The organism is Streptomyces sp. NPDC038213 (genome assembly GCF_055600495.1).
In genome coordinates, this window is sequence record NZ_JBVJYM010000018.1 from 1 (window position 1) to 55,066 (window position 55,066).

Sequence of the window (55,066 nt, forward strand, 5' to 3'; positions counted from 1 at the left end):
ACGAGGGGTCCTGCGCCTGGAGCATGGTCCCCATCGCCCCGTCGGCCACCACCACACGCGAGGCCAGCGCCTCGCGCAGGGCATCGGCCCGGGTCTGGGTGTCTGCGGGCGGGTTCGGCAACGAGGCCATGGAGTACTCCCTGGGATGCGACGGCTGTCGGCTTTGCGCCACTGTGTCGAGGCGCACGTCGTCAGGGTAACCGTGCAGGTGCCGGGCGGGGGAAGGCGTCCCACGCACCGGACGGCCACCTTGGCAACTCGGGATCCGGTGCCGGTCCGGGGGTGGCTGGATCGACGCCGTCTTGACAGACTTTGCCGGACCGCACATGAGGTCGGCATGGACCGATAGTGTTCGTCATTGTCGAACCACGTCCGGTACGCCGTCACCAGAGCAGGCGGCGCCGGCAAGCACAGGAGGCTGCGCGATGGCACGGAACATCCAGTCGCTCGAAAGGGCTGCTGCGATGCTGCGTCTGCTCGCCGGGGGTGAGCGCCGGCTGGGCCTGTCCGACATCGCCTCCTCGCTGGGCCTGGCCAAGGGCACGGCCCACGGGATCCTCCGCACCCTCCAGGCGGAGGGCTTCGTGGAGCAGGACGCGGCCTCGGGCCGCTACCAGCTGGGCGCCGAGCTGCTGCGGCTGGGCAACAGCTACCTGGACGTGCACGAGCTGCGGGCCCGCGCCCTGGTGTGGACGGACGACCTGGCCCGGGCCAGCGGCGAGAGCGTGTACGTGGGGGTCCTGCACCAGCAGGGCGTGCTGATCATGCACCACGTGTTCCGGCCGGACGACAGCCGGCAGGTGCTGGAGGTGGGGGCCATGCAGCCGCTGCACTCCACGGCGCTGGGCAAGGTGCTGTCCGCCTTCGACCCGGTGGCGCACAGCGAGGCGGTGGAGGCGGAGCGCAAGGCCTTCACCCCGGCCACGGTGACGGACCTGGCCGGTTTCGAGGGGGTCCTCGACCTGACCCGGGCCCGCGGCTGGGCCGCGGACGTGGAGGAGACCTGGGAGGGGCTGGCCTCGGTGGCCGCCCCGATCCACGACCGGCGGCGGATGCCGGTGGGCGCGGTCGCGGTGGCGGGCGCGGTGGAGCGGGTGTGCGGGCCGGCCGGGGAGGTGCGCCCGGAGCTGGTGGCGTCCGTGCGGGACTGTGCGCGGGCGGTGTCCCGGGACCTGGGGGCGGGCCGCTTCTGAGGGCTCGTACGGGCCCTGGTGCGGGGGTGTGGCGTCGCGGACGTCACACCCCTTTTTTCGCGCCCTGCGGGGGGCGCGACGAGGGTCCCGGCGGGCCCGCGTGGCGTGATCCTGTCCGTCTTCCGTCCGGTTTGCACCCTATTACCCAGTGGTAACGATCCGACATTCGGCCCCTTCGAACTCTTGACGCCGTCTTCACCCGGGCGGAAAACTGCCGTTCATCGGTCGGCATTGTCGAACACCTACCGGCAATACGCGTTAGGGTGTGGCAGAGCCAAGGGCCGATATCGCACTCACCGAGTGCGCGGACCGCCGGACGGGACCCGGCCGTCCGCTCACCCCCTGGACGTAGGACAAAGGAGTCGCGGGTGTCCACCTCCGACATCTTCATCGGCGAGACCATCGGTACCGCCCTGCTCACCCTGCTCGGCGGAGGCGTCTGCGCGGCGCTGACCCTCAAGAGCTCCAAGGCCCGCGGCGCGGGCTGGCTCGCCATCACCTTCGGGTGGGGCTTCGCCGTGCTGATCGCCGCGTACGTGTCCGCCCCGCTCTCCGGGGCCCACCTGAACCCGGCCGTCACCGTCGGCATCGCGGTCAAGGACGGCGACTGGGGGAACACCGGGGTCTACTTCGCCGGCCAGCTCCTCGGCGCCATGATCGGCGCCGTCCTGATGTGGATCACGTACTACGGGCAGTTCCGGGCGCACCTGACGGACCCGGAGCTGAAGCCCGACCTCACGCAGCCCGCGGGCCCGGTGCTCGGGATCTTCTCCACGGGCCCCGAGATCCGCAACACGGTGCAGAACCTGGCCACCGAGATCATCGGCACCGCGGTGCTCGTGCTCGCGATCCTCACCCAGGGCCTCCAGGACGGCGGCAAGGGCCTGGGCGTCATCGGCGTCCTGATCACCTCCTTCGTGGTCGTCGGCATCGGCCTCTCGCTGGGCGGCCCGACCGGCTACGCGATCAACCCGGTCCGCGACCTCGGTCCGCGCATCGTCCACGCCCTGCTGCCCCTGCCGAACAAGGGCGGCTCCGACTGGGGCTACTCCTGGATCCCGGTGGTGGGCCCGCTCGCGGGTGCCCTGCTCGCCGGCGGTCTGTACAACCTCGCGTTCGCCTGATTCAGATTCGCTGACTGACTCTCCAGACTCGCACCTACCGACTTGCCAGGAGCAGACTCCATGACCACCAGCACCGGGCCCTTCATCGCCGCGATCGACCAGGGCACCACCTCCTCGCGCTGCATCGTCTTCGACCGCGACGGCCGCATCGTCTCCGTGGACCAGAAGGAGCACGAGCAGATCTTCCCGAAGCCGGGCTGGGTCGAGCACGACGCGACCGAGATCTGGGCGAACGTCCAGGAGGTCGTCGCCGGGGCCATCGCGAAGGCCGAGATCACCGCCGCCGACGTCAAGGCGGTCGGCATCACCAACCAGCGCGAGACCACGGTCCTGTGGGACAAGAACACCGGCGAGCCGGTGCACAACGCGCTCGTGTGGCAGGACACCCGTACCGACGGGCTGTGCAAGGAGCTCGGCCGCAACGTCGGCCAGGACCGCTTCCGCCGCGAGACCGGCCTGCCGCTGGCGAGCTACTTCTCCGGCCCGAAGGTCCGCTGGCTGCTCGACAACGTCGAGGGCCTGCGCGAGCGCGCCGAGGCCGGGGACATCCTCTTCGGCACCATGGACACCTGGGTCATCTGGAACCTCACCGGTGGTGTCAACGGCGGCCGCCACGTCACCGACGTCACCAACGCCTCCCGCACCATGCTCATGAACCTCCACGAGCTGGCCTGGGACGAGCGCATCCTGCAGTCGATGGAGATCCCGGCGGCGGTGCTGCCCGAGATCCGCTCCTCCGCCGAGGTCTACGGCGCGGTCGCGGACGGGGTCCTCGCGGGCGTCCCGGTCGCCTCGGCGCTGGGCGACCAGCAGGCCGCCCTGTTCGGCCAGACCTGTTTCGCCGAGGGCGAGGCCAAGTCCACGTACGGCACCGGCACGTTCATGCTGATGAACACCGGCGACAAGATCATCAACTCGTACAGCGGCCTGCTCACTACGGTCGGCTACCAGATCGGCGACGCCAAGCCGGTCTACGCCCTCGAGGGCTCGATCGCCGTCACCGGCTCGCTCGTCCAGTGGATGCGCGACCAGATGGGCCTGATCAAGTCCGCGGCCGAGATCGAGACCCTGGCCTCCTCGGTCGAGGACAACGGCGGCGCGTACTTCGTCCCCGCCTTCTCCGGCCTGTTCGCCCCGTACTGGCGCTCCGACGCCCGCGGTGTGATCGCCGGCCTCACCCGCTACGTCACCAAGGCGCACATCGCCCGTGCCGTGCTGGAGGCCACCGCCTGGCAGACCCGCGAGATCACCGACGCCATGACCAAGGACTCCGGCGTCGAACTGGCGGCCCTCAAGGTCGACGGTGGTATGACCTCCAACAACCTGCTGATGCAGACCCTCTCGGACTTCCTGGACGCCCCCGTGGTGCGCCCGATGGTCGCCGAGACCACCTGCCTCGGCGCCGCCTACGCCGCCGGCCTGGCCGTCGGCTTCTGGCCCGACACGGACGCGCTGCGCGCGAACTGGCGCCGGGCCGCCGAGTGGACCCCGCGGATGCCCGCCGACCAGCGGGACCGCGAGTACAAGAACTGGCTCAAGGCCGTCGAGCGGACCATGGGCTGGATCGACGACGAGGACGTCAGCTGACCCCGGCCGGCTGATGCACACGTCGATCACTGACAGCTGACGAGGAGCTAACAATGAGCAGCCTGCAGAGCGTGCCCGCCCTGGGCACGCACCCGACCGCCGGTTCCACGGCGAGCCGCGCCGAGACCAGGGAGCAGCTGGCGAAGGCCACCTACGACCTGCTGGTGATCGGCGGCGGAATCCTGGGCACCTCGGTGGCCTGGCACGCCGCGCAGTCGGGCCTGCGGGTCGCCATGGTGGACGCCGGCGACTTCGCCGGCGCCACCTCCTCGGCCTCCTCCAAGCTGGTCCACGGCGGTCTGCGCTACCTGCAGACCGGCGCGGTCAAGCTGGTCGCCGAGAACCACCACGAGCGGCGGGTGCTGGCCAAGGACGTGGCCCCGCACCTGGTCAACCCGCTCACGTTCTACCTGCCGGTCTACAAGGGCGGTCCGGTGGGTGCGGCCAAGCTGGGCGCGGGCGTCTTCGCCTACTCCGCCCTCTCGGCCTTCGGCGACGGCATGGGCAAGGTCATATCCCCGGCCCGTGCCGCCGCCGACAACCCCGGTCTGAAGACGGACGACCTGAAGGCCGTCGCGGTCTACTACGACCACCAGATGAACGACTCCCGCGTGGCCGTCATGACGGTCCGCGCGGCCGTCGAGGCGGGCGCCGTGGTCCTCAACCACGCCGAGGTGACGGGCCTGCGCACCACGCAGGGCCGGGTCTCGGGCGCCGAGCTGCGCGACCGCCTGGACGGCAGCGAGTTCGGGGTCAGCGCGCGGGTCGTGCTCAACGCCACCGGCCCGTGGGTGGACCACCTGCGGCGCATGGAGGACAAGCACGTGGCCCCGTCGATCCGGCTCTCCAAGGGCGCGCACATCGTGATGAAGCGCAAGTCCCCCTGGAAGGCCGCCATGGCCACCCCGATCGACAAGTACCGCATCACCTTCGCGCTGCCGTGGGAGGACCAGCTGCTGCTGGGCACCACGGACACGCAGTACGAGGGCGACCCGGCGGACGTGCGGGCCACCGAGGCCGACATCCAGCAGATCCTGGACGAGGCGGCGTTCTCCATCAAGGACACCGACCTGGACCGCTCCCTGATGACGTACGCCTTCGCGGGCCTGCGGGTGCTGCCCGGCGGCCCCGGGGACGTGGCCAAGGCCAAGCGCGAGACGGTCGTCACCGAGGGCCGCGGCGGGATGCTGTCGGTCGCGGGCGGCAAGTGGACGACCTACCGGCACATCGGCCGGGTCGTCATGGACAAGCTGGCCAAGCTGCCCGGCAGCCCGCTCACCGAGGACATGGAGCCGGTCAAGTCCCTGGTCCGCCGGGTGCCTCTGCCCGGTGTCGCCAACCCGAACGCCGTGGCGCACCGCCTGCTGGTGGACCGCGAGCCCGGTACGCGCATGGACCCGCTGACCGCCCGGCACCTGGCGACCCACTACGGTTCGCTGGCCTTCGACATCGCGCGGCTCGTCAACGAGGACCCGGCGCTGGGCGAGCGCATCCACGAGGACGGCCCGGAGATCTGGGCGCAGGTCGCCTACGCCCGCGACCACGAGTGGGCGCAGACCGCGGACGACGTGCTGCGCCGCCGTACGACGGTGACGATCCGCGGCCTGGACACGGACGCGGTCCGGTCGCGCGTCGAGGAGATGCTGGGCCGCAAGGCCTGAGAAGTGCCCGTCGCGGGTACGGCTTCCACCACGGGGCCGTGCAGGCGGTGAAGGGGCGGTCCCGTGCGGGGCCGCCCCTTCGCGCTGCGCGTAGAGGGCATTTTCCGCACGCTGTGGCGGTGGTGGATCCAAGCCGTAGGCTGGCCCCGGTAAAGGCAAGGGAACTTCGGAAGGAGACCTGGGTGATCGAGCTTGAGGGCGTGCCCGAGCTGATCGACCCGGTCATGGTGGCCGCGTTCGAGGGCTGGAACGACGCGGGTGACGCGGCCTCCGGCGCGGTCGCGCACCTGGACCGGGAGTGGAAGGGCGAGGTCTTCGCGGCTCTGGACGCCGAGGACTACTACGACTTCCAGGTCAACCGCCCCACGGTGTGGCTGGACGGCGGCGTGCGGAAGATCACCTGGCCCACCACGCGGCTGTCCGTGGTCCGCATCGGCGGTGCCAAGCCGCGCGACCTCGTGCTGGTCCGCGGGATCGAACCGTCCATGCGGTGGCGGTCGTTCTGCAACGAGATCCTCGGGTTCGCGCACGAGCTCGGGGTGGAGATGGTCGTCATCCTGGGAGCGCTCCTCGGCGACACCCCGCACACGCGGCCGGTGCCGGTCAGCGGGGTGACCTCGGACCCGGACCTGGCCCGGACCCTGGACCTGGAGGAGACCCGGTACGAGGGGCCCACGGGGATCGTGGGCATCCTCCAGGAGGCCTGCACGCACGCCGGGGTGCCGGCCGTGTCCCTGTGGGCGGCGGTGCCGCACTACGTGTCACAGCCGCCGAACCCGAAGGCGACCCTGGCGCTGCTGAACCGCCTGGAGGACCTGATCGACCTGCGGATCCCGCTGGGCGAGCTCCCGGAGGACGCGCGCGCCTGGCAGCTGGGCGTGGACCAACTGGCCGCCGAGGACAGCGAGGTGGCGGAGTACGTCCAGACGCTGGAGGAGGCCCGGGACACCGCGGACCTGCCGGAGGCCTCGGGCGAGGCCATCGCGAGGGAGTTCGAGCGGTACCTGCGGCGCCGGGACGGCGGTCCGGGGCTGGCCACGGACGGCGGGGACGGCACGTACCTGCGCGACACCTCGGGCGGGCGGCCGCGGCCGCCGCGGCTGGGCCGGCCGGGCGGCAGCGCCCCGGAGGGCCAGGAGCCGCCGGGCGGCGGCGAGGAGCGCGGCGGCGGCAGCGCCGCCGGCGAGGAGGAGGGCCCCGAGGGCTGAGCGGGGCCGCGCGCCCCTGCGGCGCGGTACGCGGAAGGGGCCGGCACCGGGTGCCGGCCCCTTCGCGCTGCCCGGACGCGGTCGGTCCGCGTCCGGGCGGGGACTGCTACAGGGCGACGCCGAGGAGGGCGTCGACGGTACGGGAGACCAGTCCGGGCGCGGACTCGTCCGTACCGCCCCCGGACTCCTGGAGCGCGGCCCAGCGGTCGACCGCGGCCAGGGCGGCGGGCGCGTCGAGGTCGTCGGCGAGGGCGGCGCGCACCTCCTCGACGAGGGCGTCCGCGGAGGGCCCGTCGGGCCGGGAGACGGCCGCGCGCCAGTGGGCGAGCCGCCGGACGGCGGTCTCCAGGACCTCGTCGGTCCACTCCCAGTCGGCCCGGTAGTGGTGGGACAGCAGGGCGAGGCGGATGGCGGCGGGGTCGGTCCCGGCGCGGCGCAGGGCGGAGACGAAGACCAGGTTGCCCTTGGACTTCGACATCTTCTCGCCGTGCAGGGCGACCATGCCGGCGTGGACGTACGCCTTGGCCATGGGGAACTCGCCGGTCAGCACCTGGGCGTGGGAGGCGCCCATCTCGTGGTGCGGGAAGGCCAGGTCGGATCCGCCCCCCTGGATGTCGAAGCCCATGCCCAGGTGGTCCAGGGCGATGGCCACGCACTCGATGTGCCAGCCGGGGCGGCCGCGGCCCAGGGAGCCCCCGTCCCAGCTGGGCTCGCCCTCGCGGGCGGCCATCCACAGCATCGGGTCGAGGGGGTTCTTCTTGCCGGGGCGGTCCGGGTCGCCGCCGCGCTCGGCGGACAGCAGGCGCATCGCCTCGGCGTCCAGGCCGGAGACCTTGCCGAAGTTCGGGTCGGATCCGATGGAGAAGTAGACGTCGCCTTCGAGCTCGTAGGCGGCGCCCGCGTCGCGGAGCCTCTCGACGAGCGGCACGATGCCGGGTATGGCCTCGACGGCGCCGATGTAGTGCTGCGGGGGGAGCATCCGCAGGGCGGTCATGTCCTCGCGGAACAGGGCGGTCTCGCGCTCGGCGAGCTCGGTCCAGTCGTGTCCGTCGCGCAGGGCCCGCTCCAGCAGCGGGTCGTCGACGTCGGTCACGTTCTGGACGTAGTGAACCTGACGCTTGGTGTCGAGCCACACGCGTTGCACGAGGTCGAACGCGTTGTAGGTCGCCGCGTGACCGATGTGGGTCGCGTCGTACGGGGTGATCCCGCAGACGTAGAGGCGGGCGACGGGACCCGGGGCGAGGGTGATCGTCCCCCGGGTCGCGGTGTCGTGGATCCGGAGGTCGCGGCCCTTGCCGGGCAGGGCGGGAACCTCAGAAGCGGGCCAGGCATGCATGTCATGAGCCTAACCGGACGGATGTTCCGGAATCGAACCGGACCGGCACTGATGACCGGAACTGCTCTCTTGCGGTCGTCCTGCGGGTGTGCAGGGGGCCCGGGCGGGGCCCCGGTGCACGTCAGACGGGGGGCCAGGGGATCGCGGGCCACTGTCCGGAGGGCTGCGGATGGCGGCCCGTGCGCAGCAGCTGAGCCACCCGGTCGCGTACGGCGGCCAGCTCGGCCGGGGTGATCAGTTCGGCCAGGCGGGTGGCGAGGGGGGTGCCTTCGGCCAGGGCGGCGGCGAGGGCGGTCAGGGTGGCGGCGGCCTCGGCGGTGAGGGGTTCGCCGGCCCAGCCCCACAGGAGGGTGCGCAGCTTGTCGTCGGTGTGGAAGGTGACCCCGTGGTCGATGCCGTAGAGGCGGCCGCCGGGAGCAGTGAGGAGGTGGCCGCCCTTGCGGTCGCCGTTGTTGATCACGGCGTCGAGGACGGCGAGGCGGCGCAGCCGGGGGTCGTCGGCGTGGACGAGGAGGGCGGTGCGGCCCTCGCCGACCTCGGCGAAGCCGATCGCGCGCCAGCCCTCCCCGGCCTCCTCGCCGTCGACGAGGGCGAGGAGCCCGGCGGCGGGGCCGGGCAGCACGGTGGCGGGGCCGGGCAGCACGGTGGCGGGGCCGGGCAGCACGGTGGCGGGGCCGGCTTCCGGCTCGGCCGCGGGCTCTGCTGCGGGCTCGATCCACTGCTGGACCATGCCCTCGCCGTACGGGCCCTCGCGGAGCACGGTGGGCGGGATGAGGTCCCAGCCGCCGGCGCGGGAGAGCTCGTACGCGGCGACCTCGCGGCGGGCGAGGTTGCCGTCGGGGAAGTCCCACAGCGGGCGCTCCCCCGCGACGGGCTTGTAGACGCAGTCGGTGCTGCGGCCGTCGAGCTCGGCGGTGCAGAAGAGCACGGCGTTCGAGGCCTCGCGGATCCGGCCGCGGACGGTCAGCCCGCCGCGGCGCAGCAGCTCCTCGATCTCCTGGATCTCGGCAGCACCCGCGGCACCCACGGCACCCGCCGCCCCGGCGACTGCTCCGGCGGCGGCTCCCGTCCCTGATTCAGCGTCCACGGTCATGCTCCGCGGCGGTAGCCGTTCTGGCGGGGGCACACGTGCCCCTCGGGGTCCAGCGGGAGGCTGCACAGGGGGCAGGGCGGCCGGCCCGCGTTGACCACGTCGAGGGCGCGCTTGGCGAAGGCGCGGGCCTGGGAGCCCGTGAGGCGGACCCGGAGCATCGGCGGGCCGTTCTCCTCGTCCTGGAGCAGCCGCTCCTCGGCCTCGGCGAGGTCCTCCTCGGACTCGGCGTCCAGCTCGACCAGGGCCTGCGCCTCGACGATCATGCGCTGCTGCTCGCCGTCCCAGGCCAGGGCCATCGTGCCCACCCGGAACTCCTCGTCCACGGGGACGTCGAGGGGGGCGGTGTCCGCGGCCTCGGGGGTGGCGAAGGCCGGTACGGGGGCGTTGCCCCCGGTGCGCCTGACCACCTCGTCGAGCAGTTCGTCCATCCGCTCGGCGAGCGCGGCCACCTGGGTCTTCTCCAGCGAGACGCTGGTGACGCGGGTGCCCGAGGAGGCCTGGAGGAAGAACGTCCGGCGCCCGGGCAGGCCGACCGTACCGGCTACGAAGCGGTCCGGCGGGTCGTAGAGGAACACCTGACGGGACACGTCCAGTCTCCAGGGTGGTTTCGGCTGCGGGCGGGCGGGTCGGGGGAAGTACGGCGCGGCTCCGGCTGCGGGGCGGGCCGGTGTCGGGCGCCTCCAACCCTACTGCGCCGTTGGATCACCCGGCGCCCGCAGCGCCCCCTACGACCGCGTTGCCGCCATTGTCCGGGGCGGTGCCGGCCGGGGCTCCGCCGCGGGGTGCCAGGGAGGCGAGGTCGCCGGTGTCCCCGAGGCGCAACAGGAAGGGCCTCAGGCGGGTGTAGCGCACGGCGGTGACCGAGCAGGGTTCGACGGACACGCGCTGGAAGAGGTCCAGGTGCATGCCGAGGGCGTCGGCGACGAGGGACTTGATGATGTCGCCGTGGGAGCACATCACGTAGACCGCGTCGGGGCCGTGCTCCTCCTCGATGCGGGCGTTCCAGTCCCGGACGGCCTCCACCGCGCGCTGCTGCATGGCGCGCAGGGACTCGCCGCCGGGGAAGGCGGCCGCCGAGGGGTGTTGCTGGACCACCTCCATGAGGGGCTCCCCGGCCAGTTCGGAGAGCTTGCGGCCGGACCAGTCCCCGTAGTGGCACTCGCCGATCCGCTCGTCGGTGTGCAGGGGCAGCTCCGGGCGGGCGGCCAGGAGCGGGGCGAGGGTCTGCGCGCAGCGCTCCAGCGGGCTGGAGACGGCGGCGGCCAGCGGCAGCCCGGCGAGCCGCCCGGGCAGGGCCGCGGCCTGCGCCGCGCCGTGGTCGTCGAGGGAGACGCCGGGGGTCCATCCGGCGAGCAGCCCTGCGGTGTTGGCGGTGGACCGCCCGTGCCGTACGAGGATCAGCGTGGCCATGGGGACCAGCGTAGGCGGTGGCGCGCGGATGCGGCGGGGCTGTGGACGGAGGACAATGCGCGGCGTGATTGTGGACTGCGCGATGTACCGCAACGGCGCCCGGGTTCCGGGGCCCGCGGACTTCTCGGACGCCCTGGCACAGGCCCGGGCCGAGGGGGACGCGTTCCTGTGGATCGGCATGCACGAGCCGACGGAGAAGGAGTTCGAGCTCGTCAGCAGCGAGTTCGGGCTGCACCCGCTGGCCGTGGAGGACGCGCTGGCCGCGCACCAGCGGCCCAAACTGGAGGTGTACGACGACTCGTTGTTCGTGGTCCTCAAGCCGGTGGTCTACGACGAGTCCACGGACACGGTGGCGGCCGGGGAGCTGATGGTCTTCGTCGGCGACGCCTTCGTGGTGACCGTGCGGCACGGGGACGGGGCCCCGCTGGGGGCGGTCCGGCGGCGGCTGGAGCAGGACCCCTCCGCGCAGGGGGTGCTGCGGCAGGGCCCGACGGCGGTGCTGTACGCGGTGAGCGACGCGGTGGTGGACCAGTACATCGTCGTGGCGGGCGAACTGCAGTCGGACCTGGAGGAGCTGGAGGCCGAGGTGTTCGCCCCGGGCTCCCCCGGTTCGCCGGGTGCGCGGAACACGGCCGCGCGGATCTACGGGTTCAAGCGGCAGGTGCTGGAGTTCCGGCGGGCGAGCAATCCGCTGGTGCTGCCGATGGCCCGGCTGGCGGGGGCGGGCGTGCCCTTCGTCCACGACGGTGCGCGCCCCTTCTTCCGGGACGTGGCCGACCACCTGGCGAAGGCCAACGAGTACGTGGAGGGGCTGGACCGGCTGCTGTCGGACGCCCTGTCCGCGCACCTGGCGCAGACGGGCGTGCGGCAGAACGACGACATGCGCAAGATCTCGGCGTTCGCGGCCATGGCGGCGGTGCCGACGATGGTCGCCGGGGTCTACGGCATGAACTTCGAGGACATGCCGGAGCTGCGGCAGTGGTGGGGCTACCCGGCGGCGCTGCTGGTGATGGCCGGCGCGGTGCTGGGCCTGTACCGGATGTTCCGGCGGCGCGGCTGGCTCTGAGGGCCGGGGACGGCCGTGCAGCGGTACGGGAGCCGCGGCGGTACGGGCTCCCGTAGGCCCGCCCGCACCGCTGCGGCCCCCGCCGCCCGGCGGTCAGGCGAACCCGGGTGCCGCCGCGACCGGCCCGCCGAGCGCATTGCGCCGCTCCGGCATGGTCAGGCCGACCGCCTTGTGCCAGCCGGCGAACCGCTCGTACGCGTAGGCGCCGCGGATGCCCGCGCGCAGGGTCGCGGCCTTCGCCGCGGGCCACTTGAGGATCCGCCCCATGTGCTCCATGACGGCGAGGCTGACGTCCCGGTAGACGGCGATCTCCGTCAGGGCGCTCTCGCGCAGCACCCGCTGGATGGTCCGGCCGTGGCCCTGGCGGGCGAGGCGCAGCAGCTCCTCGTGGCAGTACGCGAGGTGGTTGTCCTCGTCGTGGCTGATCATGCGGATGGCCCTGCCGAGCTCGGGGTCGTCGCCGAAGTGCTTGACGAGCATGACCATCTGGTCGGCGGCCCGCTGCTCGGTGACGCGGCTGTGCGCGAGGTAGACGACGATGTCCTCCTCGGTGAGCGGCTGCTCCCCGCGCAGTCTGGCGTGGGCGAGGCCGATGCCGCTGCCCTCCAGCAGCATCGTGTAGTCGGTCTCGGGCGGCACCGGTACGGGAGTCAGCCCGCGTTTCTTCAGCAGCGCCTGGAAGATCCGGCCGTGCTTGTCCTCGTCGGCCCCGTGCCGGGTGATCTTCGGGGCCATGTCCGCCATGGCCGGCGGCACGAGGGCCGCGATCCGGGCGTTCTCCCAGCCTCCCTGGGACTCGCCGCTCGCGGCGATGGAGCAGAAGAGCCGGAAGGAGTCGTCGTCCTCGACGATCTCCTGGAACAGGCTTCGGGCCGAGAGCATCAATGCCACCTCCTACGGTCCCCCTCAGTCCCCCTCAGTCGAGTGAAGGTCCGATCGGGGAGGCGGGCAAACGGTGCCCGGCGGCGCTGCGCCGAACGAAGGACGTTTCGAACAGCGCCCGGGCCGCACGCCGGTGCCCCGCGGCGCGTAACCCCGCGGGGCCGGGAGGCGTTGTTGGCTGTGACGGCCGTGGCGGGGAAGACCCCCGAGCCCCCACCACGGCCGCGGACCCGCAGCGGACCCCCGTGCAGTGCACGGGGGTCCGCTCATGCCAGGCCGGCCGCCTCCAGGGCCTCCACGCCGGCCCGCAGGGCCGCCAGCCGCTCTTCGAGGGTGAACCCGGCCGGGGCGAGCGTCAGAGTGGTGACCCCGGCCTCCGCGTAGGCCTTCATCCCGTCGGCGATCCGCTCCACCGGGCCGAGCAGGGTGGTGGAGTCGATCAGCTGGTGCGGGACCGCCGCGGCCGCGCCCGCCTTGTCCCCGGACAGGTACTTGTCCTGGATCTCGGCGGCCTCCTTCTCGTACCCCATGCGCTGGGCGAGCTGGTTGTAGAAGTTCTGCTTGCGGCTGCCCATGCCGCCCACGTAGAGCGCGGTGTACGGGCGGAAGGTGTCCGCGAGCGCGGCCACGTCGTCGCCGAGGGCGAGGGGGACGGTGGGGCAGACGTCGAAGCCCTCCATCGTCTTCCCGGCCTTCTCGCGGCCCGCACGGATGTGCCGCAGGGCGGTCTCCTCCAGGTGTGCGGCGGCCGGGAAGATCAACAGGGCGCCGTCGGCGATCTCGCCGGTCTGCTCCAGGTTCTTCGGCCCGATCGCGGCGATGTAGAGCGGGATGTACGGGCGCTCGGGGTGGACGGTCAGCTTGATCGGCTTGCCCGGGCCGCCGGGGAGCGGCAGCGTCCAGTGCTCGCCCTCGTACGAGAGCCGCTCGCGGCTCATGGCCTTGCGGACGATCTCCACGTACTCGCGGGTGCGGGCGAGGGGCTTGTCGAACTTGACCCCGTACCAGCCCTCGGAGACCTGCGGGCCCGAGACCCCGAGGCCGAGGCGGAAGCGGCCGCCGGACAGGGAGTCGAGGGTGGCCGCGGTCATCGCCGTCATGGCCGGCTGGCGGGCCGGGATCTGCATGATGGCCGAGCCGATGTCGATCCGCTCGGTCTGCGCGGCGACCCAGGACAGCACGGTCGGGGCGTCGGAGCCGTAGGCCTCGGCGGCCCAGCAGACCTCGTAGCCGATCCGGTCGGCCTCCCGGGCGACGGCCAGGTTGTCCGCGTCCATGCCCGCGCCCCAGTAGCCGAGATTGATGCCGAGCCGCATAGGTCGCTCCCCTTGACGGTTTACCGATCAGTAACACAGGACTGCGGGGACTCTAGCGCGCCCCGGCCCGCTCCGGCAGGGCCCCAGTAGTCTCAGCGGTCATGGAGCAGAGGCATCTCGGCCGCACGGGCCTGCGCGTGTCCCGGATCGGACTCGGCACCCTCACCTGGGGCCAGAGCCCGGGGGGTACGGGCGCCGGCGAGGCCGCCGAGCAGCTGAAGGCCTTCTGGGAGGCCGGCGGGACCCTCGTCGACACCGCGGACGTGTACGCGGGCGGGGAGGCGGAGTACCTGCTCGGGCAGCTGCTGGACGGGCTGGTGCCGCGGCGCGACCTGGTGATCTCGACCAAGGCGGGCGGCGTGCGCGACGCGGAGCGGCGCTGCGACGCCTCGCGCGGGCACCTGCTGGCCGCGCTGGACGACTCCCTGGCCCGGCTCGGCACCGACCACGTGGACCTGTGGCAGGTGCACGCCTTCGATCCGCACACCCCGCTGGAGGAGACGCTCCAGGCCCTGGACCTCGCGGTGAGCAGCGGCCGGGCCCGGTACGCGGGGGTGGCCGGGTTCAGCGGCTGGCAGCTGGCGAAGGCGGCGACCTGGCAGCTCGCCGCAGCCGGGGTGCGGACCCGGCTGGCCGGTACGCAGATGGAGTACTCGCTGCTCCAGCGGGGCGTGGAGCGGGAGGTACTGCCGGCCGCGCGGGACCTCGGGGTGGGGCTGCTGCCCTCCTCGCCGCTGGGCCGGGGGGTGCTGACGGGCAAGTACCGCGAGGGGGTGCCGGCCGGGTCGCGGGGGGATTCGGAGGTGCTGGCCGGGTTCGTGGCCCCGTACCTCGACGAGCCGGCGGGCCGGATCGTCGAGGCCGTGGTGACGGCCGCGCAAGGGCTCGCCGTCACCCCGCTCCAGGTGGCCCTGGCGTGGGTGCGGGACCGGCCGGGGGTGGCCGCGCCGGTCGTCGGCGCGCGGACCGCGGCCCAGCTCGCCGAGGTGCTGTCAGTGGAGGCCCTTAGTCTTCCCGAGGAGATCTGCCGGGCGCTGGACGATGTGTCGGCACCGGTGCACCGCTACCCGGACCAGGACTGGAGCACGTTGTGAGCACGGAACACGCCGACCGCGGCGAGGGCGTCGAGGACGCCGGTCGGGACACGGCGGCGTCCGGGGCCGCACCGACGGCCCCGGAGACCGTCGCGCAGGACCCGGATACCGCTGCGGAGTCCGGCACGGACGCGGGTACGGGAGCGGACTCGGGTACGGACGCGGACACGGACTCAGCCGCGGACGTCGGTACGGACGCGGCTACGGACGCGGGCGCCGGTACGGACGCGGACGGCGGTACGGAGCAGGTGACGGACCCGGGTGCCGAGACGGATGCGGCTGCCGTCGGGGCGCCGGACGCGGGCCTTGCGGAGGGCTCCGGCGGGGAGTCCGCCGAGGCGGTCCCGGAGGAGGGCTCGGAGGGCGGCTCGGAGGCGCCCTCCGGGGCGGAGGACGGGACCGGTGCGGCGACTGCGGCTGCGGCTGCGGGCGACGGAGCCGCGCCCGTGCGGAGCGAAGCCGAGGCCGAGCTGGCCGCGCAGAAGGTGGAGCGGGAGCGGATCGCCCGGCGCAAGGCCGAGCGCGAGGCCCCGATCGACGCGGGCGCGAAGCTGAGCGGTAAGGCCGCCGATCTGCTGGCCGCCGTACGGGCCGTGGAGAGCGGGCGCACGCCCGAGCCGTCCACCCCGGCCCGCCGCCCCGGCGGTTCCGGCGCCGGACCGTCCGGTCCCGCTTCCGGCTCCGGTCCCGCTTCCGGCTCCGGTCCCGCTTCCGGGTCCGGGTCCGGGTCTACGAGTTTCGACGGGCGGCAGGAACCGGCCCCGCGGCGGCCCGCGTCCGCGGTGCCCGCCCCGGCGCGCCCGGCCGTCTCGCTGCCCCACGCTCCCGCGCAGGCCTCGCCCGAGCTGGTCGCGGCCCTGCGGGCCGTACTGGCCGCGGGCGGGGCGCCGGAGGCGCTGGCCGGTGCGGCCGCCGCCCGGCTGGGCGAGGGCGCGGCCGAGGAGCTGCGCCGGGACCCGTGGCGGCTGCTCGAGGTGCCCGGGGTGCGCCCGGCGCAGGCCGACGGGTTCGCGCGCGCCCTGCTGGGCCCGGAGTGCGGCCCCGGCGACGAGCGCCGCGGCACGGCGCTGGTGGGCTGGCTGCTGGCGCAGGCCGCCCTCAAGGGCCACACCGCGCTGGAGGCGCCCGTGCTGACGGCCGCGCTCGCCCCCTACGGCGTGCCGGACGCGGACGCGGCGCTGGAGGCGGCGGTCGCGGCGGGGACGGCGCTGGTCTTCCAGGAGCCGCTGGACGGCCCGCCCACGGCGGCGGGCTCCCCGGCCGACGGCAGCGGGGACGGTGAGGACGAGGCGGACGGCGCCCGGGGGCCGGTGCGGATCCTGATCGGGCTGGAGGACCACGCCCTGGCGGAGGAGAGCCTCGCGGACGGCCTGGCCCGGCTGCTGAGCACCTTCGGCAAGGAGGGCGCGGGCGCCGACGACTCCGGTGCGGACTGGGAGGAGGCCGCCGCGGCGGCCCCCGGCCCGTCCGCCGCCGCGCTGATCCGCACCGCGGCGGGGCACGGCCTGGTCGCGCACACCGGCGGCGAGGCCGCCCGCGCCGAACCCCTCGCGCTGGTCGCGGCGGCGCACGCGCGGGGGCTGCGCTCCTTCGTGGCGGCGCACGCCCCCGACGGCCGGGACCGGGCCGCGGCCCTCGTGCCGGCCGGTTCGGCGGTGACCGTGGCCGGGCTCCTCTCCGGGGCGGAGGGCCCCGGCCGGGACGCCGAGGGGGCCTTCGCGCTGGACCTGCTGGTGGTGCTGGACGCCCCGCAGCTCGACGTGGAGAGCGCCGCGGCGCTGGTGGAATCGGTGCCCGACGGGGCCCGGCTGGTGCTCAGCGGCGATCCCGGCGTGCTCGGATCGGCCGGTCCGGGCCGGGTGTTCGCCGATGTGCTGGCCTCCCGCGCCTGCCCGCAGCTCGCCTCGCGCACCCCGGACCCGGGCCCGCTGGGCGAGCTGGTCTCGGGGATCGGGATCGGGGAGCTGGAGCGGGTCGAGGCGCCCGGCAAGGAGGTCGTGATCGTCCCGGTCCGCGAGCCCGCCGAGGCCGTGCACCGGACGGTGCAGCTGGTCGCCGACTCGGTGCCGCGGGCCTTCGGGATCGAGCCCCGGCACACCCAGGTGCTCACCCCGGGGCACGGCGGCCCGGCCGGAACCCGCGCGCTGAACTCCGCCCTCAAGGAGCGGCTCAACCCCGGCCCCGGCCGGTTCGGCGGCTTCGATCCCGGGGACCGGATCGTGTACGTGCCCTCCCCCGGCCGGGCGCTGCCGGGCCTGGTGGTGTCCGCCGACGCGGCGGGGCTGCACCTGGACTGCGCGGGCGAGCGGGTCGTCGTGCCCAAGGAGCGCGTGGAGTCGGCCGTGCGGCACGGCTGGGCCGTGACGGCCCACCAGGCCGTGGGCGGGCGCTGGCCCGCCGTGGTGGCCGTACTGCCCGGGGACGCGGCGGACGCGCTGTCGCGGGACTGGGTGTACACGGCCTTCGGGCGCGCCGAGCGGCACCTGTCGGTGGTGCACGGCGTCGACCAGGCGCTGCCGCGGGCGGTGGCGGAGGTTGCGGCCCGGCCCCGGACCACGCGGCTCGCGGCCCTGCTGCGCGCGCTGGCGGCCGAAGCGGAGCCCCAGTCCCCGTGAGCTCCGCCGGACCCGCGGCGGGGCCGGGAAGAACGGCCTGAACGCACCGGTGCCCGGCGCCCCCCTGGAGGGGCGACCGGGCACCGGTGTGCTGCGGCTCGGAAGCGGATGCGGTGGTTCAGCAGTGGGGGCAGGGGTCGGCGGCGGCCGCCGCCGCGGGGGTCAGGGGCGCCGGAAGTGCCGTCCCGGGCCCGCGCCCTGCTCCTCCTCGAAGTCCGCCTCCCCCTCCTCGTCGAAGGCGGAGCTGAAGTCGAAGCGGTGCAGCACGTGCTCCGGGCCGGTGTGGTCGAAGGGGGTGCTGAGCCACTCCCCGGGCTCGGGGACCTCCTCCCCGACCGCGATCCAGAGGGTGGAATCGCCCTCCTCCAGCCCGAAGTCCTTGTGCCGGGAGGCGATTTCGTCGGGTTCGTACTCTCCGAAGAGCACGCCGAGCGCCCCCGCGGTCCCGGCCGCGTCCTCGGGGTCGAGATCGCGGTCCGCGGCGGAGACCCGCTCGGCCTGGGCGATCAGGCGCTGCGGTTCCTCCACCACGTAGTCGCGCCGGATCAGCACGCTGAAGATGCTGGGTTCGGCGGGGCCGGCGTAGGGCAGGGAGTCCTCGGTGGCGGGAATCTCGAAGGGCGTGACCTCGTCGTAGCGGTCGTAGAGGAGTTCGTCGTACTCCTCGGCTGCCGCGGCCAGTTGGTTGAAGGCGGCGTACACGGCCGGATCGTCGTCTCCGGTCCGGCGCTCGACCGCCGCCAGGTGACGGTCGAGCGCGGTCTTGACCGCCTCGGCGGCGGCGCGTACCTCGGCAACGGTGGGCTGAGCGGCATCAGACATAGTGCAGACGCTATCCGTACCGGGTCGGTGCGCGCACAATAGATGCGATGCCGGAATACGAATTCGTCGACGTGTACGTCCCCCGCGGGGTCAGCCGCAAGGAGGCCACCCGCCTGCTCACCGACCATGCCGAGTACGGACATTGGGAGCTGGACCGGCTGTCACTGTTCAAGGACGGCAGCCGGAGGGTCCGCCTCCGCCGCAAGATCATCCGCCAGATCAGGGCCACCTGGTGAGGAGCCGGGTCCCGCGCGGGCCGCGCGGGACCCGGACCGCTCAGGCGGCGGCGCGGAAGCGCCGGTAGAGCACGGCCCCGGCCAGCAGCATGCCGCCGCCCATCGGCAGGACCACGCCGAGGGCGCCGTCGGCGCCGGTGCGCGCGAGGGAACCGCCGGCTCCGTTGGCGCGGACGTCCCCGCCGGAGCTCCCGGACGATCCCGAGGTGCCGGACGTCCCGGACGTCCCCGAACCGTCGTCACCCCCCGGCCCACCCGGCTTGCCCGGCTGCCCCGGGGTGCCGGGCTTCCCCGGGGTGCCGGGCTTCCCCGGGGTGCCGGGCTCCCCGGGCTTCCCGGGCTCTCCGGGCTTACCCGGTTCACCGGGCTTCCCAGGTTCACCGGGCTTGCCCGGCTTGCCCGGCTTGCCGGGTTCACCGGGCTTCCCCGGCTTGCCGTGCCCGCCGTTGGCGCACTCGTTGCCGAGGGCCGGGTTCAGCAGGCCGATGACCGAGACGGTGTTCCCGCAGGCGTTGACCGGTACGTGCACCGGCGCCTGGACGGTGTTGCCGGAGCCGACGCCCGGCGAGTTCTTCGTGCCCCCCTCTGCCTGTGCGCCGCCGCGGCCGTACCCCCGGCCGGCGTTCGCGCACTCGTTCCCGGCGGCCGGGTTCAGCAGGCCGACGACCGAGACGGTGTTCCCGCAGGCGTTGACCGGTACGTGCACCGGCGCCTGGACGGTGTTGCCGGAGAGCACTCCCGGCGAATCCGACGCACCTCCCGCCGCCCCGGCGTCGGCCTGCGCGTATCCCCCTCCGAGAGCGAGGACACCCCCTGCGGCCGCCACGGTGATCAGCGTCTTCCTGGTGACCTGTCGCATGTGCTCGTAAACCCCCTGGTGCATTGCTTCGTGCGTACACCGGCGCACGGGCTCCCCCGCTCGTACGCCGAAGAGCCCCGGATCCCCGGAGCGCGCGGGCTGCGCGCTCCGGGACCGGGGACTCAAGCCCTCGTGAGGGCGAGGTTCGGCGTCAGCGTCAGTCGTTGACGCAGGTGTTGCCGAAGGCCGGGTTCAGCAGACCGATCACGTTGATCGTGTTGCCGCACACGTTCACGGGAACGTGGACCGGGACCTGGACGACGTTGCCGGACAGCACGCCGGGGGAGCCGACAGCGGCACCCTGCGCGGCGGAGTCGGCGACGGCCAGCCCCGCGCCCGCGAGAACCAGGCCACCGGTGGCAGCCGCGACAGCGGCAACCTTCTTGATCATCATTCCTCCTAGTAGGCAATGCGGTCCCAGCCGCGGACCGCAACACCTGTAACGAGGAGGTGCCACCGGGGCTACGAGCGTATGAGCGCATTCACTCTTCTCAGTGGCGTCCGCACACCCAGGCGAATGGCAGGCGGTGTCCCCGGAGGGCCTTCAGCAGTTGTCGATGAACTTGTCCAGAACGCGCACGCCGAACTTGAGCCCGTCCACCGGCACCCGCTCGTCGACCCCGTGGAACATGCCCGCGAAGTCGAGCTCCGGCGGCAGCTGGAGCGGAGCGAAGCCGAAGCAGCGGATCCCGAGGTCGTCGAAGGACTTGGCGTCCGTACCGCCCGAGAGCATGTACGGGACCGCGCGCGCGATCGGGTCCTCGGCCTTGAGCGCCGTCTGCATCGCGTCGACCAGCCGGCCGTCGAAGTCCGTCTCCAGCGCCTTGTCCGCGTGCACGTCCTCGCGCTTCACGCGGGGGCCGAGCAGCCGGTCGAGGTCGGCCAGGAACTCCTGCTCGTAGCCGGGCAGGAAGCGGCCGTCCACGTGCGCGGTGGCCTGGCCGGGGATCACGTTGACCTTGTAGCCGGCGCCGAGCATGGTCGGGGCGGCCGAGTTGCGCAGGGTGGCGCCGACCATCTTGGCGATGCCGCCGAGCTTGGCCAGGGTGGCGTCCATGTCCTCGGGGTCCAGCTCGGTGCCCAGGGCGTCCGAGAGCTCGTCCAGGAAGGAGCGGACGGTCTTGGTGACCCGCACCGGCCAGGTGTGGCGGCCGAGGCGGCCCACGGCCTCGCAGAGCTCCGTGATGGCGTTGTCGTTGTTGGTCATCGAGCCGTGGCCCGCGGTGCCCTCGACGGTCAGGCGCATCCAGTGCATGCCCTTCTGGGCGGTCTCCACCAGGTAGAGGCGGAGGTTCTCGTTCACCGTGAAGGAGAAGCCGCCGACCTCGCCGATGGCCTCCGTGACCCCGTCGAACAGCCCGCGGTGCTTGTCGACCAGGTGGCGGGCCCCGTAGAGGCCGCCCGCCTCCTCGTCGGCCAGGAAGGCCAGGACGATGTCGCGCGGGGGCTTGCGGCCGGTGCGCAGCCGGTCGCGGACCACCGCGAGGGTCATCGCGTCCATGTCCTTCATGTCGACCGCGCCGCGGCCCCACACGCAGCCGTCGGCGACCTCGCCGGAGAAGGGGTGGTGCGTCCAGTCCTCCGCGTTGGCCGGGACCACGTCCGTGTGCCCGTGGATCAGCAGTGCCGGCCGGGAGGGGTCCTCGCCCTCGATCCGGGCCACCGTGGAGGCCCGGCCCTTGTGGGATTCGATGATCTGCGGTTCCAGGCCGACCTCGGCGAGCTTCTCGGCGACGTACTCGGCCGCCTTGCGCTCGCCGGGGCCGGAGTGGTCCCCGTAGTTGCTCGTGTCGATGCGGATGAGGTCCCGGCAGAGGTCGACGACCTCGTCCTCGCCGGACCTGCCGCTGCCCGCGCCCGTGATGCTCACGCTGATTCCTCCCACTGTCGTCGGCGGTTGCCGAGGCTCCTCCCCCATCCTCGCTCCGGGGACTCCTGTGCCCAAGGCATATCCGAGCCGGTCAGGGGGTGTGATCGGAGCACGCGGAAACCCTGGTAGTGTTCTCTTCGTCGGGGCGGCCCGGAAGGGACGCGAGACAGACACCTAGTCCGGGTGGCGGAATGGCAGACGCGCTAGCTTGAGGTGCTAGTGCCCTTTATCGGGCGTGGGGGTTCAAGTCCCCCCTCGGACACAGATCGGGAACCCCGGCTTCGGCCGGGGTTCCTTTTCGTTGTGCCCGCGGCAGGTAGCGGCGGAGCGGTGAAGGCGAAGGCCCGCGGGCCGGGAGGGGACTCCCGGGCCGCGGGCCTTCGCCGTGCGGTGCCTGCGGGCGGGTCAGGCCCGGTCCTCCGTGCCCGCCGCGATCCGGGCCACCCGGCCGCGGACCAGGAACCAGCCGCCGACCAGGGCCGCGGCGATCAGGGGCAGGAACATGACGGTGGTCCGGCCGACCCCGCCGTCGCACCACATCAGCACCAGCACGGTGGCCAGGAAGCAGAGGGTCACGATCTGCGTGTACGGGGCCCAGGGCAGCCGGTAGCCGGGGCGGGTGACCCGGCCGTCCTGCGCCCGGCGCCAGAAGAGCAGGGAGCAGACCATGACCATGGCCCAGGTGCCGAGGATCCCGATGGAGGCGAGGTTGAGGACGATCTCGAAGGCCTCGCCGGGCATCCAGTAGTTGAGGCCGACTCCGGCGACGCCGAAGGCGGCGGTGAAGAGCACGCCTCCGTAGGGGACCCTGCCCTTGTTCATGCGGGCGGTGAACCGGGGTGCGGAGCCCGCCGTGGCCATGGAGCGCAGGATGCGGCCGGTGGAGTAGAGGCCGGAGTTCAGGCTGGAGAGGGCGGCGGTGAGGACGACCAGGTTCATGATCCCGGCGGTGCCGGGGATGCCGAGCTTGTCGAAGACGGTGACGAAGGGGCTCTGGTCGGCCGAGTAGGCCGTGTACGGGAGCAGCAGGGCGAGGAGCACCACGGAGCCGACGTAGAAGACGCCCACGCGCCACATGATCGAGTTGATCGCCTTGGGCATGATCTTCTCGGGGTTCTCGGTCTCGCCCGCGGCGACCCCGCACAGCTCCACGGAGGCGTAGGCGAAGACCACTCCCTGGATGACCAGGAGCATGGGCAGGACGCCGGCGGGGAAGAGGCCGCCGTTGTCGGTGATGGAGGACAGGCCCGGGGTGTGGCCGTCGACGGGGTGGCGGGTCGCGACCAGGTAGATGCCGACGAGGAGGAAGGCGACGAGGGCGCCGACCTTGACGATGGAGAACCAGAACTCCATCTCGCCGAAGTAGCGGACCGAGATCAGGTTCGCGGCGAGGACCACGGAGAGGGCGATCAGGGCCAGGATCCACTGGGGCACGTCGCTGAACATGGCCCAGAAGTGGGCGTAGGTCGCGGCGGCGGTGATGTCGGCCACGGTGGTCGTGGACCAGTTGAGGAAGTACAGCCAGCCGGCCGTGTAGGCGCCCTTCTCGCCCATGAACTCGCGGGCGTAGCTGACGAAGGCGCCGGAGGAGGGGCGGTAGAGGACGAGCTCGCCGAGGGCCCGGACGACGAAGAAGGCGAAGACCCCGCAGACCGCGTACGCGAGGGCGAGGGAGGGTCCGGCGCCGGCCAGGCGGCCGCCCGCGCCGAGGAAGAGGCCGGTGCCTATCGCCCCGCCGATGGCGATCATGTTGATGTGGCGGGACTTGAGGTCCTTGCTGTAGCCCTCGTCACCGGCGTCGACGTGCGGGGACGCCTGGGCGGGGGCCGGGGTCCGGCCGGCCTCGGTCAGGGTGCGGTCACTCATGCGGTGCTTCGCCTTCGGGTGTGGGACAGGCACGTCCGGACGGGCGTGGATTTCGGCCCCAAGGAGACCATGAGGGTACGGATCATCCAAAACGGGCTGTTCGGATGCTGTTCGGGTGCTGTGCACCTCCTGTATGCCAAAAGCCCCGGCTCCCCCGATAAGGGGTGCCGGGGCCGGTGGAGCGGGGTGCGGGTCAGCGGAGTCCGGAGGCCGTGCCCGCGGTCTCGGCGCCGTGCGCGCCGTCTGCGGTGTCCGCGGCGGCATCTGCGGCCTGGTCGAGGCGGAAGGCCTCGTTCCCGAGTCCGATGCGGGCGTGCGCCTCGGGGCGGGTGCGGCGCAGGACGGCGCCGAGGACCAGGCCGGTCGCGGCGGCCGCGGCGATGATGCCGGGCAGCACCCAGCTGAGGGCGGACCCGGGACCCGCGCCGACGAGCACGTCGAAGTCCTTGACCGTGTAGACGGCGATGCCGAGGAGGGCGAGGCCCGCGAGGCCGGCGGCGAGGAGCCGCCAGATCTGGGCGGCGGCCGCGCCCCGGCGGACGAAGAAGGCGATGACGGCGAAGGAGGCGGTGGCCATGAGCAGGATCACGCCGAGGGCGCCGACGTTGCCCATCCAGGTGAAGAGCTGGAGGACGGGGGTGGTGGGGTCGCCGACGGGCTTGTCGTCGGTGAGGGCGAAGGCGGCGACGACCGCGGCGGCGACGACCGTCTGCAGCAGGGAGCCGGTGGCGGGGGCTCCGCTGCCGGGGTTGGTGCGGCCGAAGGCGGCGGGCAGCAGTCCCTCGCGGCCCATGGCGAAGGCGTAGCGGGCGACGACGTTGTGGAAGCTGAGCATGGCGGCGAACATGCCGGTCACGAACAGGATGTGCAGGACGTCGGTGAAGGTGGAGCCGAGGCGGCTCTCGGTGAGCTCGAAGAGGAGGCCGGGGCCGGCCTTGGCGGCGCTGTCGACGATGGCGCCGGGGCCGGTGGCCACGGTCAGCGCCCAGGAGCTGAAGGCGAAGAAGAGGGCGGCGAAGCCCACGGCGAGGAACATGACGCGGGAGACCACGATGTGCGGGCGGCTGGTCTCCTCGGCGTAGACGGGCGACTGCTCGAAGCCGACGAAGGCGGCGATGCAGAAGCACAGGGCGGTGCCGAGGCCGGCGCCGGTGAGGGTCTCGGGGTTGAAGGCCTGGAGGGAGAGGCCCTCGCTGCCGGGCTGGGAGACGGCCGCGACGTCGAAGACGACGACGAGCACGCACTCGATGAGGAGGAGGACGCCGAGCACCCGGGCGTTCAGGTCGATCTTGAGCCAGCCGAGGGCGCCGGTGAGGGCGACGGCGGCCAGGGCGGGTATCCACCAGGCGACCTCTGTGTCGAGGTAGACCTTGAAGAGGGTGGAGACCTCGAAGCCGAGGATGCCGTACACGCCGACCTGCATGGCGCTGTAGGCGACGAGGGCGACGAGGGAGGCGCCGGCTCCGGCGGTGGGGCCGAGTCCGCGGGCGATGTAGGCGTAGAAGGCGCCGGCGTTGTGGACGTGGCGGCTCATCTCGGCGTACCCGACGCTGAAGAGCGCGAGGACCACGGCGAGGATCACGAAGAGGAGCGGCTGTCCGACCACGCCCATGACGGCGAAGGTGGTGGGCATGACCCCCGCGACCACCATCAGGGGGGCGTTGGCGGCGAGTACGGACAGGAGCAGGCCCGCGGTGCCGAGGCGGCCGGCGCGCAGGGCCCGGTCCTCGCCTTTGTACGTGCGGATCTCGGCCGTACCGCTGAGCGTGGTGGAACTGCCCGACGTCATGGCGGGTGGTCCTTTCGGGGAGGGTCCGGCGGCGGCCGGGCGGTCAGGCGGAGCCGAGCGCGGCGGTGCGCGCGGCGAGGAAGGCCTTGTGCGGGTCCCGGTCCGGATAGGACCAGGGGGCGGGGGTGGCGTGCCTTCCGATGCGGTGGAAGAGCGCGGCGGCCTCGGCGGGGCGGCCCTCGCAGAGTTTCGCGTGGGCGAGGAAGTTGAGGTCGATGCGGTTGCGCGGGTGGTCCTCGCGCTCCCATTCGAGCCACCAGTCGAAGGCGGAGCGCAGCACCTGGCGGGCGCGCCGGCCGGACCAGTGGTCGCCGGGGCCGGGGGCGCGGCCCGCGGCGGCGAGGACGCGGTAGCGCTCGGCGTGGGCGATGACGGGGAGTACGGCGAGCGGGGAGTCGGCCGGGGCCTCCTCGGCGGCCCAGGCGGCGAAGTCGTAGACCTCGTGGAGCGGGTCGTGGCCGGAGGCGGGGGCGCCTTCGGCGAGGCGGGCGACCATGAGGTGGTGGGCGTGGTGGTGGTCCTGGTGCCGGGCGCGGACCTGGTCGAAGTGGCGGCCGAACTCCTCGTCGCTGCCGAGTCCGCCGGACAGGAGCAGCAGGCCGAGCCAGGGGGTGGGGTCGGCGGGCAGCCGGGCGGCGGCGCTGCGGCAGGCCTCCTCGGCCTCTTCCGGCTTGGCCTTGCGGCGCAGGGCGGCGAAGACGGTGGCGCAGGCGAGGAGGGTGGCGGCGTCGGCGCTGTCGGGTTCGGCGAGGAGCCACTCGCGGGTCCATGCGGTGGCGGCGGGGGCCTGGGCGAGGACGGTGATGCGGTGGCCGCGGCGGTCCCAGTCGTCTGCGGTGGCGGCGAGCAGGGTGCGGGCGCTGGCCCACCGGCCCTGGGTGAACTGGGATCGCACGTCGATCAGTTCGGTGTCGCAGAGCGCCGGGTCGAAGAACTGGGCGTCCTTCTTGCGGGAGCGGCCGAGAGGCGGCGGAGGCGGGGACATCCGCGGGACTTCCCTCCAGGGCGCGGTTCGTGGGGCCGGTGGCGTCCGGGGGCGGGGCCGGCGCCGGACGGCATCCGAATGATCACGCACAGCAAAGCGGTAGGGATTGCTCCGAGTCAAGGTCTGGTCCACAGGGTGGCGCGTTTGCAACTGGTGCGAAATGGCGACCAGTTGGGGCACTCCGGCCGGTCGGGGCCGGGATCGGGCCACGGCGGGCGGGCGGTAAATGGGATGCGGGCGGTGCGGGGGTGGCGGTTACGGTGGCGGGATGAGCTCCCACGACTCCCTGCCGCCGTTCCTGCTGGGCTTCCCCGGCCCCCTGCGCGACCAGCTGGTGGCCGCCACCCTGAGCGGGGCGAAGACCAGCACGACGGGGCTGCTCGCCGAGTACGAGGCGGAGGGGGAGCCGCTCCCCCGGCCCGGGGACCGCTCGGTGGTGCTGGACTCGGACGGGCGGCCGGTGGCCGTGGTGGAGGTGACGGGGGTGGAGGTGCTGCGCCTCGGCGAGGTCGGATTGCAGCACGCCCTGGACGAGGGCGAAGGTTACGCGTCAGTGGCCGAATGGCGTACGGGGCACGAGGAGTTCTGGCACAGCGCGCAGATGCGGGAGGCCCTCGGTGACCCGGGGTTCACGGTCGGCGACGACACGATGGTCGTCGCCGAGCGCTACCGGGTCGTCGAGCGGCTGGATCCGGCGCCGGTTGCGTAGGCCGGTCCCCTGCGCCGGTCCCGTACGCGGGTCCCGTACGCCGTCGCCGTACGCCGGTCCCGTACGCCGTCAGGCGGTGGCGCGGGCCGCCGCCCGCCCCGCGGCGCGCCCCGAGAAGAGGCACCCGCCGAGGAAGGTGCCCTCCAGGGCGCGGTAGCCGTGCACGCCGCCGCCGCCGAACCCGGCCGCCTCCCCCGCCGCGTACAGCCCCGGCAGCGGGGCGCCGTCCCCGCCCATGACGCGGGAGTCGAGGTCGGTCTCCAGTCCGCCCAGGGACTTGCGGGTGAGGATGTTGAGGCGGACGGCGATCAGGGGGCCGGCGGCGGGGTCGAGGATGCGGTGCGGGGCGGCGGTGCGGATCAGCCGGTCGCCGAGGTACCGGCGGGCCCCGTGGATCGCGGTGACCTGGAGGTCCTTGGTGAAGGGGTTGACGACCTCGCGGTCGCGGGCGGTGATCTCGCGGCGCAGCTCCGCCTCGTCGATCAGGTCCTCCTTGGTGATCGCGTTCATGCCGCGGACCAGGGCGCCGAGGTCGCGCTCGACGACGAAGTCCGCGCCCTTGTCCATGAAGGCCCGGACGGGCCCGGGGACGGCCTGGCGGGCGCGGGTGAGGACGTCGCGCACGGACTTGCCGGTCAGGTCCGGGTTCTGCTCGGAGCCGGAGAGGGCGAACTCCTTGCCGATGATCCGCTGGTTGAGCACGAACCAGGTGTGCCCGTGGCCGGAGCGGGCGATGTGCTCCAGGGTGCCGAGGGTGTCGAACCCGGGGAAGAGCGGTACGGGCAGCCGCTTGCCGGTGGCGTCGAACCACAGGGACGAGGGGCCGGGCAGGATGCGGATGCCGTGGCGGGCCCAGACGGGGTTCCAGTTCTCGATGCCCTCGGTGTAGTGCCACATGCGGTCGCGGTTGATGTGCCGGGCGCCCGCGGCCTCGGCGATGCCGAGCATCAGGCCGTCGACGTGGGCGGGGACTCCGGAGAGCAGCCGGGCGGGCGGGCTGCCGAGCCGGGCGGGCCACTGCTTGCGGACGAGCTCGTGGTTGCCGCCGATGCCCCCGGAGGTGACGATCACGGCCTGGGCCCGCAGTTCGAAGGTGCCGGCGGTCTCCCGGCTGGAGGCGGCTCCGCGTACCGCGTCGGAGGGGACGAGGACCTCGCCGGTGACGGTGTCCAGGTCGCCCGCGCTGCGGGACAGCCCGGTGACCCGGTGCCGGAACCGCAGGTCGACGAGGCCGCGGTCCGCACCCGCGCGCACCCGGCGCGCGAAGGGCTCGACGAGCCCGGGGCCGGTGCCCCAGGTGATGTGGAAGCGGGGCACGGAGTTGCCGTGGCCGCCCGCGTCGTAGCCGCCGCGCTCGGCCCAGCCGACCACGGGGAAGAACCGCACCCCCTGGGCGTGCAGCCAGGGCCGCTTCTCGCCGGCGGCGAAGTCCACGTACGCCTCGGCCCAGCGGCGCGGCCAGGAGTCCTCGGGGCGGTCGAAGCCGGCGGTGCCGGACCAGTCCTGGAGGGCCAGCTCGCGGCTGTCCTTGATGCGCATCCGGCGCTGTTCGGGCGAGTCCACGAAGAAGAGCCCGCCGAAGGACCAGTGGGCCTGGCCCCCGAGGGACTGCTCGGGCTCCTGGTCGAGCAGGATGACCCTGCGGCCCGCGTCCACGAGCTCGGCGGTGGCCGCGAGCCCCGCGAGCCCGGCCCCGATCACGATCACGTCTGCGTCGTACGCCATGCGTTCCCGTCCTCCGTCGCTGGTGGCACCGATCCTGGCTACGCGGCGGTAACCAGTCAACAGTCGAGCGGAGGAGATCCCGATGGAGTCAGAGGTCCCGGCGGAGTCCGGAGCGCCGTGGAGTGCGGCCGACGAGGTGCTGGACGTGGTGGACCGCGGGGACCGGGTGACCGGGCGGGCGACGCGCGGCGAGGTGTACGCCCGGGGGCTGCTGCACCGGTGCGTGTTCGTGCTGGCCAGGGACGGGGAGGGGCGGGTCTTCGTACACCGGCGGACCGCCTCCAAGCTGGTGTTCCCCTCCCGGTACGACATGTTCGTGGGCGGGGTGGTCGGGGCCGGGGAGGAGTGCTCCGCTGCCGCGCTGCGGGAGGCCTCGGAGGAGCTGGGGGTGTCCGGGCTGCCGCAGCCCGAGCCCCTGTTCACGTTCCTGTACGAGGGCGAGGGCGGGTCCTGGTGGTCGTACGTGTACGAGGTGCGCTGCACCCTGCCGGTCTCCCCGCAGGTCTCGGAGGTGGCCTGGTACGCGTTCGTGGACGGGGCGGAGCTGGAGCGGCGGCTGGCGGAGTGGGACTGGGTGCCCGACGGGCTGGAGGCCTACCGGCGGCTGCGGGAGTGGCGGGCACAGGCCTAGGCCGGCCCTTCGGCGAGGCCCCTGAGCAGCCGTTTCGGCCGGTGCGGCTTACATTGCACTGGTGATCGAGTTCGTGAAGGACGTTCGGCTGTGGTTCGCGCCGCAGGAGCTGCGCGGGGAGGGCGAGACGCCCGACTACCGCTTCAGCCTGGCCAACGAGCGTACGTTCCTGGCCTGGGTGCGCACGGCGCTGGCGCTGGTGGGCGGCGGGTTCGCGGTGGACCAGTTCCTGCCGGACCTGCGGTGGGGCGTGCGGGTCGGGATGGCGCTGGTGCTCCTGGCGGTCGGGGCGCTGTGCGCGCTGCGGGCGGTCAACCACTGGGTGCGCTGCGAGCGGGCCATGCGGCGCGGGGAGGACCTGCCGGTCTCGCGGTTTCCCGCGGTGCTGGCGATCGGGGTCGGGCTGGTGGCCGTGGCGATGGTGCTGGTGGTGCTGTTCGGGTGGACCGAGGGGTGAGCGGGGGCGGGGCGGCCGGGCGCGACCCCGGGCTCCAGCCGGAGCGCACGCGGCTGGCGTGGCGGCGTACGACGCTGACCGCCACCGTGGTCGCCGTCCTGGCCCTCAAGCAGGCGGCGCGCGGCGGCGGGACGCTCCGGGAGGTCGCGGGCACGGCGCTGGCGGCCGCGCTGTGGGCGGGCTTCCTGTGGGTGGCCCACGGCCGGATCCGGCAGCTCGCGGCGGGCCGGCCGCCGGGACTGGAGCCGCGCGCGGCGGCGGTCCCGGTCACGCTGGTCACCGTGGCGCTGGCGCTCCTGGCGGCCCTGCTGATCGTCTGAGGCGGCGGCAGGCGGCCGTACGGCGCATGACGGGGCGCAGGGGCGCGGGGGGGGGCGCGATGAGCGTGATGAGGCGATGATCCGGAGAACCCGTGCCGTCCCGGCACAACAGGCAATACCGGGGCAGTACGGACTAGCCTCGCTCCATGACGACCCTGCACCAGGAACACTCCGCGCACGAGCACACCCACGGCGAGGCCTGCGGGCACGCGCAGGTGCCGCACGGCGACCACGTCGACTACGCGCACGACGGGCACCTGCACCGGGAGCACGGCGGCCACTGGGACGAGTGCGAGCCCGCCGGCCACGCCGCGCACGCGGACCACGGCCACACCCACGGCGAGGGCTGCGGACACCCGGCGGTCACCCACGGCGACCACCTGGACTACCTGCACGACGGGCACCGGCACGCGGCCCACGACGGCCACTGGGACGACCACTGACCCCTGGTCGAGGCGCAGGACTCCCCCCGGGGTCCTGCCCCGCCGGGCGGCCGGTTCCGGCTGCCCCCTCTGGACGGCATACCGACTGGTCGGCATGATGGGCGGCGAACCTGCCCGCCGCACCCGACCCGGTGCGCGGGCCCGCCGACTGCCGTCCGGAGGTGCGCCATGACGTCCGCGAACCCCGCCCCGCGGGGCCTGGACCCGGGGCGGCTGCGCGCCCGGCTCGACGCGGACCTGCCGGGCCTGGCCGCCGGTCCGCTCTCGGCCCGCCTGATCGAGGGGGGCCGCTCCAACCTGACGTACGAGGTGGGCGACGGCCGCTCGCGCTGGGTGGTGCGGCGGCCGCCGCTGGGGCACGTCCTGGCCACCGCGCACGACATGGCCCGCGAGTACCGGGTGATCGAGGCCCTGTACGGGACCCCGGTGCCGGTGCCGCGGCCGCTGCTGCTGTGCGAGGACGCGGAGGTGCTGGGCGCGCCGTTCTACGTGATGGAGTACGTGGAGGGGGTGCCGTACCGCACGGCCGCGCAGCTCGCGGGGATCGGCCCGGAGCGCACCCGGGCGGCGGTGCTGGGCCTGGTCGACACCCTGGTCGCACTGCACCGGGTGGACCCGCAGGCGGCCGGGCTCGGCGGCTTCGGGCGGCCGGACGGATTCCTGGAGCGCCAGCTGCGGCGCTGGGGCACGCAGCTGGCGGCCTCCCGCGGGCGGGAGCTGCCCGGGATCACGGAGCTGCACGGGGAGCTGGCCCGCACCCTGCCGGACTCCCCCGCCGCCGCGGTGGTGCACGGGGACTTCCGCCTCGACAACGTGCTCCTGGGACCCGACGACACCGTACGGGCCGTACTGGACTGGGAGATGTCCACGCTCGGCGATCCGCTGACCGACCTCGGCCTGCTGGCGATGTACAGCACGGACCTGGGCCTGGCGGACTCGCCGGTGAGCACCGCCAGCGGGGCGCCGGGGCATCCGGACCCGGCCGAGCTGGTGGAGCGGTACGCCGCCCGGTCGGGCCGGGACGTCTCGGGGATCGGCTGGTACACGGCCTTCGCCTGGTTCAAGCTCGCCGTGATCCTGGAGGGCATCCACTACCGCTACACCACCGGCGGGACCGTGGGCGCGGGCTTCGACCGGATCGGCGAGCTGGTCCCGGTGTTCATCGAGCACGGACTCACCACCCTGGGCGCGCACCGCGCACGCTGACCGAAAGGCCGTACCCCATCATGGACTTCGCCCACGACGCGCGGACCGAGGAGCTGCGGGAGCGGCTGCTCGCCTTCATGGACGCGCACGTGTACCCCGCCGAGGCGGTCGCCCACGGGCAGCGGGCGGCGCTCGCCTCCCCCTGGGACACCCCGCCGGTGGTGGAGGAGCTCAAGGAGCGGGCCCGCCGGGAAGGGCTGTGGAACCTCTTCCTCCCGGACCCGGAGCTCGGCGCCGGGCTCACCAACCTCCAGTACGCCCCGCTGGCGGAGATCACCGGCCGCAGCCCGCAGCTGGCCCCCACCGCCCTGAACTGCGCGGCCCCGGACACCGGGAACATGGAGCTGCTGGCGCAGTTCGGCAGCCCCGCGCAGCGCAAGCAGTGGCTGGAGCCGCTGCTGGCCGGCGAGATCCGGTCGGCCTTCGCGATGACGGAGCCCGCGGTGGCCTCCTCGGACGCGGGGAACATCGAGACGCGGATCGAGCGGGACGGCGGAGACTGGGTCGTCACCGGCCGCAAGTGGTTCATCTCCGGGGCCATGAACCCGCTGTGCCGGGTCTTCGTGGTGATGGGCATGACCGACCCGCGGGCCGCCGATCCGCGCCGCCGGCAGTCGATGGTGCTGGTCCCCCGGGACGCGCCGGGGGTGGAGGTCCGGCGGGCCATGAGCGTGTACGGGTACGAGGACCACTCCCACGGCGGCCACGCCGAGGTCGTGTTCGACCGGGTGCGCGTACCGGCGGACTCCCTGGTCGGGGCGGAGGGCGGGGGTTTCGACATCGCCCAGGCCCGGCTGGGACCCGGCCGGATCCACCACTGCATGCGGCTGATCGGCATGGCGGAGCGGGCGATCGAGCTGATGTGCCGCCGGGCCCTGGAGCGCACGGCCTTCGGGAGGCCGCTGGCCGACCAGGGGGTGGTGCGGAACTGGATCGCCGATGCGCGGGTGACGGTGGAGCAGCTGCGGCTGCTGGTGCTCAAGACGGCCTGGCTGATGGACACCGTCGGCAACCGCGGGGCGCACACCGAGATCCAGGCCATCAAGATCGCGACCCCGCGGGCCGTGGTCGACGTACTGGACCGGGCGGTTCAGCTGCACGGAGCCGCGGGGGTCAGCCAGGACACCCCGCTCGCGGAGCTGTGGGCGGCGGCCCGGACCCTGCGGCTGGCGGACGGCCCGGACGAGGTGCACCAGCGGTCGCTGGCACGGCGGGAGCTGGGGAAGTACCGGGGCTGACGGGGGGCCGGGCCGGCTGCGGCGGGTCGGGACCGGGTCAGGGGCGCAGGGACCGCAGGAGCAGGTCGGCGAGGTGGTCGGCGACCTGCTGCGGGCTCAGCTCCCCGTCCGGGCGGTACCAGGCCGACAGGTGGTGGACGGACCCGAAGTGGTAGTCGACGACCAGGTCGGCGGGGGTGGCGGTGGCGAACGCCCCGCTGCGCTGGCCCTCCTCGATCAGGGCCCGGAACCGCTCGTGGTAGCGCCGGCGCTCCGCCCTGACCTGCTTGTACTTCTCGGGGCTGAGCTGGTGCATCGAGCGGAAGAAGATCAGGGCGTCGTCCAGGTTCTCGATGGTGGTCACCACCACGTCGGCGGCCGCGGCCCGCAGCCGCTCCTCGACCGGGGCCCCGGAGCCGGCGATGGCGTCGAGCCGCTCCTGCTGGAGGCGCAGCATGCGCGCGTACACCTCGTGCAGGAGGTCGTCCTTGGAGCCGAAGTAGTGGTACAGGGCGCCCTTGGTGACCCCGGCCGCCTCGACGATCTCCTGTACGGACGTGCGGTCGTAGCCGCGCTCGGCGAACAGCCGGGTGGCGACGGCCATCAGCCGCTGCTGGACCGGGGTCTCCGCGGGGTTGTCGGTTCCTGCCATGGGCGCAGCGCCTCCTGGGTTCGTGGCCGGTGCCGGTCCGGGGATGTGGCCGGCGGCGGCCGGGTCAGCCGCGTTCGCGCAGATCCCTGCGGAGGATCTTCCCACTCGTCGTCTTGGGGAGCACCGGCAGGACCTCCACCTCGCGCGGGTACTTGTACGCGGCCAGCTGCGCGGCGCAGTGCGCGGACAGCTCCCCGGGCCGGACCCGGGCCCCGGGACGCAGGCTCACGTACGCCTTGACGGTCTCCCCGCGGTAGGGGTCGGGGACCCCGACGACGGCGGCCTCGCGGACGGCGGGGTGGGCGTAGAGCACGTCCTCGACCTCGCGCGGCCAGACCTTGAACCCGGAGGCGATGATCACGTCCTTCTTGCGGTCCACGACGTACAGCCAGCCCTGCGGGTCCATGAACCCGACGTCCCCGGTGCGCAGTTCGCCGCCGGGGAAGGCGGCGGCGGTGGCCCCGGGCAGGCCCCAGTAGCCGGTGGCCAGCTGGGGGCCGCGTACGACGATCTCGCCGTACGCCCCGAACGGCACCTCGTACCCCTCGTCGTCCACGATCCGCACCACGGTGTCGGCTCCGGGCACGCCCACGGACAGGGTCCCGGAGGCGGGGTCGACGGGGGCTTCTCGGTGCGGGGGCACGGAGGCGCAGGGGGCGGTGCACTCGGTGAGCCCGTAGCCGTTGCGCAGGTGGATGCCGAGGGTGTCGCGCAGCCGGGCGACCAGGGCGGGGGGCAGCGGGGCGCCGCCGGAGGACAGGATCCGGAAGGACGCGAAGCGGTCGCGGTCCGCGGCGGGGTGGGCGGCCAGGGCCGTGAAGGCGGTGGCGGGGCCGATGGTGTAGGCGGGGCGGTGTTCGAGGAAGGCGTCGAGGACCACCGCCGCGTCGAAGCGGTGGGCGAGGGCGAGGGTGCCGGCGGCGGCGAAGCAGGCGGCGAGCTCGCAGACCAGGCCGGTGATGTGGAACAGCGGGGCGAGGGCGAAGTAGCAGGAACCGTCGGGGAGCGCGTGGGCGGTGCGCTGGCGCTCGGCGTTGTAGGTGAGGGCGCCGTGCGGGTTGACCGCCCCCTTGGGGGTGCCGCTGGTGCCGGAGGTGTAGCTGATGAGCGCGGGGTCGGCGGCGGGCGGGGCGGGCACGCCGGGGGCGGGGTGTCCGGCGCGGGCGGCCGCGGTCAGGTCCCCGGTGTCCGCCGGGACGGGGAGGCGGGGGGCGGTGAACACGCGGGGGTCGTTGCGGGTCTGGAAGTCGTGGGCGCTGGCGGTGAGCACGAGGCGCAGGGGGCGGGTGGCACCTGCCGCGGAATCTCCGTCCGCGGGGGACCCGCTCCCGACGGCCCCGCGCAGGTACGCCTCCCAGGCGTGGTCCTCGCAGACCAGGGCGGCGGCCCCGGAGTCGCGCAGGACGTGCCCGGCCTCGGCCGCCTTGAACATGGGGTTCACGGGGACGGCGACGGCCCCCGCCTTCCATACGGCGAGCAGGGCCAGGGGCAGGTGCGGGGTGTTCTGGAGCATGACGGCCACCCGGTCGCCGGGGCGGACCCCGCGGGCGGCGAACAGGCCGGCGACGGAGTCGGAGAGCGCGTCGGCCTCCCGGTAGGACAGCCGGCCGTCGAAGTAGGCGAGGGCGGTGCGCTCCGGGACGCGGGCGGCGGCGGCGCGGAAGGCGTGCAGCACGCTCGGGGGCGGGCTGACGGGCTCCCGCTGCACCGCGGAGAGCAGCCCGAGCCAGGGCTGCGCCGCGTACGGGGAGCCCTCGGGGGTGCCCGGCCTGGGGGCGGGCGGGACGTCCCCGGCGGTTCCCGGCAGGGCGTCCCCGGCGGTTCCCGGCAGGGGTACGGGCGGGGGGCCGTCCGGGGACCCGGGCGCGGGGCCGGGCGGGGCCGGGGGGCGGCCGGCGCTGGGGGTGGTCATCCGTTCTCCCACTTCTGCTGCAGGTGGTTCATACTGCCCAGCCAGCGTTCGGGGTCGGTCGCCCGGGTCGCGTAGTAGGCGGCGGCCTCGGGGTGCGGGAGGATCAGGAAGCGGCCCTCGGCGATCCCGGCGAGCAGGGCGTCGGCCACCGCGCCGGGCTCGATCGCGGTGGGGGCGAGGACGAGTGCGCCCGCGCTGCCGGCCGCGGTCAGCATGTCGGTGCGCACGCCCTGCGGGCAGACGGCGTGGACGTCGATCCCCCGGTGGCGGTAGGTGAGGGAGAGCCATTCGGCGAAGGCCAGGGCCCCGTGCTTGGTGACGCTGTAGGGGGCGGCGCCGATCATGGTGAGCAGTCCGGCGGCGGAGACGGTGGACACGAAGCGGCCGCGGCCGCGCTCCAGCCAGTGCGGCAGCAGGGCGCGGGCGGCGCGGACGTGGGCCATGACGTTGGTGTCCCAGGCCTGCTCCCAGACCTCCTCGGCGGCGAAGGCGTCCCCGGGGGCGCCGACCCCGGCGTTGGCGCAGTACACGTCCACCGTGCCGCCGAGCGCCTCCCGGGCCCGCTCCGCGACCTCCGAGGCGTCCCCGGGCAGGGCCGTGGCGGCTGCGCCGATCTCCCGGGCCACGGCCGCCGCCCGGTCCGCGTCGAGGTCGTTGACCACGACCCGGGCGCCCTCGGCGGCGAACCGGCGGGCGAGTGCGGCGCCGATGCCGCCGCCCGCGCCCGTCACGACGATGCCCTGCCCCTGGTACGCGCCCATGGTGGTCCCCTCCTGCCGGCCGGCGGCCGGGTCGCCTCGTACGTCCGCTCGTACGTCTGGAACAGCAGCAGACTAACCGGTCGGTATGTGGGGCGGCAGGGGGCCGGACGGGGCGGCTGCGGGGCTGCCGCGGCCGGGCCGCCCCGTTCCGCGGCCCCCCGCGGCCTAGCGTGGGCCGCATGAGCCTGTCGCGACGCGGACTGCTGGGACTGACGGGGGCGGCGGGGGCCGCCGGGGCGCTGGGGGCCGCGGGCCCGGCCGGGGCGGCGGGGGCCCCGGGGCGGGCCGCCGCGGCTGCCGGGCGCCGGCCCGGGCGGGTGCGGACGGGGTTCGAGCGGCTGGCCGCGGGCGGGTACGCCGAACTGGCCGGCCGGCGCGTGGGCCTGGTCACCAACCCCACCGGCATCACCGCCGACGGCCGGCACCTCGTGGACGTCATGCACGCCGACCCCCGGGTCGCGCTGGCGGCGGTGTTCGGACCCGAGCACGGCTTCCGGGGCACCGCGCAGGCGGGCGGTTCGGAGGGCGCGGCCGAGGACCCGGCCACCGGGCTGCCGGTGTACGACGTGTACGGGCTCAGCGGGCAGGCGCTCGCCGCGGTGTTCGCATCCTCCGGGGTGGACACGCTGGTCTTCGACATCCAGGACGTGGGCGCGCGCTTCTACACGTACATCTGGACCCTGTACGACTGCCTGGAGGCGGCCGCGCTCGCCGGGGTCCCGGTCGTGGTGCTGGACCGGCCCAATCCGGTGGGCGGCCGGCGGGCCTCGGGGCCGGTGCTGGACCCGGCGTACGCGAGCTTCGTCGGGCGGGTGCCGATCGCGCAGAGCCACGGTATGACGGCGGGCGAGCTGGCGCTGCTCTTCCGCGGGGAGTTCCCGGCGGCCGCGGCGGAGCTGCGGGTGGTGCGCATGGGCGGCTGGCGGCGGGAGATGTTCTTCGAGGCCACGGGGCTGCCGTGGGTGCCGCCGAGCCCCAACATGCCGACCCCGGACACGGCCCTCGCGTACGCCGGCACCTGCCTGTTCGAGGGGACGAACCTCTCCGAGGGGCGGGGGACGACCCGGCCCTTCGAACTGCTGGGCGCCGAGGGCGTCGACCGGTCGTGGGCGGCGGCCGCGGACGGGCTCGGGCTGCCGGGGGTGTGGGTTCGGGAGGCCCGCTTCAGCCCGGTCTTCTCGAAGTTCGCGGGCCGGGCGGTGGGCGGGGTGCGGCTGCTGGTCCACGACCGCGGGGCCTTCGACCCGGTGCTGACCGGGATCGGGCTGCTGGTGACCGCCCGGCAGAGCTGGTCCGGCTTCGCCTGGCGGCCGGACCGGTGGATCGACAAGCTGACCGGCTCGGACCGGGTGCGGACCCTGATCGGGGAGGGCGCGGGCCCGGCGGAGGTGGCGGAGGACTGGCGGCCGGGGCTGGAGCGGTTCGCTGCCGTGCGGGAGCGGTACCTGCTGTACCCGTGAGGAGGCGCGTACCGCGTGCGTCCCCGGGGAGGCGGGCGCCTCCGCGAGGAGACCGTGCCGGACGTCTGGCCGGGCGGGCCGGGCAGCGGGATGCTGGTCCCGCCGGTGCGGTGCTGCCTCGACGGAGGGGACGTCATGTCGGGTGTGGGTGCAGGGGTGGGCGTGGGGCCCTACCAGGAGCTGACCTTCGACGCGGACGGGGACGCGGACGCGGCCCAGCGGGCCGCGCTGCTGCGCATGGAGGCGACGGACCTGCTGGTCTTCTCGCACGGCTGGAACAGCGACCGCTCGGCCGCGACCCGGCTGTACGGCCGCTTCTTCGCCCCCTTCCCGGCCCTGGCCGGGCCCGGGGTGCGGCTCGGGTACGCCGGTGTGGTGTGGCCCTCGATGCGGTTCTCGGACGAGCCGGTACCCGATTTCGACTCCCCCGGGCTGCTGCCCGCCCCGGCGGCGGCCGGGTCGGCGGTGGACGCGGCGACCCGGGCCGGGCTGGACGCCCTCTGGCCGGACCGGGAGCGGGAGTTGGACCGGGTCTGCGAACTGCTGCGGCTGCGGCCGGAGTCGGCGGAGGCCTTCGCCGAGTTCGGGGCGCTGGTCCGGGTGCTGGCGGGCGTACCGGAAGGGGACGGGACCCCGCCGGCCGCGACAGCGGCGGCGTCCGGGGGCGGCGCTGCGGAACCCGTTCCGCTGATGTTCGGGCCCGATACGGCGGCCGTGTGCGCCGAGTTCGCCGACGCCCTCGACGCGGCGGGCGGCGGGACGGGCGCGGCGGGCGGCGGGCCCGCGGGCGGGGCGGCCCCCGCACTGTCCCTGCCCCGCCCCCTCGGCCGGCTCTGGAACGGCGGCAAGGAGCTGCTGCGCCAGACCACGTACTACGCGATGAAGAAGCGCGCCGGGCACATCGGGGAGCACGGGCTCGGGCCGGTGCTCGCGGAGCTGGCCCGGTCCCGCCCGAGCCTGCGCGTCCACCTGGTCGGGCACAGCTTCGGGGCCCGCCTGGTCTCCTTCGCGCTGCGCGGGCTGCCGCCGCGCGGCCCCCGGACCACCGTGGCCTCGCTGACGCTCCTTCAGGGCGCCTTCTCGCACTACGCGTTCGCCGACGCCCTGCCGCACGAGAAGGGGCGCGGCGGGGCGCTGCGCGGGCTCCAGGCGCGGGTCGCGGGGCCGGTGGTGGCCTGCCACTCGCGGCACGACTCCGCACTGGGGGTGTTCTACCCGATGGCCTCCCGGCTGGCCCGGGACTCCGCGGGGCTGGCGGGCTTCGACGCCCGCTGGGGGGCGGTGGGGCACGACGGGTTCAAGGCCGTTCCGGGGGCGGTGCGGCTGACGCTGGAGGCGGCGCTGCGCGACGGGCTGCCGGACGCGGGCTGCGTGAGCGTGGACGCGGCCTCCGTGGTGAGGCGCGGCGGGGCGCCCTCGGGGGCGCACGGCGACATCTGCCACGAGGAGCTTGCGCGGGTCGTCGCCGCGGCGGGTCGGCTGGGGCGCTGATGTCCCCCGCGTGCCCCGGATGCCCTCCCGCGGGCTCCCGGACGCCCCCGGGGCCGCCGCATGTCCGCGTTCCGCCCCGGGCATGTCCGTGCGAGGGAGGTGGCGGTGCGATGGCAGGATTCCGGAGTCTCGCGGGGCAGGTGCGCGACGCGGACAACGACCGTGCGCTACGGCGCCATTCCCTGCGCCGGTGCCTGGAGCGGTTCGCGCCGTACGGGCACCGGGCGACCTGGTGGCACCTGTGCGACCGGCACGGCATCGGCCCCGAGGACCGGGCGGCCGACCCCCTGCTGCTGGTGGCCGCGCTGGACGAGCTGGAGGATGCGCGGGCGGTCTGGCTGGCGTACGGGCGGCAGTTCGCGGAGCGGCGGCGGCGCGAGAAGCACCACGGCCTGAGACGGCCCGAGTGGGCGTGGAGCGGGGAGGCGACGGTGGTCCGCTGCGCCGACCCGGGGGTGCGTCCCGACGGGGCCCTGGGCGAGGTGCTGCGGCGCCTGGTGCGGGCCCTGGAGGCGGACTGCCCGGGGACGGGCTGCCCGGTGTGCGGGGAGTCGGAGCTGTTGTGGCTGGCGCGGCCGGGGGCGCGGCCGTGGTACGGGCCGGTCTGCCCGGGCTGCGGGATCCTCGTGCCCCGCCCGGCGCTGGCGGCCTCCGCGTGAGCGGGGGCGGGTGCGTGAGCGGGGGCGGGGACGGGCCGGGTGCGGCGGCGCCCGCGTTACGGGGCCCGGCCGGGCCGTTCGTACAGGCGGCGCTGAACGGGACGCGGACGGCTGCGGACGGGCGGGCGGTGCCCCTGACCCCGCAGGACCTGGCCGCGGAGGCGGTGCGGGCGGTGGCGGCCGGGGCGGCCGAGGTGCACCTGCTGCCGCGGACCCCGTGCGGGCGGGGCAGCCTGTCGCCGCGGGTGGTCGGACCGGCGCTGGAGGCGGTGCGGGCGGCGGTGCGGGTGCCGGTGGGGATCCCGGCCGAGGTGGCGGCGGAGCCGGGGGTGGCGCACCGGCTGGAGCGGGTGCGCACGTGGGACGTGCTGCCGGACCTGGTGGCGGTGGACTTCGCGGGGCCGGGGGCGGCGCTGCTCGCGGAGGTGCTGCTGGCGCGGGGCGTGGCGGTGGAGGCGGTGGTGCGGGCGGGCACCCCGGCGGTGGTGGAGTTCCTGGGGGACCGGGTCGGGCGGCGGGTGCTGCGGGTGGTCGCCGAGGTGCCCGACTCGGATCCGGCGACCGCCCCGCGGGCGGCGCGGGAGCTGCTGGCGGCCCTGGGTGCGGCCCACGGCCGGCCGGTTCTGCTGCACGGCCGCGACGGCGGTTCCTGGCCGGTGCTGGAGCTGGCGGCGCGGCTGGGGCTGGGCACCCGGACCGGCCTGGGCGACGTACTGCTGCTGCCGGACGGCCGCCCGGCGGGGTCGAACGGGCAGCTGGTGGCGGGGGCCGCGGCTCAGCTGGCGCAGGCCCGGCGGTCCCCGGACCTCACAGGCGGGAGCCGGTGAGCTCGCGGCCGAAGGCGTCGTCCGGGTTGGACAGCACGCAGGTCGACAGGGAGAGGCAGCCGCAGCCGATGCAGTCGGTCAGGTGGTCGCGCAGCCGCCCCAACTGCTGGATGCGCTGGTCCAGTTCCGAGCGCCAGGCCTCGGAGAGCAGGGCCCAGTCCTCGCGGGTGGGGGTGCGGCCCTCGGGGAGCTTCGCCAGGGCCTCGCCGATGGTGGCCAGGGGGATGCCCACGCGCTGGGCGGCGCGGATGAAGGCCACGCGGCGGAGGGTGTCGCGGGCGTAGCGGCGCTGGTTGCCGCTGGTGCGGCGGCTGGCGATCAGGCCCTTGGCCTCGTAGAAGTGGAGGGCGGAGACGGCGGCCCCGCTGCGGGCGGAGAGCTGGCCCACCGTGAGTTCGTGGATCTTCTCTGGGATCTGCGGCACGACCCGAGGGTAATCGGGGCGGGCGCAGGGCGCGGGGGTGCGGGAGCCCGGAGCGGGCGGGGCGGGGCGGGGCCGGACGGGCCGCGGGTGCAGGTGCGTTGACAGGGGCGGGCGGCGCCAGCATGCTGGGCAAGCGGGCTGAGCAAGCGCTTATTCCTGGCGCTTGCTCCGCGGGCCGGCGCCGCGGGCTCGCCCCACTGCGCCGCCCGTTGGCACCACCGCCCGTACGACCCGCTGCGCGCACCCACACCGGAGGCACAGGGCATGGCAGAGCCGAGGATCTTCACGTCCGCCGAGGAACTGCACGCCGGTATCGGCGAACCGCTCGGACCGAGCGCCTGGCTGGAGGTGGACCAGAAGCGGATCGACCTCTTCGCCGACGCCACCGGGGACCACCAGTGGATCCACGTGGACCCCGAGCGCGCCGCCTCCGGCCCCTTCGGCTGCACGATCGCGCACGGCTACCTGACCCTGTCCCTGCTGCCCAGCCTGGTCCCGCAGACCATGCGGGTCGAGGGGATGCGGATGGGCATCAACTACGGGGTGGACAAGGTCCGCTTCCCCGCGCCGGTGCCGGTCGGCTCGCGGCTGCGGGCGAGCGCCGTGATCACGGAGGTCACGGAGGCGGGCGGCGGGGTGCAGGTGGCCGCGACCGTGACCGTCGAGCGCGAGGGCGGCGACAAGCCGGTCTGCGTGGCGCAGACCGTGTCCCGCTACTACTTCTGAGTCTTCCGGACCTCCGCACCCCGTGGTCGGGGCCCGGTCCCGGCGGCCGGTCAGGGCTGCTGCCGGGCCCCGACCATGCGCAGCACCAGGGCGGCGTAGAGCGCCGCGACCTCGTCGGGGGTGCGCTGCCCGGACCCGCTGAACCAGCGGGCCACGTCGATGCAGAGCGAGAGCACGGCGAGGGTGGTCCCGGGCACGTCCGCGACCTCGAACTCCCCCGCCTCGACCCCGTCGGCCACGATCCGCCGTACCGCCGCGTCACTGCGGCGGCGCAGGGCGACGATCTCCGCACGGTGCTCGGGGCCGAGGGCGTCGAGCTCGTACTGCACCACGCGCGCGGTCGTGTGGTGCGCCGCGTGCCACCGCACGAAGGACCGTACGGCGGCGTCGAGGCGCTCCGCCGCGCTGCCGGGGCCGCCGGCCGCCGTCTCCAGGATCTGCAGGGCCTTGTCGTGCCCGATCCGGCTGATCCGGTGGAGCAGCTCTTCCTTGGTCTTGTAGTGGATGTAGAGGGCCGCGGGGCTCATGCCGGCCCGGCCGGCGATATCGCGGGTGGTCGTGGCGTGGTAGCCGTGCTCGGCGAAGGAGTCCACGGCGGCGACCAGCAGCCGCCGCGCGGCGTCGGGGGTGACCTCCGACCAGGCCGCGTACCCTCCGTCGACCGTCTCCGCCACGCTGTCCATCGCTCGCCCGCCCTCCTCGGCCTCGGCGCTGCGCCGGGGTGGGTGCACACTGTACCCGAGGGTGAGCAAGCGCTTAGGGCGCCTCCGGGTCCCTTACCGGCCGCACTCGGCCCCCTCAGCCGCGCTGCCCCGGCTGCCGGCCGGTCTTGTACGGGTCGTGGTCCGTCATGATCTTCTCCAGGCGGGCCTGGTCCACCCTGCTGACGATCTGGTCGACCTCCTGGCGGTCGCGGACCACCTTGGCGAGGGTGAAGGCCGAGGTGGTGAGGTAGAGGGTGGCGATCCCGAGGAAGGCCCGGACCCAGCCGTCGGCGTCGAGCTGGTAGATCCCGATGGCCACGGCCCCGAGCGCGATGGCGAAGGAGGCCACGGCCTGACCGTAGTACGCCCCCGTGGTCTGCTGCTTGACCGGTGTCTCGTTCATGGCCCCAGGATCGCGGCGGTGTGGCGCGCCCCACATCCGTGCGGATACTCAGGCGGGTACTCAGAACCGGCGCGGGCGCGGGGACCGGGCCGTGCGGACGCCCGGCCCCGCGCCGGGCGGGGCGGGGTTCAGAAGGCCGAAATCCCGGTCAGGGCGCGGCCGATGACCAGCTTCTGGATCTGGCTGGTGCCCTCGTACAGGGTCATCACGCGGGCGTCGCGCAGCAGCTTGCCGGCCGGGTACTCGTCGATGTAGCCGTAACCGCCGTGCACCTGGAGGGCGTTGGAGGCGGCGCGGACGGCGGCCTCGGAGGCGAAGAGCTTGGCCGTGGAGGACTCGGTGGCGAACGGCCTGCCGCGGTCGATGAGATCGGCCACCCGCCAGGTCAGCATCCGGGCCGCGTCCACGTCCACGGCGATGTCCGCGAGCAGCTCCTGCACGAGCTGGTGGTGGGCGATGGTGCGGCCGAACTGCTCGCGCGTCCCGGCGTACGCGAGCGCCGCGTCCAGTGCGGCCTGCGCCAGGCCCACACAGCCCGCGGCGACCGACATCCGGCCCTTGGCGAGCGCGGACATGGCCACCCGGAAGCCCTGGCCCTGCGGTCCGAGCATCGCGGACGCGGGCACCCGTACGCCGTCCAGGACCAGTTCGGCGGTGGCCTGGCCGCGCAGCCCGAGCTTGCCGTGGATCTCGCGGCGGGCCAGCCCGGGGCTGTCGGCGGGCACGAGGAAGGCGGAGACCCCGCGGTGGCCGGGGTCGGGGCCGGTGCGGGCGAAGAGCAGGACCAGGTCGGCCCAGGTGCCGTTGGTGATGAACGTCTTCGTGCCCGTGAGGACGTACGCGTCCCCCTCGCGGACGGCGCGGGTGGTGAGGCTGCCGGCGTCGGAGCCGGTGCCGGGCTCGGTGAGGCCGAAGCAGCCCAGGGCCTCGCCGGAGCACAGCCGCGGCAGCCAGTCCCGCTTCTGCTCCTCGCTGCCCCAGGCCGCGAGGGTCTTGGCCACGAGCCCGAGGGAGACGGAGACGATCCCGCGCACGGCGGAGTCGCCGCGGCCGAGCTCCTCGGTGACGAGGGCGTAGGCGAGGTGGTCGCCCCCGGAGCCGCCGTACTCCTCGGGGACGGTCAGGCCCAGGAAGCCGAGCGCGCCGAGCTTCCCGACGATCGCCCGGTCCACGCCCTCGGCGCGGTCCCAGGCGGCGGCGTGCGGGGCCACCTCCCGCTCGACGAACTCGCGGGCGAGCCGCCGTACCGCGGTCTGCTCCTCGCTCAGCTCCAGGTTCACGGGCCACCCCACAGGCTTTAATTAGCGCCGCTAGTTTTTGACGGGCAGGGCCTACTATGTGGCGCATGGCCCGACCGCGCAAGCCCCTCCTGAGCAGAGACCTCATCGTCGAGGCGGCGCTCGCGCTGGTGGACGCGGAGGGGCTGGAGGCGGTCTCGACCCGGCGGCTCGCGGCCTCGCTCGGGGTCAGCGGACCGTCCCTGTACAACCACTTCCGCACGAAGGACGAGATCCTGGACGCGGTCGCGGACGCGGTGAGCGCGCGGGTGGACCTGTCGATGTTCGACGCGCTGACGGCACGGGGGGCGGGCGCGGGCGGTGCGGGCGGTGGTCTTGCGGGCGGGACGGGCGCGGGCGGTCCCGGCGACTGGCGTACCGCGCTGCACGACTGGGCGCACTCCTACCGGGACGCGCTCGCCGACCATCCGCACGTGGTCCCGGTGCTGGCCCGCGGCCCCGGGCGGCGGCCCGCGGGCCTGCGGCTGGCGGACGCGGTCTTCGGGGCGATGACGGCGGCCGGGTGGCCGCCCGCCCAGGCCACCCGGATCGGGGCCCTGATGCGGTACTTCATCCTGGGCTCGGCCGTGGGCTCCTTCGCCCGCGGGTTCGTGGACGACGAATCGGCCTACGACCCGGCCGACTACCCGCACCTGGGGCAGGCGCACCTGCTGGCGGAGCACCAGCGGTCCGTGGACGAGGGCGCGTTCGAGACCGGCCTGGCGGCCCTCCTGGACGGGCTGGCCCTGCAGTTCGAGGCGCTCCGGTGCGACGGGGCGCCCCGGATCGCGGCGCCGCCCGGGGACCCGGCCGGGGGCTGAGGGGCGGGCCGCCGGGCGGGCGCGTGTGCGGGCCCGAGCCCGGTGCGCGGGCCCGGTGTGCGGCGTGCGGGCCCGGTATGGGGCGCGCCCCCGCGGACCGCCGTCAGAAGACGACCAGGGAGCGGCCCCCCTTGCCCGCGAGCATCGCCTCGAAGGCGGCTGGGATGCCCTCCAGCGGGATCCGGTCGGTGACCATCGCGCCGAGGTCGAGCCGGCCGGCCCGGACGTGCCCGGCGAGCACCGGCAGGTCGCGGGCCGGATCGCAGTTTCCGTAGACGCAGCCGGAGAGGGTGCGGGCGTGGTGGAAGATCTCCAGGGCGTGGAAGGAGACCTGCTGGTCCCTGCCCCCGATGCCGACGACCGTGGTCCGGCCGCCGCGCCGGGTGGAGTCCCAGGCCGCGCGGATGGTCTCCGCCCGGCCCACGCACTCGACCGCCGCGTCCGCGCCGCGGCCGCCGGTCAGCGCGCGGACCTCCTTGGCCGTGGTGTCGGAGGCGAGGACGAAGGCGGTGGCGCCCGCGGCCCGGGCCAGCTCCTCCTTGGCCGGGGAGGCGTCGACCGCGACGATCGGGCCGGCGCCCGCGATACGGGCGGCCTGGAGGGCGGCCAGGCCCACCCCGCCGGCCCCGAACACGACCACCGACTCGCCCTCCCGGACCCGGGCGCTGTGGTGGACGGCCCCGTAGCCCGTGAGCACCGCGCAGCCGAGGAGGGCCGCCTCGGCCAGCGGGATCCCGGCGGGGGCGGGCAGCACGCAGTGCGCGGCGACGACCGTCTCCTGCGCGAAGGCGGCCACGTTGAGCCCCGGGTGGAGGTCCGTGCCGTCGGTGGTACGGGCGTACACCGCGCCGACCCCGGTCAGGGCCTCGGCGCACAGCCAGACCTCGCCGATCCCGCAGTGGTGGCACCGTCCGCAGGACGGGGCCCAGTTGAGGACCACCCCGTCGCCGGGGGCGACGTGGTCGACCCCCTCGCCCACGGCGAGGACCGTGCCTGCGCCCTCGTGCCCGAGGACGGCGGGTACGGGCACCCGCATGGTGCCGTTGGTGAGGGAGAGGTCGGAGTGGCAGACCCCGGCGGCGGCGAGGGCGACCCGGACCTGTCCGGGGCCGGGTTCGGGCAGGACGATCTCCCGGATCTCCAGCGGTGCTCCGACGGCGGGCAGGATGGCGGCGCGGACCATGGTCTTCGGGTCTCCGTCTCTCCGGGGTGCGGACCGGGGCGGGTGGGTCAGGCGGGCAGGGCGGGCCGGGGCGCAGGCTCCCCCGGCCGGGGGTTCAGAACTGCAGCGACTTGGTCTGGAGGTACTCGGCCAGACCGTGCGGGCCCAGCTCGCGGCCCACGCCCGACTGCTTGTAGCCGCCGAAGGGCGCCTGCGGGTTGAACCGGCCGCCGTTGATGTCCACCTGCCCGGTGTCCATCCGGCGCGCGAAGGCCACGGCCGTCTCCTCGTCGGCCGCCCAGACGGCTCCGCCGAGGCCGTAGACGGTTCCGTTGGCGATGCGGAGGGCGTCCTCCTCGTCCTCGTAGGCCAGCAGGGACAGGACCGGGCCGAAGATCTCCTCCTGAGCGATCACCATCTCCGGTGTGACGTCCGCGAAGAGCGTGGGCGCGACGAAGTACCCGCGCTCCTGCGGGGGCTGCGCACCGCCCGTCACCAGCCGGGCGCCCTCCCGCTCGCCTGCGGCGATGTAGCCGCGCACCCGGTCGCGCTGGGCGGCGTTGACCACCGGGCCGAGGCGGGTGCCCGGGTCTCGGGGGTCGCCCGTGGTGTACTTCGCCATCGCCTGCGCGGCGAGGGCCACGGCCTCCTCGTACCGGTCGCGGTGGACCAGCATGCGGGTGAGCGCGTTGCAGCTCTGGCCGGAGTTGTTCATGACGTGCCCGACGCCGGTGGCCACGGCCCTGTTCAGGTCGGCGCCGGGCAGGATCACGTTGGCCGACTTGCCGCCCAGTTCGAGGGCGACGCGTTTGATCGCCGCGCCGGCGGTCGCGCCGATCTTCCGGCCGACGGCGGTCGAGCCGGTGAAGGAGACCAGGTCCACGTCCGGATGCCCGGCCAGGGCCTGGCCGGCCACCGGGCCGGTGCCCGTGACCAGGTTGAACACGCCGGCCGGGACGCCGGCCTCGTGTACGGCCTCGGCGAAGAGCTGCGCGGTCAGCGGGGTGTCCTCGGCGGGCTTGAGGACGACCGTGCAGCCCGCCGCGAGTGCGGGTGCCACCTTGGCAACGATCTGGTGCAGCGGGTAGTTCCAGGGCGTGATGGCACCGACCACGCCGAGGGGTTCGAGCAGCACGGTGGAGTTCCCGATCCGCTCTTCGAAGGCGTACGAGGCGCCCAGCTCGGCGTACGAGGAGGCCACGGCGAGCGGGGCGCCCACGTGCACGGCCTCGGAGAAGCCGCGCGGCGAGCCGAGCTCGGCGGTGATGGTGTCCGCGAACTCGGCGGTGCGGGCGCGGACCGCGTCCCGCACCGCCCCGATCAGGGCGGCCCGCCCGCTCGCCGGGGTGGCGGCCCAGCCCGGGAACGCGGCCCGGGCGGCCCGTACCGCGGCGTCCACGTCCTCGGCCGTACCGGCCGGCACCCCTGCGATGACCTGCTCGTCCGCGGGGTTCACGACCTCGATCCGGTCGCGGCCGGCGGCGGGCCGCCACTCCCCGCCGATGTACATCCCGTCGTGGGCCTTCATCGCAATCCTCCCGAGCACGAGCGCCTTCAACCTCGCGGACACCCTACAAACTAGCGCCGTTAGTTTTCTGGGCGCCAGTCTCAGATGATGCCGAAAAGCATCCCGGCCGCCAGGACCACCAGGGAGGTGAGCGCCGCCCATTTCACGGTGAAGCGGGTGTGGTCGCCGAATTCGACCTTCGCCATGCCCACGAGCACGTAGACGGCCGGAACCAGCGGGCTCGACATGTGCAGGGCCTGGCCGACCAGGGAGGCGCGGGCGATCTCCAGCGGCGAGACCCCGTGGGCCGCGCCCGCCTCCGCGAGGACGGGCAGCACGCCGAAGTAGAAGCCGTCGTTCGACATGAAGTAGGTCAGCGGGAGGCTGAGCAGGCCGGTGACCAGGGCCATGTGCGGGCCCATCGCCTCGGGGACCACGCCGACCAGCCAGTCGGCCATCTCCTTGACCATGCCGGTGCCGGTGAGCACGCCGGTGAAGACCGCGGCGGCGAAGACCATGCCGGCGACGTTGAGCACGTTCTCGGAGTGGGCGGCGATCCGCGCCTTCTGGTCGGCCATGCGCGGGTAGTTGACGGTCAGGGCGAGGGCGGCCCCGAGGAGGAACAGCACCGGGATGGGCAGCAGCTCCATGATCATGGCGGTCAGCAGGGCCGCCGTGAGGCCGGCGTTGAACCAGTACAGGCGCGGGCGGAGGGTCTCGCGGTGCGGGTCCAGCCCCTGGAGGACGGTCTCCTCCTCCGGCCCGGCCGGGGACGCGTGGCCCGCCGCACCGGCGGTACCCGCGTAGGCGTGCTCCTCGGCGGGGACGGCCAGGGCGCCGACGCGCTTGCGCTCGCGCAGGCCCAGGACGTACGCGAGGCCGAAGACGAAGAGGAGGCCGACGCCGAGGGCCGGGATCATCGGGACGAAGATGTCCGCCGCGTCGAGCTTGAGGGCGGTCGCGGCGCGGGCGGTCGGTCCGCCCCAGGGCAGGGTGTTCATCACGCCGTTGGCGGTGGCGGCCACGCCCGTCATCACGACGAGGCTGAGCCCGAGCCGCTTGTACAGCGGGTACATGGCCGAGACCGTGATCATGAAGGTGGTGGAGCCGTCCCCGTCGAGGGAGACGATCGCCGCCAGGACGGCCGTACCGACGACCACGCGCAGCGGGTCCGCCTTGCAGAAGCGCAGGATGGCCCGGACGATCGGGTCGAAGAGGCCGACGTCGATCATCACGCCGAAGTAGACGATGGCGAACATCAGCATCGCGGCGGTCGGCGCGAGTTTGCCGACCCCCTCGATGACGTAGTCGCCGAGCTGGGCGCCCTGTCCGGCGAACACGCAGAACAGGGCCGGGATCAGTACGAGTGCCGCGATCGGCGACATCTTCTTCATCATGATCAGGACCAGGAAGGTCGCGATCATGGCGAAGCCGAGAATGGTCAGCATGGAAGGAACCTCACGTTCGCCCTTGGATCCGCCACTCGGGGCCCCTGGCCTGGCGGTCCGGACGAACGTAGGGCCCGCCCGCGCGTGTTAACAAGACGTGAACTCGCGAGCAATACGAGCAAAAGGCCAGCTCAGCGCGGGTGGGCTCGGGCGGGCGGGGTCCCGGAGCGGCCGGGTGGGGGCGGGGGCAGGGCCGGGGGCAGGCCCGGAGGTCAGGGCAGGGGTGTCACCTGCACCGGGAAGCCGTTGAGCACGGCCGTGCCCGACAGCGGGTCGAGCAGGGTGCCGTCGAGGAGCTGGTTCACGTTGACCCCGGGGTCGGCCGAGGCCACCGTCAGCCGGGTCCCCGCACGGTCGTGCCCCCAGCCGTGCGGCAGGCTCACCACTCCGGGGCGGACCGCGTCGGTGACCTCCACGGGGACCTCCAGGCTGCCGCCCGCCGCGCCGATCCGGGCGGGGGCACCGTCCGCGAGGCCGAGCCGGGCCGCGTCCCCGGGGTGGACCTGGAGGGTGCAGCGGTTGGAACCGCCGGTGAGGGCGGGCACGTTGTGCAGCCAGCTGTTGTGGGAGCGGACGTGGCGGCGGCCGACGAGCACCAGGCCGGCGGGGCGCTCGGCCAGGGCCCCGCGCAGCCGTACGAGGTCCGCGGCGAGCGGGGCCGGGAGGATCTCGATCCGGCCGCTGCGGGTGCGCAGGATCCCGGGCAGCCGGGGCCGCAGGGGGCCGAGGTCGATCCCGTGCGGGTGCGCGAGCAGGCGCGCGAGGCTCAGCCCCGCGGGTCGGGCCGGGGTGTCCGGTGCACCGGGCGTCCCTGGCGCGGCGGGTACGGCTGGTGCGGCGGGCGCGTCCGGCCCGGTCGGGTCGCCGGTGCCGAACAGGTCGCCGTACGGGCCGAGGCGGAGCATCAGGTCGAGCCGGCGCTCGGGCCCGGTCCCGCCGGTGAGGCCCTTGGCGAGCAGGGCCGGGTCCCGGCCGTGCAGCGGGGAGGACGGATCCGCGACGGCCTTGGCGAGGGTGCCCTGGATGGCGGCCTCGTCCACGGCGGCCGGGTCGGAGCCGTGCCGGCCGGTGGCGGCCAGCAGCAGCCGGGCGTGGATCTCGCACTCGTCCAGCAGCCCGGCCCGGAGGGGGACGGCGGGACGGGTGTAGCGGGCCTGGTTGCGGACGGCGAAGGCGTTGAAGGCGAAGTCGTGGTGGCCGCTCCGGGCGGGCGGCGGCGGGGGCAGGACCACGTGGGCGTGGCGCGAGGTCTCGTTGAGGTACGGGTCCACGCTGACCATGAAGTCGAGTCCGGCGAGCGCCGCGTCGAGGCGGCGGCCGTCGGGGGCGGACAGGACCGGGTTGGCGGCGATGGCGACGAGGGCCCGTACCCGCCCCTCCCCCGGGGTCTCGATCTCCTCTGCGAGGGCGGCCAGGGGCAGTTCGCTCTTGGCCTCGGGGTGCCCGCTGACGCGGCTGCGCCAGCGGCCGAGGGCGAATCCGCGGCCGGGTCCGGGCGTGCGGGGGCGCGGTCCGGCGGCGGGCAGCGGGAAGAGCGCCCCGCCGGGCCGGTCGAGATTGCCGGTCAGGATGTTGAGTACGTCGACCAGCCAGCTCGTCAGCGTCCCGAACTCCACGGTGCAGCTGCCCATGCGCCCGTACACGGCGGCGGTGGGGGCGGCCGCGAGCTGCCGCGCGAGGGTGCGGATCTCCTCGGCGGCCAGGTCGCAGGCGGGTGCGACCGCTCGGGGGGTGAACGCACCGAGGGCCCCGGCGAGTTCCCCGAGGCCCTCGGTCTGCGCGGCCAGGGGGCCGGGGGCGGCGAGGCCCTCCTCCAGCAGGACGTGGGCGAGGGCGGCGAGCAGCAGGGCGTCGCTGCCGGGGCGGACGGCGAGGTGGCGGTCCGCGAGGCGGGCGGTGCGGGTGCGGCGCGGGTCGACGACGACGAGGGTGCCCCCGCGGGCGCGCAGGGCGCGCAGCCGTCCGGGGAAGTCGGGGGCGGTGCACAGGCTGCCGTTGGACTCGGCCGGGTTGGCGCCGAGGAGCAGCAGGAAGTCGGTGCGGTCCAGGTCGGGGACGGGGACGGCCAGCGGGTCGCCGAAGAGCAGCCCGCTGGAGACGTGCTTGGGCATCTGGTCGAGGGTGCTGGCCGTGAAGAGGTTGCGGGTGCCGAGGGCCTGGAGCAGCAGGGGCGGGTAGAGGGCCCCGGCCATCGTGTGGACGTTGGGGTTGCCGAGGACCACGGCGAGGGACTGGGGTCCGTGGTCGGCGAGGAGCGGGGGCAGCGCGGCGGCGACGGCGCCGAAGGCCTCGTCCCAGCTCGCGGTCCGCAGCCGGCCGGCGCGGCGGACGAGCGGTGCGGTGAGCCGGTCGGGGTCGGAGTCGAGGGCGCCGAAGGCGGCGCCCTTGGCGCAGAGGTAGCCGCGGCTGAAGACGTCCTCGCGGTCGCCTCGGGCGCCGGTGACGGTGGTGCCGCTGATGGTGAGGGTGAGACCGCAGGTGGCCTCGCACAGCGGGCAGATGCGCAGGGCGGTGCGGGTGGCGGCGGGGGCTGCGGGCGCAGGGGCTGCGGGACTGGGGGCGGTGGCTTCGGACACGGGGTCTCCCGGGGCGGCGGGCGGGTCGCGCGGGCGCCCCGAGCATACCGACCGGTACGGAGGTCGGGGAGGGGTTCCGGCGGGGCCCGGCCCCCGCAGGCCTGCGGGCCGGGCACCGCCGACCGTGGACGCGCAGGCGCGGGACCGGGTCAGTCGAGCGAGCGGGCGAGGTAGGCGTGGACGAGCGCGCGGGTCTCCGCGATGAGCGCGGGGTCCCCCGCGGGTTCGGCCCGGAAGGCCAGTTGGAGCAGGGCGTCGGTGGCCTCGACGGAGACCAGCACGGCGAGGTGGAGGGGCTCGTCGGCAGGGCGGCCGAGGTGGGCGCAGAGCAGTTCGGTGAGCCGGGCGGCCACGAGCCGGTTGGCTTCGGCGCCGCTGCTCTCGGCGGGCGCGGGCACGCCGAAGTCGATGAGCCCGAAGCCGGGCACGGTCCGCTTCATGGCGAGGTACTCGTCGAGTACGGCGTCCACGACCGGCCGCCAGTCCGTGGCGGGGAGCCCGGTGAAGCGGTCGGCGATGCGGTCGGCATAGAGGTCGAGGTTGCGCCGGGCGAGGGCGTCGGCCATGGCCCGCTTGTTCCCGAAGAACCGGTACACGGAGCCGATGGGGACCCCGGCCCGCTGGGCCACGGCCCGGGTGCTGAGGTTCTCGTAGCCGGTCTCGTCGAGCAGTTCGGCGCAGGCGTCGAGGATCCGGGCGAGGCGGTCCGCGCTGCGCTGCTGGACCGGGGTGCGGCGGAGGGCGTTGGCGGGGGGCACGGGGTCCATCATGCCGGTCCTCTAGTTCAGCAGGAGGCTGAGCCCCCCGACGGTGTAGGTGATCATCAGGGCCAGCATGGGGAGCTGGCCGGCGACCGCGCGGGCCGGCGGGAAGAGGCGTACGGAGCGGTCGTGGGCGGCGATCACGCCGAGGACGTGCCCGGTGACGACGGCGGCCACCTGGAGCACGGCGAGGCCGCCGGGGCCCAGTGGGGAGGCGGCCGGGAGGGCGTTGTCAGTGCCGAGTGCGAGCATGACGGTGCGTGGCCATTCGGTGACGAAGAGCGAGAAGTAGTGGGCGACGAGGTAGCCGAGTGCGATCGGCAGGAGGGAGTGGGCGAAGGCGGTGAGGGGGTGCGGCAGGTCGCCGGAGACCAGGCGGGTGGCAGCGGCGCAGAGGCAGTAGAGGACGGCGACGAGGACGACGGAGCCGAGGAGCCCGAGGGTGGCCGCGGGGATGCGGCCGAGGGGGGAGGTCTGGACGGCGGAGATCCAGGAGGGGTTGTCGGAGAAGCCGTCGTATGCGGTGGATCCGAGCAGGACGCAGACGGTGGCGACGAGTCCGGGCTGTTCGGGGGTCGCGTCGAGGCCGTGGAAGGGGCTGCGCAGCACGAGGCGGCCGTCGTTGCGGCGGCCGAGGGGGGACAGCCGGGCCAGGAGGGTGGAGTACGCCTCGAAGGCCTCGCCGTGGGCGAACCAGCGCTCGCCGTAGCGGGCGGCGAGCGCCAGGTGCAGTACGGCGTAGGGGACGAGGGCGAACAGGAGGGTGGTGGTGGACGCGGGGTCGGGTGAGACGAGTTCGAGCCAGGTGAAGGCGAGCAGGCCGGCGGCGGCCGGCCATAGTCCGAGCCGGGCGGGCACCGGGCGGGCCGGGCCCGGCGGGGTGCGGCGCAGGGCGCGCGCGGCGCGGGAGAGCAGGTGGTGGGCGGCCCGCAGGGGGCTGAGGAGCCGGCCTGCGGGGCCGAGGAGCAGGGAGAGGGGGACGAGTCCGATCCAGAGGAGGACGTAGACGGCTCCGGGGCCGGGGTTGCGGTCCGGGTCGTCGGGGCCGAGGAGGAGGTGGAGGAGTACGGCGAGGGCTGCGGCCAGGCCGAGCAGGCGCAGGGCCGTGCGGGTGGCCGGTGCGTCGGCGAGGCGCTGGACGGCGGCGGGCAGCGGGTGCCCGGACGCGTCCCCGCGGAACCGGGAGGCGGACCAGAGGAGGCCGAGCGCGAGGAAGGAGACGAACAGGGCCGCGAAGGCGCCGGCGAACGCGTAGAAGGGGGATATGGGCAGGTCGTGCTGGGAGCCGATGCCGTGGGCGAGCGCCCGCCAGGCGCCGTCGGCCGTGTGCGGGAAGCCGTCTGCCGCTCCCGGGGCGTTGTCAGCCGCGCCCCAGGGGTGGCCGACAGCGTCCAGGGCCCCGGGGGCGGGGACGGGCGCTGCCCCGGGGGCCGGGGCCGTCACCGGACTACCAGTTGGGTCAGGAGCAGGTCCGAGTCGTGGGTCTCGATCTCGAAGAGGCCGGTGCGGTCCACGGTGAGCACGAGGGTGGCGGGCTGCCCGGCGGGCAGGGCGAGCTCCTTGTCGTAGCCGTGGACGTGCAGGGTGTCGGCGCGGTCGCTGGTGACGGTCAGGGCCACGCGCTGCCCCTGCCGGAGGGTGATGCGGGCCGGGGCGGGGCTGACCCTGCCGCTGCGCACGGCGATGGCCACGGTCCGGTCCGCGGCCGGGGCCGGGGACGGGCCTGTGGGGGTGGACGTCGGTGCGGGAGCGGGTGCGGCGGGGTCCGGGGTGCCGTGGGCGTGGCCGCCGCCCGTGCCCGTGCCGGTGCCGGTGGTTGCGGCCAGGCGGACCGAGGACTCGATCGGCTTGCCCGCCACCGCCCACGCGGTGTGGTCGTCGGCGTAGAGGCGGACGGTCAGGGTGTGGGTGCCCGCGGGGACCTGGGAGGACGGGAGGTGGAACCAGGGGCCGTATATCCGGGCCAGTTTGCGGCTGCCGAGGAAGAGGTGGGCGTGGCCGGCGCCGGTGAGGGCGGCTCCGCCCGCGCTGTCGGGGGTGAAGCGGAAGCCCTCGACGGCGAGGTGGAGGTTCCAGCCGTCCTCGCTGTCGGGGCGGACGGTCAGCCGGACCTCGGGCGCGCCCGCGGCGGGCACCTCGCGCAGGCGGTGCCCGGTGCCGTCGCGGGCGCCGAGCAGGGTTCCGGCGCTGCCGGTGGCCTCCTCGTGGCTGGTGCCGGGCTTGTGGTGGGTGGTGGCCCGCCCCCCGCACCCGGCGACCGCGGCCAGCACGAGCAGCACCCCCGCGCAGGCGGCCGCCCGCCGCCGGGCCCCCCGGCGAGCTGCGCCGGAGGGGGCCGGCTCCCGGGCGGAGCCGGCGGGGACCGGGCCGGTCACGCGGCACCGCCGGACGGGGTCGGGCCCGCGGTTCCTGCCGCGGCGGAGCCTTTCGGCGGGGTGTGCCCGGCGGGGGCGGGGGCGGAGCCATCGGCTGCGCCGGGGCCGTTGCCCCCGTCGCCCCCACCCCCGTCGCCGTCGCCCCCGTCGCCGCCCGTGTCCTCTGCGGGGGCCGGTGGGGTGGGGGTGGTCGGGCGGGTGGAGGCGGCTACGGCCCACAGGACCCAGGCCAGGGCGAGGAGGCCGCGGAACCAGGCCGGGCTGAGGGGGATCCACGGGATCATCAGGACGGCCTTGTCGAAGGCGTCGAGGAGGGTGAGGGCGCCCAGGAGGAGGGTGGTGCCGCCCAGCCAGGGGCGTTCGCGGCGCAGGACCAGTCCCGCGCCGGTCCACCACAGGC

51 protein-coding genes and 1 tRNA gene (1 of these 52 cut by a window edge) are annotated in these 55,066 nt (G+C 74.7%); 23 read left to right on the forward strand and 29 right to left on the reverse strand.

Annotated features, from left to right (window positions below):
- The first annotated feature begins 425 nt into the window (after positions 1–425).
- The 5 genes from ACZ7JZ_RS22970 to ACZ7JZ_RS22990 all read left to right on the forward strand — a co-directional run bounded on the left by ACZ7JZ_RS22970 (position 426) and on the right by ACZ7JZ_RS22990 (position 6,773).
- Positions 426–1,193, forward strand: a complete 768-nt coding sequence (locus ACZ7JZ_RS22970) for an IclR family transcriptional regulator (RefSeq protein ID WP_470942221.1) — start codon at positions 426–428, stop codon at positions 1,191–1,193.
- Positions 1,194–1,561: 368 nt separating this feature from the next.
- Positions 1,562–2,317 carry an MIP/aquaporin family protein gene (locus tag ACZ7JZ_RS22975; RefSeq protein WP_470942224.1) on the forward strand — a complete coding sequence of 252 codons (756 nt, stop codon included), beginning with the start codon at positions 1,562–1,564 and terminating at the stop codon, positions 2,315–2,317.
- Positions 2,318–2,377: 60 nt separating this feature from the next.
- Positions 2,378–3,904: a glycerol kinase GlpK gene (gene glpK / locus ACZ7JZ_RS22980; protein ID WP_470942227.1), complete on the forward strand. Its 1,527-nt coding sequence runs from the start codon at positions 2,378–2,380 to the stop codon at positions 3,902–3,904.
- 53 nt (positions 3,905–3,957) lie between these two features.
- Positions 3,958–5,565, forward strand: a complete 1,608-nt coding sequence (locus ACZ7JZ_RS22985; RefSeq protein WP_470942230.1) for a glycerol-3-phosphate dehydrogenase/oxidase — start codon at positions 3,958–3,960, stop codon at positions 5,563–5,565.
- A gap of 182 nt (positions 5,566–5,747) precedes the next feature.
- A complete protein-coding gene (locus ACZ7JZ_RS22990) occupies positions 5,748–6,773 on the forward strand; it encodes a PAC2 family protein (protein WP_470942233.1) in 1,026 nt (341 codons plus the stop codon).
- Between the two features lie 106 nt (positions 6,774–6,879).
- On the opposite strand, the gene mshC is transcribed toward ACZ7JZ_RS22990, so the two are convergent.
- From mshC to ACZ7JZ_RS23010, 4 genes are all read right to left on the reverse strand, one after another.
- Positions 6,880–8,109, reverse strand: coding sequence for a cysteine--1-D-myo-inosityl 2-amino-2-deoxy-alpha-D-glucopyranoside ligase (gene mshC / locus ACZ7JZ_RS22995; protein WP_470942235.1), 1,230 nt, complete (start codon positions 8,107–8,109; stop codon positions 6,880–6,882).
- A 121-nt stretch (positions 8,110–8,230) separates the two neighbouring features.
- The gene (locus ACZ7JZ_RS23000) at positions 8,231–9,235 is read right to left on the reverse strand and encodes an SCO1664 family protein (protein ID WP_470942238.1); all 1,005 of its coding nucleotides are present in this window, start codon (positions 9,233–9,235) and stop codon (positions 8,231–8,233) included.
- Positions 9,199–9,789, reverse strand: a complete 591-nt coding sequence (locus ACZ7JZ_RS23005; protein WP_470942241.1) for a DUF3090 domain-containing protein — start codon at positions 9,787–9,789, stop codon at positions 9,199–9,201. The genes ACZ7JZ_RS23000 and ACZ7JZ_RS23005 overlap by 37 nt, the downstream gene beginning before the upstream one ends.
- Before the next feature lie 115 nt (positions 9,790–9,904).
- A complete protein-coding gene (locus ACZ7JZ_RS23010) occupies positions 9,905–10,612 on the reverse strand; it encodes a histidine phosphatase family protein (protein ID WP_470942245.1) in 708 nt (235 codons plus the stop codon).
- A gap of 55 nt (positions 10,613–10,667) precedes the next feature.
- Between ACZ7JZ_RS23010 and ACZ7JZ_RS23015 the strand changes: the two genes are divergently transcribed.
- Positions 10,668–11,678 (forward strand): magnesium and cobalt transport protein CorA, encoded by a 1,011-nt coding sequence (locus tag ACZ7JZ_RS23015; RefSeq protein WP_470942248.1) that lies wholly within the window; start codon positions 10,668–10,670, stop codon positions 11,676–11,678.
- Between the two features lie 93 nt (positions 11,679–11,771).
- Here ACZ7JZ_RS23015 and ACZ7JZ_RS23020 read toward each other — a convergent pair whose 3' ends face one another.
- Together ACZ7JZ_RS23020 and ACZ7JZ_RS23025 are read right to left on the reverse strand one after the other, a co-directional pair.
- A complete protein-coding gene (locus tag ACZ7JZ_RS23020) occupies positions 11,772–12,560 on the reverse strand; it encodes a ferritin-like domain-containing protein (protein ID WP_470942251.1) in 789 nt (262 codons plus the stop codon).
- Between the two features lie 266 nt (positions 12,561–12,826).
- Entirely contained in the window at positions 12,827–13,876 is a 1,050-nt protein-coding gene (locus ACZ7JZ_RS23025; protein WP_470942254.1) for an LLM class F420-dependent oxidoreductase, read from the reverse strand.
- 101 nt (positions 13,877–13,977) lie between these two features.
- Between ACZ7JZ_RS23025 and ACZ7JZ_RS23030 the strand changes: the two genes are divergently transcribed.
- Both ACZ7JZ_RS23030 and ACZ7JZ_RS23035 read left to right on the forward strand, forming a co-directional pair.
- Entirely contained in the window at positions 13,978–14,970 is a 993-nt protein-coding gene (locus ACZ7JZ_RS23030) for an aldo/keto reductase (RefSeq protein ID WP_470942257.1), read from the forward strand.
- A complete protein-coding gene (locus ACZ7JZ_RS23035; RefSeq protein WP_470942260.1) occupies positions 14,967–17,585 on the forward strand; it encodes a helix-hairpin-helix domain-containing protein in 2,619 nt (872 codons plus the stop codon). Before ACZ7JZ_RS23030 ends, ACZ7JZ_RS23035 begins: the two co-directional genes overlap by 4 nt.
- A 162-nt stretch (positions 17,586–17,747) precedes the next feature.
- Here the strand turns inward: ACZ7JZ_RS23035 and ACZ7JZ_RS23040 are convergent, their stop codons facing one another.
- Positions 17,748–18,407: a hypothetical protein gene (locus ACZ7JZ_RS23040; protein ID WP_470942263.1), complete on the reverse strand. Its 660-nt coding sequence runs from the start codon at positions 18,405–18,407 to the stop codon at positions 17,748–17,750.
- Positions 18,408–18,454: 47 nt separating this feature from the next.
- On the opposite strand from ACZ7JZ_RS23040, the gene ACZ7JZ_RS23045 reads away from it, so the two are divergent.
- Positions 18,455–18,643, forward strand: a complete 189-nt coding sequence (locus ACZ7JZ_RS23045) for a DUF5703 family protein (RefSeq protein ID WP_470942266.1) — start codon at positions 18,455–18,457, stop codon at positions 18,641–18,643.
- Positions 18,644–18,683: 40 nt separating this feature from the next.
- On the opposite strand, the gene ACZ7JZ_RS23050 is transcribed toward ACZ7JZ_RS23045, so the two are convergent.
- From ACZ7JZ_RS23050 to ACZ7JZ_RS23060, 3 genes are all read right to left on the reverse strand, one after another.
- Positions 18,684–19,502 (reverse strand): chaplin, encoded by an 819-nt coding sequence (locus tag ACZ7JZ_RS23050; protein WP_470942564.1) that lies wholly within the window; start codon positions 19,500–19,502, stop codon positions 18,684–18,686.
- A gap of 157 nt (positions 19,503–19,659) precedes the next feature.
- Complete coding sequence (chpH, locus tag ACZ7JZ_RS23055) at positions 19,660–19,893, reverse strand: chaplin ChpH (RefSeq protein WP_226739615.1); 234 nt, start codon at positions 19,891–19,893, stop codon at positions 19,660–19,662.
- Positions 19,894–20,046: 153 nt separating this feature from the next.
- Complete coding sequence (locus ACZ7JZ_RS23060) at positions 20,047–21,372, reverse strand: M20/M25/M40 family metallo-hydrolase (RefSeq protein ID WP_470942270.1); 1,326 nt, start codon at positions 21,370–21,372, stop codon at positions 20,047–20,049.
- Positions 21,373–21,549: 177 nt separating this feature from the next.
- Between ACZ7JZ_RS23060 and ACZ7JZ_RS23065 the strand changes: the two genes are divergently transcribed.
- Positions 21,550–21,634, forward strand: a tRNA-Leu gene (locus ACZ7JZ_RS23065).
- A gap of 143 nt (positions 21,635–21,777) precedes the next feature.
- On the opposite strand, the gene ACZ7JZ_RS23070 is transcribed toward ACZ7JZ_RS23065, so the two are convergent.
- The 3 genes from ACZ7JZ_RS23070 to ACZ7JZ_RS23080 form a co-directional block, all read right to left on the reverse strand.
- The gene (locus ACZ7JZ_RS23070; RefSeq protein ID WP_470942273.1) at positions 21,778–23,238 is read right to left on the reverse strand and encodes an amino acid permease; all 1,461 of its coding nucleotides are present in this window, start codon (positions 23,236–23,238) and stop codon (positions 21,778–21,780) included.
- 193 nt (positions 23,239–23,431) lie between these two features.
- A complete protein-coding gene (locus ACZ7JZ_RS23075; protein ID WP_470942277.1) occupies positions 23,432–25,027 on the reverse strand; it encodes an APC family permease in 1,596 nt (531 codons plus the stop codon).
- 43 nt (positions 25,028–25,070) lie between these two features.
- The gene (locus ACZ7JZ_RS23080; RefSeq protein WP_470942278.1) at positions 25,071–26,012 is read right to left on the reverse strand and encodes a hypothetical protein; all 942 of its coding nucleotides are present in this window, start codon (positions 26,010–26,012) and stop codon (positions 25,071–25,073) included.
- Between the two features lie 268 nt (positions 26,013–26,280).
- Between ACZ7JZ_RS23080 and ACZ7JZ_RS23085 the strand changes: the two genes are divergently transcribed.
- Entirely contained in the window at positions 26,281–26,721 is a 441-nt protein-coding gene (locus ACZ7JZ_RS23085) for an ASCH domain-containing protein (RefSeq protein WP_470942280.1), read from the forward strand.
- Positions 26,722–26,790: 69 nt separating this feature from the next.
- Here the strand turns inward: ACZ7JZ_RS23085 and ACZ7JZ_RS23090 are convergent, their stop codons facing one another.
- The gene (locus tag ACZ7JZ_RS23090) at positions 26,791–28,446 is read right to left on the reverse strand and encodes an FAD-binding dehydrogenase (protein WP_470942285.1); all 1,656 of its coding nucleotides are present in this window, start codon (positions 28,444–28,446) and stop codon (positions 26,791–26,793) included.
- Positions 28,447–28,528: 82 nt separating this feature from the next.
- Here ACZ7JZ_RS23090 and ACZ7JZ_RS23095 point away from each other — a divergent pair, with 82 nt between their 5' ends.
- From ACZ7JZ_RS23095 to ACZ7JZ_RS23120, 6 genes are all read left to right on the forward strand, one after another.
- Positions 28,529–29,077 carry an NUDIX hydrolase gene (locus ACZ7JZ_RS23095; RefSeq protein ID WP_470942288.1) on the forward strand — a complete coding sequence of 183 codons (549 nt, stop codon included), beginning with the start codon at positions 28,529–28,531 and terminating at the stop codon, positions 29,075–29,077.
- Positions 29,078–29,138: 61 nt separating this feature from the next.
- Positions 29,139–29,534, forward strand: coding sequence for a YidH family protein (locus tag ACZ7JZ_RS23100; protein WP_470942291.1), 396 nt, complete (start codon positions 29,139–29,141; stop codon positions 29,532–29,534).
- On the forward strand, positions 29,519–29,854 hold the full coding sequence (locus ACZ7JZ_RS23105) for a DUF202 domain-containing protein (RefSeq protein ID WP_470942295.1): 336 nt from the start codon (positions 29,519–29,521) through the stop codon (positions 29,852–29,854). Before ACZ7JZ_RS23100 ends, ACZ7JZ_RS23105 begins: the two co-directional genes overlap by 16 nt.
- Before the next feature lie 146 nt (positions 29,855–30,000).
- Positions 30,001–30,297 (forward strand): hypothetical protein, encoded by a 297-nt coding sequence (locus ACZ7JZ_RS23110; RefSeq protein WP_470942298.1) that lies wholly within the window; start codon positions 30,001–30,003, stop codon positions 30,295–30,297.
- Between the two features lie 168 nt (positions 30,298–30,465).
- Positions 30,466–31,503 (forward strand): phosphotransferase family protein, encoded by a 1,038-nt coding sequence (locus tag ACZ7JZ_RS23115; protein WP_470942301.1) that lies wholly within the window; start codon positions 30,466–30,468, stop codon positions 31,501–31,503.
- 20 nt (positions 31,504–31,523) lie between these two features.
- On the forward strand, positions 31,524–32,741 hold the full coding sequence (locus tag ACZ7JZ_RS23120; RefSeq protein WP_470942307.1) for an acyl-CoA dehydrogenase family protein: 1,218 nt from the start codon (positions 31,524–31,526) through the stop codon (positions 32,739–32,741).
- A 37-nt stretch (positions 32,742–32,778) separates the two neighbouring features.
- On the opposite strand, the gene ACZ7JZ_RS23125 is transcribed toward ACZ7JZ_RS23120, so the two are convergent.
- The 3 genes from ACZ7JZ_RS23125 to ACZ7JZ_RS23135 all read right to left on the reverse strand — a co-directional run bounded on the left by ACZ7JZ_RS23125 (position 32,779) and on the right by ACZ7JZ_RS23135 (position 36,045).
- Entirely contained in the window at positions 32,779–33,372 is a 594-nt protein-coding gene (locus tag ACZ7JZ_RS23125; RefSeq protein ID WP_470942312.1) for a TetR/AcrR family transcriptional regulator, read from the reverse strand.
- A 64-nt stretch (positions 33,373–33,436) separates the two neighbouring features.
- Complete coding sequence (locus ACZ7JZ_RS23130; protein ID WP_470942317.1) at positions 33,437–35,284, reverse strand: class I adenylate-forming enzyme family protein; 1,848 nt, start codon at positions 35,282–35,284, stop codon at positions 33,437–33,439.
- Positions 35,281–36,045 carry an SDR family oxidoreductase gene (locus ACZ7JZ_RS23135; RefSeq protein WP_470942322.1) on the reverse strand — a complete coding sequence of 255 codons (765 nt, stop codon included), beginning with the start codon at positions 36,043–36,045 and terminating at the stop codon, positions 35,281–35,283. The genes ACZ7JZ_RS23130 and ACZ7JZ_RS23135 overlap by 4 nt, the downstream gene beginning before the upstream one ends.
- A gap of 179 nt (positions 36,046–36,224) precedes the next feature.
- Between ACZ7JZ_RS23135 and ACZ7JZ_RS23140 the strand changes: the two genes are divergently transcribed.
- The 4 genes from ACZ7JZ_RS23140 to ACZ7JZ_RS23155 all read left to right on the forward strand — a co-directional run bounded on the left by ACZ7JZ_RS23140 (position 36,225) and on the right by ACZ7JZ_RS23155 (position 40,482).
- Positions 36,225–37,505: an exo-beta-N-acetylmuramidase NamZ family protein gene (locus tag ACZ7JZ_RS23140; protein ID WP_470942324.1), complete on the forward strand. Its 1,281-nt coding sequence runs from the start codon at positions 36,225–36,227 to the stop codon at positions 37,503–37,505.
- A 135-nt stretch (positions 37,506–37,640) separates the two neighbouring features.
- On the forward strand, positions 37,641–38,996 hold the full coding sequence (locus ACZ7JZ_RS23145) for a serine-threonine protein kinase (protein ID WP_470942566.1): 1,356 nt from the start codon (positions 37,641–37,643) through the stop codon (positions 38,994–38,996).
- Positions 38,997–39,106: 110 nt separating this feature from the next.
- Positions 39,107–39,655, forward strand: coding sequence for a hypothetical protein (locus ACZ7JZ_RS23150; protein ID WP_470942327.1), 549 nt, complete (start codon positions 39,107–39,109; stop codon positions 39,653–39,655).
- Positions 39,656–39,747: 92 nt separating this feature from the next.
- Positions 39,748–40,482, forward strand: coding sequence for a 3-keto-5-aminohexanoate cleavage protein (locus ACZ7JZ_RS23155; RefSeq protein ID WP_470942567.1), 735 nt, complete (start codon positions 39,748–39,750; stop codon positions 40,480–40,482).
- Here the strand turns inward: ACZ7JZ_RS23155 and soxR are convergent.
- On the reverse strand, positions 40,463–40,906 hold the full coding sequence (gene soxR / locus ACZ7JZ_RS23160) for a redox-sensitive transcriptional activator SoxR (protein ID WP_470942330.1): 444 nt from the start codon (positions 40,904–40,906) through the stop codon (positions 40,463–40,465). The two genes, ACZ7JZ_RS23155 and soxR, sit on opposite strands and share 20 nt — an antisense overlap.
- A 264-nt stretch (positions 40,907–41,170) precedes the next feature.
- On the opposite strand from soxR, the gene ACZ7JZ_RS23165 reads away from it, so the two are divergent.
- Entirely contained in the window at positions 41,171–41,632 is a 462-nt protein-coding gene (locus ACZ7JZ_RS23165; protein ID WP_470942333.1) for a MaoC family dehydratase, read from the forward strand.
- Positions 41,633–41,682: 50 nt separating this feature from the next.
- Here ACZ7JZ_RS23165 and ACZ7JZ_RS23170 read toward each other — a convergent pair whose 3' ends face one another.
- The 3 genes from ACZ7JZ_RS23170 to ACZ7JZ_RS23180 all read right to left on the reverse strand — a co-directional run bounded on the left by ACZ7JZ_RS23170 (position 41,683) and on the right by ACZ7JZ_RS23180 (position 44,019).
- Positions 41,683–42,315: a TetR/AcrR family transcriptional regulator gene (locus ACZ7JZ_RS23170; RefSeq protein WP_470942337.1), complete on the reverse strand. Its 633-nt coding sequence runs from the start codon at positions 42,313–42,315 to the stop codon at positions 41,683–41,685.
- A gap of 115 nt (positions 42,316–42,430) precedes the next feature.
- On the reverse strand, positions 42,431–42,739 hold the full coding sequence (locus ACZ7JZ_RS23175) for a YiaA/YiaB family inner membrane protein (RefSeq protein ID WP_470942340.1): 309 nt from the start codon (positions 42,737–42,739) through the stop codon (positions 42,431–42,433).
- A 128-nt stretch (positions 42,740–42,867) separates the two neighbouring features.
- Complete coding sequence (locus tag ACZ7JZ_RS23180) at positions 42,868–44,019, reverse strand: acyl-CoA dehydrogenase family protein (RefSeq protein WP_470942342.1); 1,152 nt, start codon at positions 44,017–44,019, stop codon at positions 42,868–42,870.
- A gap of 65 nt (positions 44,020–44,084) precedes the next feature.
- On the opposite strand from ACZ7JZ_RS23180, the gene ACZ7JZ_RS23185 reads away from it, so the two are divergent.
- Positions 44,085–44,837, forward strand: a complete 753-nt coding sequence (locus ACZ7JZ_RS23185) for a TetR/AcrR family transcriptional regulator (RefSeq protein WP_470942344.1) — start codon at positions 44,085–44,087, stop codon at positions 44,835–44,837.
- Positions 44,838–44,940: 103 nt separating this feature from the next.
- Here ACZ7JZ_RS23185 and ACZ7JZ_RS23190 read toward each other — a convergent pair whose 3' ends face one another.
- From ACZ7JZ_RS23190 to ACZ7JZ_RS23225, 8 genes are all read right to left on the reverse strand, one after another.
- The gene (locus tag ACZ7JZ_RS23190) at positions 44,941–46,020 is read right to left on the reverse strand and encodes a Zn-dependent alcohol dehydrogenase (protein WP_470942347.1); all 1,080 of its coding nucleotides are present in this window, start codon (positions 46,018–46,020) and stop codon (positions 44,941–44,943) included.
- 94 nt (positions 46,021–46,114) lie between these two features.
- Positions 46,115–47,527 carry an aldehyde dehydrogenase family protein gene (locus tag ACZ7JZ_RS23195; RefSeq protein WP_470942349.1) on the reverse strand — a complete coding sequence of 471 codons (1,413 nt, stop codon included), beginning with the start codon at positions 47,525–47,527 and terminating at the stop codon, positions 46,115–46,117.
- Positions 47,528–47,607: 80 nt separating this feature from the next.
- Positions 47,608–48,954, reverse strand: coding sequence for a CitMHS family transporter (locus ACZ7JZ_RS23200; RefSeq protein WP_470942351.1), 1,347 nt, complete (start codon positions 48,952–48,954; stop codon positions 47,608–47,610).
- 212 nt (positions 48,955–49,166) lie between these two features.
- Positions 49,167–51,530, reverse strand: a complete 2,364-nt coding sequence (locus ACZ7JZ_RS23205; RefSeq protein WP_470942353.1) for a molybdopterin oxidoreductase family protein — start codon at positions 51,528–51,530, stop codon at positions 49,167–49,169.
- A gap of 149 nt (positions 51,531–51,679) precedes the next feature.
- A complete protein-coding gene (locus tag ACZ7JZ_RS23210) occupies positions 51,680–52,297 on the reverse strand; it encodes a TetR/AcrR family transcriptional regulator (RefSeq protein WP_470942570.1) in 618 nt (205 codons plus the stop codon).
- Positions 52,298–52,309: 12 nt separating this feature from the next.
- Positions 52,310–53,581, reverse strand: a complete 1,272-nt coding sequence (locus tag ACZ7JZ_RS23215; protein WP_470942572.1) for a hypothetical protein — start codon at positions 53,579–53,581, stop codon at positions 52,310–52,312.
- 149 nt (positions 53,582–53,730) lie between these two features.
- Entirely contained in the window at positions 53,731–54,666 is a 936-nt protein-coding gene (locus ACZ7JZ_RS23220; protein WP_470942355.1) for a cupredoxin domain-containing protein, read from the reverse strand.
- A protein-coding gene (locus tag ACZ7JZ_RS23225) for a right-handed parallel beta-helix repeat-containing protein (RefSeq protein WP_470942358.1) crosses the window boundary here: on the reverse strand, positions 54,663–55,066 show its 3' portion. 1,798 nt of this gene lie beyond the right edge of the window; only the last 404 of its 2,202 coding nucleotides appear in the window; its start codon lies off the right edge, out of view; its stop codon occupies positions 54,663–54,665. The genes ACZ7JZ_RS23220 and ACZ7JZ_RS23225 overlap by 4 nt, the downstream gene beginning before the upstream one ends.

Coding starts and splice junctions, on each gene's coding strand:
- ACZ7JZ_RS22970 (WP_470942221.1), top strand. CDS start 426: ATGGCACGGAACATCCAGTCGCTCGAAAGGGCTGCTGCGATGCTGCGT.
- glpK (WP_470942227.1), top strand. CDS start 2,378: ATGACCACCAGCACCGGGCCCTTCATCGCCGCGATCGACCAGGGCACC.
- ACZ7JZ_RS22985 (WP_470942230.1), top strand. CDS start 3,958: ATGAGCAGCCTGCAGAGCGTGCCCGCCCTGGGCACGCACCCGACCGCC.
- mshC (WP_470942235.1), bottom strand. CDS start 8,109: ATGCATGCCTGGCCCGCTTCTGAGGTTCCCGCCCTGCCCGGCAAGGGC.
- ACZ7JZ_RS23010 (WP_470942245.1), bottom strand. CDS start 10,612: ATGGCCACGCTGATCCTCGTACGGCACGGGCGGTCCACCGCCAACACC.
- ACZ7JZ_RS23015 (WP_470942248.1), top strand. CDS start 10,668: ATGCGCGGCGTGATTGTGGACTGCGCGATGTACCGCAACGGCGCCCGG.
- ACZ7JZ_RS23020 (WP_470942251.1), bottom strand. CDS start 12,560: ATGCTCTCGGCCCGAAGCCTGTTCCAGGAGATCGTCGAGGACGACGAC.
- ACZ7JZ_RS23025 (WP_470942254.1), bottom strand. CDS start 13,876: ATGCGGCTCGGCATCAATCTCGGCTACTGGGGCGCGGGCATGGACGCG.
- ACZ7JZ_RS23030 (WP_470942257.1), top strand. CDS start 13,978: ATGGAGCAGAGGCATCTCGGCCGCACGGGCCTGCGCGTGTCCCGGATC.
- ACZ7JZ_RS23040 (WP_470942263.1), bottom strand. CDS start 18,407: ATGTCTGATGCCGCTCAGCCCACCGTTGCCGAGGTACGCGCCGCCGCC.
- ACZ7JZ_RS23045 (WP_470942266.1), top strand. CDS start 18,455: ATGCCGGAATACGAATTCGTCGACGTGTACGTCCCCCGCGGGGTCAGC.
- ACZ7JZ_RS23050 (WP_470942564.1), bottom strand. CDS start 19,502: ATGCGACAGGTCACCAGGAAGACGCTGATCACCGTGGCGGCCGCAGGG.
- chpH (WP_226739615.1), bottom strand. CDS start 19,893: ATGATCAAGAAGGTTGCCGCTGTCGCGGCTGCCACCGGTGGCCTGGTT.
- ACZ7JZ_RS23070 (WP_470942273.1), bottom strand. CDS start 23,238: ATGAGTGACCGCACCCTGACCGAGGCCGGCCGGACCCCGGCCCCCGCC.
- ACZ7JZ_RS23075 (WP_470942277.1), bottom strand. CDS start 25,027: ATGACGTCGGGCAGTTCCACCACGCTCAGCGGTACGGCCGAGATCCGC.
- ACZ7JZ_RS23080 (WP_470942278.1), bottom strand. CDS start 26,012: ATGTCCCCGCCTCCGCCGCCTCTCGGCCGCTCCCGCAAGAAGGACGCC.
- ACZ7JZ_RS23085 (WP_470942280.1), top strand. CDS start 26,281: ATGAGCTCCCACGACTCCCTGCCGCCGTTCCTGCTGGGCTTCCCCGGC.
- ACZ7JZ_RS23090 (WP_470942285.1), bottom strand. CDS start 28,446: ATGGCGTACGACGCAGACGTGATCGTGATCGGGGCCGGGCTCGCGGGG.
- ACZ7JZ_RS23095 (WP_470942288.1), top strand. CDS start 28,529: ATGGAGTCAGAGGTCCCGGCGGAGTCCGGAGCGCCGTGGAGTGCGGCC.
- ACZ7JZ_RS23110 (WP_470942298.1), top strand. CDS start 30,001: ATGACGACCCTGCACCAGGAACACTCCGCGCACGAGCACACCCACGGC.
- ACZ7JZ_RS23115 (WP_470942301.1), top strand. CDS start 30,466: ATGACGTCCGCGAACCCCGCCCCGCGGGGCCTGGACCCGGGGCGGCTG.
- ACZ7JZ_RS23120 (WP_470942307.1), top strand. CDS start 31,524: ATGGACTTCGCCCACGACGCGCGGACCGAGGAGCTGCGGGAGCGGCTG.
- ACZ7JZ_RS23125 (WP_470942312.1), bottom strand. CDS start 33,372: ATGGCAGGAACCGACAACCCCGCGGAGACCCCGGTCCAGCAGCGGCTG.
- ACZ7JZ_RS23130 (WP_470942317.1), bottom strand. CDS start 35,284: ATGACCACCCCCAGCGCCGGCCGCCCCCCGGCCCCGCCCGGCCCCGCG.
- ACZ7JZ_RS23135 (WP_470942322.1), bottom strand. CDS start 36,045: ATGGGCGCGTACCAGGGGCAGGGCATCGTCGTGACGGGCGCGGGCGGC.
- ACZ7JZ_RS23140 (WP_470942324.1), top strand. CDS start 36,225: ATGAGCCTGTCGCGACGCGGACTGCTGGGACTGACGGGGGCGGCGGGG.
- ACZ7JZ_RS23145 (WP_470942566.1), top strand. CDS start 37,641: ATGTCGGGTGTGGGTGCAGGGGTGGGCGTGGGGCCCTACCAGGAGCTG.
- ACZ7JZ_RS23150 (WP_470942327.1), top strand. CDS start 39,107: ATGGCAGGATTCCGGAGTCTCGCGGGGCAGGTGCGCGACGCGGACAAC.
- ACZ7JZ_RS23165 (WP_470942333.1), top strand. CDS start 41,171: ATGGCAGAGCCGAGGATCTTCACGTCCGCCGAGGAACTGCACGCCGGT.
- ACZ7JZ_RS23170 (WP_470942337.1), bottom strand. CDS start 42,315: ATGGACAGCGTGGCGGAGACGGTCGACGGAGGGTACGCGGCCTGGTCG.
- ACZ7JZ_RS23175 (WP_470942340.1), bottom strand. CDS start 42,739: ATGAACGAGACACCGGTCAAGCAGCAGACCACGGGGGCGTACTACGGT.
- ACZ7JZ_RS23185 (WP_470942344.1), top strand. CDS start 44,085: ATGGCCCGACCGCGCAAGCCCCTCCTGAGCAGAGACCTCATCGTCGAG.
- ACZ7JZ_RS23190 (WP_470942347.1), bottom strand. CDS start 46,020: ATGGTCCGCGCCGCCATCCTGCCCGCCGTCGGAGCACCGCTGGAGATC.
- ACZ7JZ_RS23195 (WP_470942349.1), bottom strand. CDS start 47,527: ATGAAGGCCCACGACGGGATGTACATCGGCGGGGAGTGGCGGCCCGCC.
- ACZ7JZ_RS23200 (WP_470942351.1), bottom strand. CDS start 48,954: ATGCTGACCATTCTCGGCTTCGCCATGATCGCGACCTTCCTGGTCCTG.
- ACZ7JZ_RS23210 (WP_470942570.1), bottom strand. CDS start 52,297: ATGGACCCCGTGCCCCCCGCCAACGCCCTCCGCCGCACCCCGGTCCAG.